The sequence below is a fragment of the Pseudomonas sp. MPB26 genome (assembly GCF_046605355.1).
Classification (GTDB): Bacteria; Pseudomonadota; Gammaproteobacteria; order Pseudomonadales; family Pseudomonadaceae; genus Aquipseudomonas; species Aquipseudomonas cedrina.
In genome coordinates this window covers 5355206-5411642 of record NZ_CP176793.1, presented here as the reverse complement: position 1 = coordinate 5411642, position 56437 = coordinate 5355206, and the positions used below count along the sequence as shown (strand labels likewise).

Sequence of the window (56437 nt, the reverse complement as noted above, 5' to 3'; positions counted from 1 at the left end):
GAGACGTATTCGACCATCTGATGGCGGGCCAGGTCGTCGAGGGTTTGCGGCACACCCATGCGCTCCAGGTAAGCGGGGCTGGCCAGGGTTATCTGGTCCATCATCGCCAGGGGGCGCGCCACCAGTGAATCGTCCAGCGCCAGGCCGCCGCGCAGCACGCAATCCACGCCTTCGCGGATCAGGTCGACCGACCGGTCGTTCAAGCCGATTTCCAATTCGATCTGCGGGTAGCGGGCGCTGAAGGTGGGCAAGGCCGGGATCACCAGGAAACGTCCGATACCCGAGGGCATATCAACGCTCAAGATGCCGCGCGGGTTCAGCCGGCTCGCCGAAAACACCGCTTCGGTTTCCTCGAGGTCCGACAGCAGTTGTACGCAGCGCTGGTAGTACGCGGCGCCATCCAATGTGGGGCTGACCTGCCGCGTGGTGCGTTGCAACAGCTGCACGCCCAGGTGCGCTTCCAACTGCTTGATCAGCACCGTCACCGAGGCGCGCGGCAGTTGCAGGCTGTCGGCCGCCTTGGCAAAGCCGCGCAGTTCGACGATCCGGGTGAACACGCGCATCGCGTTGAAACGGTCCACGTTGCAGCTCCTTGAGCAGATTGTTTAAATAATACGAATAGTGATAGTGCTTTTAGCCGGTTTATCTCGGCTTTGTCGAGCGTAACAATGCGAGCCTACCCACACAGGAGCTGTACCGATGCACACTCGTCAACTCGGCACCAACGGCCCGCTTGTCTCCGCCATCGGCCTCGGCTGCATGGGCATGAGCGATTTCTACGCGCCCGGCAGCGATACCCGGGAAGCCTTCGCGACCCTGCACCGTGCGCTGGAGCTGGGCATCAACTTTCTCGACACCGCCGACATGTATGGCCCCCATACCAACGAACAGCTGATCGGCAAGGCCATCGCCGGCAAACGTGAGCAGGTGTTCCTGGCCAGCAAGTTCGGCATCGTGCGTGACCCGGCCCAGCCCACGTCGCGCGGCGTGGACGGCCGCCCCGAATACGTGCGCCAAGCCATCGACGGCACGCTGCGGCGCCTGGGGGTGGACACGCTGGACCTTTACTACCAGCACCGCATCGACCCGGATGTGGCCATCGAAGAAACCATCGGCGCCATGGCCGAGCTGGTGCAACAGGGCAAGGTGCGTTACCTGGGCCTGAGCGAAGCCAGCGCCGCCACCCTGGAACGCGCGCACAAGGTGCACCCGATCAGCGCGTTGCAAAGTGAATATTCGCTGTGGAGCCGCGACCAGGAACACAACGGTTGCCTCGCCGCCTGCCAACGCCTGGGCATCGCATTCGTGCCCTACAGCCCGCTGGGCCGTGGCTTCCTGACCGGCGCGCTGCAAAGCCCGGAAGACTTCGGCGCCGATGACTACCGCCGCTTCAGCCCGCGTTTCCAGGGCGAGAACTTCGCCAGGAACCTGCAATTGGTCCGGCAGGTGCAAGCGATGGCGGCCGACAAGGGCGTCAGCGCCGGGCAACTCGCATTGGCCTGGGTGTTGGCGCAGGGCGATTTCATCATTCCGATCCCCGGCACCAAGCAGCGCAAGTACCTGGAAGAAAACGCGGCGGCCGTTTCGATCAGCCTCAGCCCGACGGAGCTGGCAGCCCTGGACGCGATTTTCCCGAGCGATGCGGCAGCCGGCCCACGCTACCCCAAGGAAGTGATGGCGATGCTGGATATCTAGCACCCTTCATGAACGCCCCATCTCTACCCAAGTGAGAAGGCCTTCAGGTCGATCAGCAATACGGGGCGCCATTAAAAGCGCCCCGTTTTTCTTGCACGTGCGTACCTAAAGCTGCGCCTTTCCAAGCCGATAGCCCTACGAAGCTCTAACAAAGCCGCGTCGACAATAAACGCTTCGTAAGGACGACCCCATGCCCCCACTGCGCTCCATCCAAGCCCGCTACACCCTGTTCCTGGTGCTGTTCGTCCTGGTGTTATTTGTGTTGACCGTGGTGGGTATCGGCCAGTTGGTCGCGCCCACGTTGCGCCATACCGAAGAACAGGTGGTGCTCAACCGCATCGCCGAGGTCGCCGTACAGATCCAGGGCGAGTTGAACAAGGTTCAGTCCCAGCAACGCACCATCACCCAGACCATCCCTTTGCTCGACAGCGATGCCATCGACAAGGTCCTGCCCGGGCTGGTCGATCAATATGGCGAGCTGAAGGTCTTCGGCGGCGGCATCTGGCCGTTGCCCAACCAGCGTACGCCTGGGCGCAACAAGCACAGCACGTTCTGGCACCGTGATGCGGCGGGCAAACTGGCGGTCAATACCTTCTGGAACAGCGACCCCGCGCCCAACTACTACGACCAGAGCTGGTACAAGGGCGGCCTGGCCTCGCCACGCGGCCAATGCGCCTGGGCCGCCGCCTACAAGGACGACGCCAGCCAGGAGCCACGCACCAACTGCGCCATGGCGATCCAGCGCGACGGCGCGCCCTACGGTGTCGCCACCATCGACGTGACCCTGGGCTTCTTCAATGACCTGGTCGCCAGCAAAGAGCAAGACATCGGCGGGCAAATGCTGATCGTCGAAGGCGACGGCAAGATCATCAGCAACAGCACGCGCATCAGCGGCCCGGTGGTGTTGAAAAACATCAGCGAACTCACCGGCACCTCGGCGTTCGCCGCTCAGGTCAGCAAGGCCCTGGCCAACCGCGACCAGGCGCTGCAACGCAGCGAGTTTGACAACCAAGGCGTGGCCAGCACCTTTTACATGCGCCCCATCGCCGGCACGCCGTGGTTCCTCGCCACCGCCCTGCCCACTTCGCTGATCACCGCCCAGCGCGATGACGTGCTGGGTACCCTGGCGTTGCTGCAAATCCCGATGGTGTTGCTGCTGGTTCTGCTCGCGGTGTATGCGATCCGCCAACTGGTGCAGCGCATGACGACCCTGAAAACCAATATCGACGCGTTGTCCGCCGGCGACGCCGACCTTACCCGCCGCATCACCATCCGCGCCGAAGACGAACTGGGCGCCATCGGCCACTCGGTGAACCGCTTTATCGTCTATCTGCAGAACATGATCGGCGAAGTCACCCAAGCCACCGGCGCCATGTCGTCGAGCCTTGAGCAACTGCAACGGACCTCGGCGCACACCAACCAGATCCTGGTGCGGCATGCCTCGGAGACCGACCAGACGGTCACCGCAATCACCGAAATGAGCTCCACGGCCGACACCGTTGCGCAGAACGCCGCCGAAACCGCTGCGTTCACCCAGCGCGCCAACGAGCACGCCGACCGCTCCCGCGTCGTCGTGGGTGAAGCGTCCAACAGCGTCAGCGCCTTGATCGGCGAAGTGTCCAGCGCCACCCACAGCGTGGAAAACATGCGCCAGGACGCCGCGCGCATCACTGAAACCCTCGGCGTGATCGGCGCGATTGCCGGCCAGACCAACCTGCTCGCCCTCAACGCCGCCATCGAAGCGGCGCGGGCCGGCGAGCAAGGCCGTGGTTTCGCGGTGGTCGCCGATGAAGTCCGCGCACTTGCCGCACGTACCCAGGCCAGCACCTCGCAGATCAATGAAATGCTCACGCGCCTGACCGCCGGTGTCAGTTCGTCGGTCGCGGCCATGGAAAACACCCAGGCCAGTTGCCAGTCGGCGGCGGACGCCACGGCGCGGGTGAACACCGGCCTGGATGAGATGGCCGGCTCCGTCAGCCATATCAATAACCTCAGCACCCAGATCGCCACGGCCGCCGAGCAGCAAAGCGCGGTGACCGAGGAAATCAACCGTAGCATGGTGCAGATCCGACAAATGGTCGAAGAGCTGGTGCAGAGCGGCCATGCCACTGAAACCAATACCCAGAGCCTGCTGGATGCGAACGGCCGGGTGATTGCCTTGATGGGCCGATTCAAGGTGCGGTGATAAACGGATGAAACACTCCCGTGCAATGTGCGGGAGTGGGACTATTCTGACAGTTCGACGTACCTAGTACCGCCACACAGGAGGTGTGCCATGCGCGCAGCCGAGCAGTCGGTCCGCTTGGAGCGGATCAGTCAGGAACGCTTTATCCAGGCCCCTATCGAAGCCGTCTACGACTACGTGACCCAACCGGATCGCTGGCACGAATGGCACCCCACGTCCCTGGGTGCCGACACCGGCACCACCGGTTCACTCCCGGCCGGCGCACGCTTCACCGAATTCATCGACCTGCTGGGTGTGCGGGTTCCCTTGAGCTACCGCGTACAAGTCGAACGACGCCCCGGCGAATTCAAGGCGGTGTTCACCTCGGTGGCCGTCGATGGTTCCATTCATTTTTTCCTGCTGCCCCATCAAGGCGGCACGCTGTTCAAGCGCGTGCTCACCTATGAAACCGAACTGCAGCTGGCGACGTTGCACGCGCGCATGATCGAGCTGTCGACCGTCGCCCTGGGCCAACTCAAGCACCGCTTGGAAAACCCGCCTCTCGTAGACTCTCGTATAATTTAGAAACATTACCAGCGCCTCCGTTCACCTGTGGGCGCTGGCTTGCCTGCGATGGCGCCGTCATGATCGGCGCCATCCCAACGGCTACCTCCCGCACGCGAGCCTTCCCATGAAAACACCATTGCGCCTGGCCCTGCTGTCAGCCCTGTTCGCCACCACCCTGGCCCAAGCCGCCGAATTGATCCCCATCGACGTGCACCGCGACGCCAACTGTGGCTGCTGCAAAAAATGGATCAGCCACCTGGAAAGCAACGGTTTCAAGGTCAACGACCATGTGGAAGCCGACATGAGCGCCGTCAAGAAGCGCCTCGGCGTGGCACCGCGACTGGGCTCATGCCATACCGCCGTGATCGATGGCAAGTTCGTTGAAGGCCACGTGCCCGCCGAACAAGTGCTGGCCTTGCGCAAACGCAACGATCTGCTGGGCATCGCGGCACCCGGCATGCCCATGGGCTCGCCCGGCATGGAAGTGCAAGGCCGCGGCGAGGCCTATCAGGTCATCGGCCTGACCCGTGAGGGTAAAGACGCAGTGGTGGCTGACTACCCGGCGCAATGATCGCGGCTTACCTGGGGTTATTTTTCGCGGCGTTTGGCGCCGCGACCTTGTTGCCGCTGCAATCGGAGGCCGTGCTGGTGGGCCTGCTCGTCAGCGGGCATTTCAACCTGTGGCTGCTGCTGGCCATTGCCACCCTGGGCAATGTGCTCGGCTCGGTGCTGAACTGGTGGCTGGGACGCTGGGTTGAGCACTTCAAGACGCGGCGCTGGTTTCCGGTCAGCGACCGGCAGCTGGACAAAGCGCGCCAACATTACGAGCGCTGGGGTCATTGGACGTTGCTGCTCAGTTGGCTGCCGATCATCGGCGACCCGCTGACCCTGGTCGCCGGGGTAATGCGAGAGCCCTTGTGGCGATTCCTGCTGCTGGTCACCCTGGCCAAAAGCATTCGATACGGCGTGCTCGCGGCCGTGACCTTGCAGTGGGGGTTAATCCCCACTTAATCTCCTCGCAACAGCATCCGATCACTTTTCCCGGAGCCCTGCTCATGCCTCTGATCCGCGCTTTTTGTATCGCCGGCCTGCTCACGGCCAGCGCCGCCCCGGTGCTTGCCGCAACCTATGGCCCTGAACTCCAAGGTTTCAAATACCCCTACCCGCTCCAGCATTTCCAATTCCAATCCCAGGGTAAAACGTTGCAGATGGGTTACATGGACGTTGCGCCCAAAGGCCAGGCCAACGCTCGCACGGTGGTGCTGATGCACGGCAAAAACTTCTGCGGCGCCACCTGGGAAGGCTCGATCAAGGCCTTGAGCGACGCCGGGTACCGTGTGATCGCGCCGGACCAGATCGGCTTCTGCAGTTCCAGCAAGCCCGACCACTATCAATACAGTTTCCAGCAACTGGCGACCAACACCCACCAGCTCCTGGAACAGCTTGGCATTCAAAAGGCCACCTTCATCGGCCACTCCACCGGCGGCATGCTCGCCACGCGCTACGCGCTGATGTACCCCGAGCAAACCGAGCAGCTTGCACTGGTGAACCCCATCGGCCTGGAAGACTGGAAGGCTCTGGGCGTGCCCTCGCTCAACGTCGACCAGTGGAATGCGCGTGAGCTAAAAGTCAACGCCGAGGGCATCCGCAAGTACCAGCTCAACACCTATTACGTCGGCCGCTGGAAACCGGAGTACGAACGCTGGGTCGACATGTACGCCGGCCTCGCCAACGGCCCAGGGCGCACGCTGGTCGCCTGGAACTCGGCATTGATTTACGACATGATCTTCACCCAGCCGGTCTACTACGAGTTCAAGAACCTGCAGATGCCCACGCTGCTGCTGATCGGCACGTCCGATAACACCGCCATCGGCAAGGACATTGCGCCGCCGGCGGTCAAGGCCAAGCTCGGCAACTACGCGGTGCTGGGCAAGCAAGTGGCCGAACTGATTCCCCATGCCACTCTGGTGGAATTCCCCGGCCTGGGACACGCACCGCAAATGGAAGAACCGGCCCAGTTCCACAAAGCGCTGTTGCAGGGTTTGAACGCCCTTTAACCCAACCTTTTCGAGGCACTGGCGATGTCGGTACAGATCGCGGTCATTGATGATTGGCAGAACGTCGCCAGCGGCGTGGTGGACTGGTCGGTTCTCGACACGGTGGGCCAGGTGCATTTCCTGCACGATTACCCGGCGGACACCGCCACCCTGATCGAGCGGTTGAAGGGGTTCGAGGTGATTTGCCTGATGCGCGAACGCACCCCCTTCGACAAAGCCCTGCTGCAGGGCTTGCCCGCGCTGAAGCTGCTGGTGACCGGCGGCATGCGCAACGCCGCCATCGACATCCCCGCCACCAAGGCCCTGGGCATCCAGGTGTGCGGCACCGACAGCTATAAACAGGCGGCGCCCGAACTGACCTGGGCGCTGATCATGGCCTCGACCCGCAACCTGGTGGCCGAAGCCAACGCGTTGCGTGCCGGCCACTGGCAGGTTGGCCTGGGCGGTGACCTGTATGGCAAGACCCTGGGCATTCTCGGCCTGGGCAGCATTGGCCAGAAAGTCGCGCAGTTCGCCCAGGTGTTCGGCATGCGGGTGATTGCCTGGAGTGAAAACCTCACGCCGGAACGGGCGGCCGAGTCGGGCGTGACGTGGGTCAGCAAGAAGGCACTGTTCGAACAGGCAGACATTCTCACCATTCATTTGGTGCTCAGCGACCGCAGCCGTGGGCTGGTGGACGCCCAGGCGCTGGGCTGGATGAAACCCGGCGCCCGCCTGGTCAACACCGCACGCGGGCCGATCGTGGACGAGGCGGCGCTGGTGCGCGCACTGCAAAGCGGCCGTCTGGCTGGCGCGGCGCTGGACGTGTTTGCCGAGGAGCCACTTCCGCTGGATCACCCGTTGCGCCACTTGCCGAATGTACTGGCCACGCCCCATGTGGGTTACGTGAGCGAACAGAATTATCGGCAGTTTTATGGGCAGATGATCGAAGCCATACAGGCATGGGCCATGGGCGCGCCCATCCGCCTACTCGGCTAACGCACCACGCTGGTGCAAAACCCTTCACACCTGTCTGCTCCGCTAACGCACTACCCCGGTGCAACGCCATTGCCATCTACCGATGCCGCGATTCCGTGTAGTGAGCGGGCTTGCCCCGCGCGGGGTGGCGAAGCCGCCCCCCATAATGGCACCGCCGAGCCGCAGGATAACTCCGGTCGCCCGGTTTGGGGCGGCTTCGCCACCCAGCGCGGGGCAAGCCCGCTCACTACAGAGGCTCCCGTACATAGGCGGGGCCAATACAGCCCACGACAGAATCGTGGGACCTTCGCAATGGGCATATCGTTAAAAGTTTTTTGTCCTACAAAAATCGCTCGAAAACCCTACAGGCTCTGGGATCTGTCCTAGACTCCTGACCGATGGGTCCCTTCCAAAACAAAAACCCCGCAAAAAAACTAAACTTTTCAACTCGGCCCTTGGTCAAGTTTTAAGGCAAGGCGAGCACTCCGCGATTCACGCTACATGCCCGTCCATCCAATCTTTTTCAGTTAACCGAGCAACTGGCATACGCCTTGCCAGATTGTCGTGCGCTTGTGCGCTTGGCCGCAGGAAGCGGTCATCGAGCTAATGGCAGCGGGCCATTAGCTAACCAACACGTTGGAGAGAACTATGATCAGTGCCGCAGCAAGTATTCAGGGAGAGCGTGTTAGTCAGCCAGTTGGCGGGTCGACCTCTTTAGTAGTCGACCTCAATACGGTGCGGCCGGTGTCCAGTCATAACCCCAATCGAAAGAAGGTGCTGTTTGTTACCTCCGAGTTTGCCGACCTGGTGAAAACCGGCGGCCTGGGCGATGTGTCGGCGGCCCTGCCCCGCGCCATGGCTCACTTGCACGATGTGCGCGTGTTGATCCCCGGCTACCCGCAGGTGATGGAAAGCGATAACCCGATTCACATCATCGGCGAGCTGGGTGGCCACGCCGCGTTGCCACCCTGCAAGATCGGGCGCATGGACCTCAAGGACGGCCTGGTCATCTATGTGCTGATCTGCCCTGAACTTTACGAGCGCGAAGGCACCCCTTACGGGGCCAACAACGGCCGCGACTGGCCGGACAACCATATTCGTTTCGCCCGCCTGGGCCTGGCCGCCGCCGACATGGCCGCCAACCTGGCGCAGATCCACTGGTGCCCGGACCTGGTGCACGCCCACGACTGGCCCGCTGGCCTGGCGCCGGCGTACATGCACTGGCGTGGCTCACGCACCCCGACGCTGTTCACCATCCACAACCTGGCGTACCAGGGCGTGGTCAGCCTGGGCTGCACCCCTGAGCTGGGCATCCCGCCCCATGCCTTGCAACAGGAAGGCATGGAGTTCTACGGCAAGATGTCGTTCCTCAAGGCGGGCATGGCCTATTCCAGCCACATCACCACCGTGAGCGCCACATACGCTCAGGAAATCACCACCCCGGAATTCGGCTGCGGCCTTGATGGCTTCCTGGCCAGCAAGACCCAGCAAGGCTTGCTCAGCGGCATCCCCAACGGCATCGAAGACAGCTGGGAAACCTCGACTGACCCGCACCTGACCCACAACTTCAATGTGGGCGACTGGGAAGGCAAGGCTGTCAATGCCGCGCAAGTGCGTGAGCTGTTCGGCTTGAGTGAGTCAACTGGCCCACTGTTCGCCGTGGTTTCCCGCCTGGTGTTCCAGAAAGGCCTGGACCTGACCGAAGCCGTTGCCAGCTTTATCGTCGAACAAGGTGGGCAGATCGCGATTATCGGTCGCGGCGAGCCCGAGGAAGAAAACGCCATGCGTGAACTGGCGCTGCGCTTCCCAGGCCAGATCGGCGTGCGCATCGGCTTCAACGAGACCGATGCCCGTCGCATGTTCGCCGGCAGCGACTTCCTGTTGATGCCGTCGCGCTACGAGCCTTGCGGCCTGAGCCAGATGTACGCCCAACGCTTCGGTTCGCTGCCGGTTGCACGCAACACCGGCGGCTTGGCCGATACCATCGAAAACGGCGTGACGGGCTTTCTGTTCAATGAGTCCACCGTCGACAGCTACAAGGAAGCCCTGAGCCGCGCGTTCAAGGTATTTGCCTTCCCTGACCTGCTCAACGCCATGCGTTGCCGGGCGATGACGCGCCCCTTCAACTGGAGCCAGGCGGTGGAACCCTACGCCGAACTGTACGAGCAACTGGTCGCCAAGGCCTTGGGGAAATCAGTCAAATAATCAACGAGAGGTTTTTATAGATGCCTTTACGGACTCTGGAAACCTGGCCCCACGGCGCAATCATGCTGGACGCGCAACACACGCGTTTCGCCTTGTGGGCGCCAGATGCGTTTTATGTCAGCGTTGAATTGGAAGGCGGCAAATCGGTCGCCATGCTACCCCAGGCAGAAGGCTGGTTTGAAACCGAAATAGCGTGCCCGGCGGGCACGCGCTACCGCTTCAATATCGACGGCGAAAAAGATGTCCCCGATCCGGCGTCCCGGGCCCAGGCCTCGGACGTGCATGGTTGGAGCGTAGTGGTCGACCCGCTCGCCTATCAGTGGCGCAACGCTCACTGGCAAGGTCGCCCCTGGCACGAAGCGGTCATCTATGAGCTGCACGTCGGCGCGATGGGTGGTTACGCCGGCGTCGAGAAGCACCTGCCACGCCTGGCCGAGCTGGGCATCACCGCGATCGAATTGATGCCTTTGGCGCAATTTCCCGGTGAGCGCAACTGGGGCTATGACGGGGTTCTGCCCTACGCGCCGCAAGCCTCCTACGGTACGCCCGAACAGCTCAAGCACCTGATCGACAGCGCCCATGAACAGGGCCTGGCGGTGATCCTTGACGTGGTCTACAACCACTTCGGCCCCGATGGCAATTACCTGGGCCAGTACGCCAAGGGCTTCTTCCAGGAAGACGTGCACACCCCATGGGGCGCCGGTATCGACTTCAATCGTCGCCAGGTTCGGGATTTCTTTCTGGATAACGCGCTGATGTGGTTGCTGGAATACCGCTTCGACGGCCTGCGCCTGGATGCGGTGCATGCCATCGACAACCCGGATTTTCTCAGGGAGCTGGCCCACCGAGTCCGCGAGCAAGTGGACGCCGGCCGACACGTGTGGCTGATGCTGGAAAACGAGCTTAACCAGGCCAGCCTGCTGCAGGACGATCGGGACTTCGACGCGCAATGGAACGACGACTTCCACAATGTCATGCATGTGTTGCTGACCGGCGAGACCGACGCGTATTACAGCGATTTTGCCGAGGAGCCTACGGCCAAGCTCGCACGTTGCCTGGGCGAAGGTTTCATCTACCAAGGTCATACCACGCGACATGGCCATGAGCGTGGCGAACCCAGTGGGCATCTGCCGCCGAGCGCCTTTGTGGCGTTCCTGCAGAACCATGACCAAATCGGCAATCGGGCTCTGGGCGAGCGCCTGCACCAGCTCTGCCCGCCCCAGGCCTTGCAGGCGGCAACCGCCCTGCTGCTGTTGTCGCCGATGATTCCGCTGATGTTCATGGGCGATGAGTCCAACGCCAGCGAGCCTTTCCTGTTTTTCACCGACCACCATGGCGAACTGGCCGAAGCGGTGCGTGAAGGCCGGCGCAATGAATTTGCGGATTTCGCCGCCTTCAAGGACCCGCAGCGACGCGAGCGCATCCCCGATCCGAATGCCTTGGCGACGTTCCTGCAGACCACGCCCAGTTTTACCGAGAACGAGCATACGCAGCTCTACCGCCACCTGCTGAGCCTGCGCCACCAGCACATCGTGCCGCACCTGCCCGGCAGCACCACGCTGGGCGCCGAGGTGCTGGCCGACGGCGCGGTCAGTGCGCGCTGGCGCCTGGGCAACGGCAGCCTGTTGCAGATTGATCTGAACCTCAGCGCTACGCCCCTGGATCGTCCCGCGACGGAACATGTCCTGTTCGAAACGCCTGTCAACGATGGCGCACACCTGCCGCCTTTCAGCGCCCGCGTTACTTTATTCCCTGTTGGAGAGCACCCTTGAGCGAAGCGAACCTGGAAATCCTCGCCAGCCGAGCGGGACTGGCCGTCGATTGGATCGACGCAAACGGCCGCCCGCAACGAGTGAAACCCGACGCCCTGCGCGCCGTTCTCAAAGGCCTGGGCCACCCGGCCGATACTGACGCCGAGATCGACGCCAGCCTGCACGAACTGGAGCAGGAACAGCAGAACAAAGTCCTGCCACCCTTGATGACCATCGACAGCGGTGAAAGCCTGGACCTGGCGCGTTACTTCGAACCCGACACCCTGTGCCGAGTCAGCCTTGAGAATGGCGAAACCCTGGAACTGCGGCTCGATGGCGACGCCGTCCTGCCCGGAATCATCGCCCTGGGCTATCACCAGGTGCACATCGCCGACCAGACCTTCACCCTTGCCGTCGCGCCTGCCCACTGCTACAGCGTGGCCGAAGCCACCGACACCCAACCCGCGCGTGCCTGGGGCCTCAGCGCCCAGCTCTATGCCCTGCGCCGCCTGGGCGATGGCGGCTTTGGCGACACCCTGGCGCTGGAACATCTGGCGCGTTCGGCCGCCGAGCGCGGCGCGGATGCCCTGGCGATCAGCCCGATGCACGCGATGTTCAGCGCCGACACCGGGCGCTTCAGCCCGTATTCGCCCTCGAGCCGGTTGTTCCTCAACAGCTTGTACGCCTCGCCGGGCTGCATCCTGGGCGAGCGCGAAGTGCGCAATGCCATCGAAGCCATCGGCCTGACCGATGAGCTGCACGAACTGGAGCAGCACAACCTGATCGACTGGCCCACCGCCGCCAAGGCCAAGCAGCGCCTGTTGCGCGCACTGTATGAAGACTTCCGCCACGGCCATCACCCGCAACATGCCGATTTCCTGAGCTTCCGCCAGGCCGGTGGCGAAGCCTTGGAAAACCACTGCCGTTTCGAAGCCGTGCAAGCGGCGCGTGCCGCCGCCGGTGAAAGCCTCGACTGGCGCCACTGGCCCGAGGAGTGGCGTAGCCCGCAGAGCCCGGCACTGGCCAGGTTCGCCGAAGAAAATTCCGATGAAATCGGTTACTACGCCTTCAGCCAATGGCTGATCGCCCGCTGCCTGGAGCGCGCGCAACAAGCCGCGCGCGGCAGCGGCATGGGCGTGGGCCTGATCGCCGACCTGGCCGTGGGCGCCGACGGCGGTGGCAGCCAGGCCTGGAGCCGCCAGGATGAGTTGCTCGCCGACCTGACCGTGGGCGCGCCACCCGATATCCTCAACCGTGCCGGCCAAGGCTGGGGCATTTCCGCCTTCTCCCCCGAAGGCCTCAAGCGCAACGGCTTTCGCGCCTTCATCGAAATGCTGCGCGCCAACTTCGCCCATGCCGGCGGCCTGCGCATCGACCATGTGATGGGCTTGCAGCGCCTGTGGGTGATGCCTATGGACGCCTCGCCCCAGGACGGCGCGTACCTGTATTTCCCGGTGGATGACCTGCTGCGCCTGCTCGCGCTGGAATCGCACCGCCACCAGGCCATTGTGCTCGGCGAAGACCTGGGCACCGTGCCGGATGGCCTGCGCGAAAAACTCATCGCCCGCTCGATCCTGGGCATGCGTGTGTTGCTGTTCGAGCAAGACCACGAAGGTCGGTTCAAGCCGATCCTCGACTGGCCCGACAACGCGTTGGCCACTACCAGCACCCACGACCTGCCGACGCTCAACGGTTGGTGGCACAGCCGTGATATCGACTGGAACGTCCAGCTCGGCCTGATCGACGCCCCCACCGTGGAGCAATGGAGTGAGCACCGCCTGCGCGAGCGCCAGGCGCTGCGCCAGGCCTTGAGCCAGGACCCGCAGAACTTCGTCGAAGAAATCCGCAATGAAACCGACCACATGATCGACGCCAGCGTGCGTTACCTCGGCCACACCCGTGCGCCGCTGGTACTGCTGCCGCTGGAAGATGCGCTGGGCATCGAGGAACAAGCCAACTTGCCCGGCACCACCGACACCCACCCCAATTGGCGCCGCCGCCTGCCGGGGGAGGCATCCAGCCTGCTCGACAATGCCGGCGCTGCCCGCCGCCTCGAGCTGCTGGCCGTCGCGCGTAACCAAGCCTATGAGCGTGACCGATGAAAGCACTGCCCCTGCGCGCTACCCAGCGCCTGCAATTCCATAAAGGCTTTACCCTCAATGACGCGGTGCCGCTGGTGCCGTATTTCGCCCAGCTCGGCATCAGCCACCTGTATGCCTCGCCGCTGCTCAGCGCCCGCGCCGGTTCCATGCACGGCTACGACGTGGTCGACCCGACCACCGTCAACCCGGAGCTGGGTGGCGAAGCGGCCTTGCGCCGCCTGGTGGCGGCACTGCGTGAGCACGGCATGGGGCTCATCCTCGATATCGTCTCCAACCACATGGCCGTGGGCGGTGCCGATAATCCTTGGTGGCTGGACCTGCTGGAGTGGGGCCGGTTGAGCCCCTACAGTGAGTTCTTCGATATCCAGTGGCATTCGCCCGACCCCTTGCTCAAGGGCCAGTTGCTGATGCCGTTCCTGGGCAACGACTACGGCGAAGCCTTGCAGAACGGCACCCTGACCTTGCACTTCGATGCCAGCCACGGTGCGTTCTACGTCGAGCATTACGAACACCGTTTCCCGATCTGCCCACGGGATTATGCAGCGATCCTGGGCACTGGCGACTCGCTCAAGCCCCTGGCCGACCAGTTCAGCGCCCTCGCCTACCAGGACGACGCCTACCATGAGGCGGCGTGGCTCAAACAGGCATTGGCCGATCGCGCCACCGAAGTGCTGCCCGCCATCGAACAGCGCCTGACCGAGTTCGACGGCCGCCAGCCGGAGGGCTTCGAACGCCTGCATCAACTGCTTGAACAACAGGCCTACCGCCTGGCGAGCTGGCGCACCGCAGCCGACGATATCAACTGGCGGCGCTTCTTCGATGTCAACGAACTGGGCGGCCTGCGAGTCGAGCGCGCCGCCGTGTTCGAAGCCACCCATGGCAAGATTTTCGAACTGATCAGCGAAGGCCTGGTGGATGGCCTGCGCATCGACCACATCGACGGTCTGGCTGACCCGCGCGGTTACTGCCGCAAGCTGCGCCGCCGTGTGGATTCGTTATCGCCGCAGCGGCATTTGCCGATCTTCGTCGAGAAAATCCTCGGCGAAGGCGAAACCCTGCGCAAAGACTGGAAAGTAGATGGCACCACCGGCTATGAGTTCATGAACCAGCTCTCGCTGTTGCAACACGACCCGAACGGCTTTGCGCCGTTGGCCGAGCTGTGGACCCGCCACAGCGAACGGCCTTCGGCGTTCATGGAAGAGGCACGGTTGGCGCGTCAGCAGATCCTCAATGGCTCCCTCGGCGGCGACTTCGAAAGCGTGGCCCAGGCCTTGCTGCAAGTGGCGCGCGACGATGTGATGACTCGCGACATGACCTTGGGCGCCATCCGCCGGGCTCTGCAGGAATTGATCGTGCACTTCCCGGTGTATCGCACTTATATCAGCGCCCGTGGCCGCAGCGCGGACGACGATAAGATCTTCCGCCAGGCCATGGAAGGCGCTCGTACGACCTTGAGCGAAGGCGACTGGCCGGTGCTCGATCACCTGGAAAAATGGCTCGGCGGCCAGCCCTGGCGCAATCGCCCGGTGGGCCGAGAGCGCAAGATCCTCAAGCATGCCTGCGTGCGGTTCCAGCAACTGACCTCACCCGCCGCCGCCAAGGCGGTGGAAGACACGGCGTTCTATCGCTCGGCGGTGTTGCTGTCGCGCAACGACGTGGGCTTCAATACCGAGCAGTTCAGCGCGCCGTTGGCCGAGTTTCATCAGGTCAACAGTGAGCGCCTGCAGGCGTTCCCGGACAACCTGCTGGCCACCGCCACCCATGACCACAAGCGCGGCGAAGACACCCGCGCACGCCTGGCCGTGCTCAGTGAATGCGCGCCGTGGTACGTCGAGCAGGTCGAACAGTGGCGCGCCCTCGCCGCCCCGTTGCGTACCGATGCCAACGCGCCGTCGGCCGGCGATGAACTGATCCTCTACCAGGCCTTGCTCGGTAGCTGGCCGCTGGACCAGGACGCTGACTTTGACGGGTATAAACAGCGCCTGTGGCAATGGCAACAAAAGGCGCTGCGCGAAGCCAAGTTGCAGAGCAGCTGGAGCGCGCCCAACGAGGCCTATGAACAAGGCGTCGAAGCCTTCCTGTCGCGGCTGTTGCTCAGTGACGAAGGCCAGGCGCTGCGCACCGCCATCGGCGACGCCGCGCAGGCCATTGCGCCAGCCGGCGCGCTCAATGGCCTGGCGCAATCCTTGCTTCGCATCACCGTGCCGGGCGTGCCGGACCTGTACCAGGGCGACGAGTTCTGGGACTTCAGCCTGGTGGACCCGGATAACCGCCGCCCGGTGGATTTCAGCGCACGGCAACAGGCGCTGAACACGCCACCGGACCTGGGCGAATTGTTGTTCAACTGGCGCGACGGGCGTATCAAGCAAGCGCTGATTGCCCAGGTCCTCGCCCTGCGCAAGGCCCATCCCGAGGTGTTCCGCAGCGGTGCCTACACACCGCTGGAAGTGGTCGGCAAGCACGCCGAACGGGTGGTCGCATTCTGTCGCGAACATGAGGGCAAACGCCTGTTGGTGGTGGTACCGCGCTGGTCGCATCAGCTGCTTGAAAACGGCGTGCACCCGCAGATCAATGCGCAGGTTTGGGGCGATACGCGGGTCAAATTACCGTTCGCCGTGCCAAACCAAAACTGGAAGGGACTTTTTCACACAGGCGCAGTCACACCAGACAAGGAGCTATCGATCAGCGCTGCCCTGGGGGATTTCCCGGTCAATGTCTTTATCAATTCTGATGATCAAGAAAGCTGAAAATTTTTGCGAGGAGCATTGTGATGAGTACTGAAGACAAACGCATACGCGAGCTGGCGCATCAGATCTGGGAATCTGAGGGCAAACCCCATGGTGAAGATGCTCGCCACTGGGAGATGGCGCGCAAACTGGCCGAAGCCGAAGCGCTGACGCCAAGCAAGCCAAAAGCTGCGGCCAAGCCGAAGACGGCGGCCAAGTCGCCTGCCGCCAAACCGCCTGCCGCAAAAGCCAAGCCTGCGCCTGCGAGCAAACCGACTCCGGCGCCGGCCGCTAAAAAGCCCGCGCCAAAAAAGCCCAAACCCTGACCCTCGTTATTTCATAGCCCTCCTCCCGACGCTGTCGGCAGGAGGGGATTCTGTTTTTGATACCGATCAGCTGACTTTCCGTCGGCAGGGCCGCGTTCGGCCCGAAGAATTTCCCCTTCCAGGAGCAACATTCATGAGCAAACCCCATAAGACCCCAGCGACGCCGGGCGGCGAACCGTCACGGGTGCGTGAAGGTTTACCGTTCCCCCTCGGTGCCACCTGGGACGGCCTGGGTGTCAACTTTGCCCTGTTCTCGGCCAACGCCACCAAGGTCGAGCTGTGCTTGTTCGACGACACCGGCGAAGTGGAGCTTGAGCGTATAGAGCTGCCGGAATATACCGACGAGATCTTCCACGGCTACCTGCCCGACGCCCACCCGGGGCTGATTTACGGCTATCGCGTGTACGGTCCGTATGACCCGGCCAACGGCCATCGCTTCAACCACAACAAATTGCTGATCGACCCCTACGCCAAGCAATTGGTGGGCGAACTCAAATGGTCCGAAGCGCTGTTCGGCTACACCATCGGCCACCCGGATGACGACCTGAGTTTCGATGAACGCGACAGCGCGCCCTTCGTGCCCAAATGCAAAGTCATCGACCCGGCGCACACCTGGGGCAACGACCAGCCGGTGCGAGTGCCGTGGGACCGTACGATCATTTACGAAACCCACTTGCGCGGCATCAGCATGCGTCACCCTTCGGTCGACGAGGCCGTGCGCGGCACCTGCGCCGGGTTGATGGAAGATGACGTGCTCAAGCACATCCGCCAGTTGGGGGTGTCTTCGGTTGAACTGCTGCCGGTGCACGCCTTCGTCAACGACCAGCATCTGCTGGAAAAAGGCATGACCAATTATTGGGGCTACAACAGCATCGCGTTTTTTGCCCCGGACCCGCGCTACCTCGCCAGCGGCAAGATCGCCGAGTTCAAGGAAATGGTCGCGCACCTGCATGAGCAGAAGCTCGAAGTGATCCTCGATGTGGTCTACAACCACACCGCCGAGGGCAACGAGCGCGGCCCCACACTGTCCATGCGCGGTATCGACAACGCCTCGTACTACCGCCTGATGCCAGACGAGAAGCGCTTCTACATCAACGATTCCGGCACCGGCAACACGTTGGACTTGAGCCACCCGTGCGTCCTGCAGATGGTCACTGACTCGCTGCGCTACTGGGCCACGGAAATGCATGTCGATGGCTTCCGCTTCGACCTGGCGACCATTCTCGGCCGCTACCGTGACGGCTTTGACGAGCGCCACAGCTTCCTCGTGGCTTGCCGCCAGGACCCGGTGTTGCGCCAGTTGAAAATGATCGCCGAGCCCTGGGACTGCGGCCCCGGCGGCTACCAGGTGGGCAATTTCCCACCGGGCTGGGTGGAATGGAACGACCGTTTCCGCGACACCGTGCGTGCGTTCTGGAAAGGCGACGACGCACAATTGGCCGATTTCGCCGCGCGTATGACGGCTTCCGGCGAAATGTTCAACCATCGCGGCCGTCGCCCCTACAGCTCGGTTAACTTCATCACCGCGCATGACGGGTTCACCTTGCACGACCTAGTGTCGTACAACGACAAGCACAACGAAGCCAACGACGAAAACAACCAGGACGGCAGCAACAACAACCTGTCCTGGAACCATGGCGTCGAAGGCCCAACCGACGATCCGGAAATCAACGCACTGCGCCTGCGTCAGATGCGCAACTTCTTCGCCACACTGCTGCTGTCCCAGGGCACGCCGATGCTGGTGGCCGGTGACGAATTCGCCCGCACCCAGCACGGCAATAACAACGCCTACTGCCAGGACAGTGAAATCGGCTGGATCAACTGGGACCTGGACGAAGACGGCAAGGCCCTGCTCAAGTTTGTGAAACGCTTGATCAAGCTGCGCCTGGCCTACCCGATCCTGCGTCGTGGCCGCTTCCTGGTGGGCGACTACAACGAAGATATCGGTGTGAAGGACGTGACTTGGCTGTCGCCGGACGGCTCGGAGATGACCACCGAACAATGGGAAGACAGCAACGGCCGCTGCCTGGGCATGTTGATGGATGGTCGCGCCCAGGAAACCGGGATTCGCCGTCCCGGCGCCGATGCCACGCTGCTGCTGGTGGTCAACGCCCACCATGACGTGGTCAATTTCCGCTTGCCGCCGGTGCCCGAGGGTGAGTTCTGGACCTGCATGCTCGACACCAACGAGCCCGCCGTGCGCGGCCAGGAACGCTTCGATTTCGAACATGAGTACGGCGTTACCGGCCGTTCGTTGTTGCTGTTCGAACTGCAGCGTGAAGACGAGGTATGACATGCAGGCGCATGGATGCCTCCAGGACTCCCCGGGCTATGCTGACACGCACGCCCTGGGCGCGGCCCTGAAGGCACTTCAAGAGGAAGGCCTGGACCAACTGCCGCTGCCAGGCAGCGGCCAGACGCTGGCGCGTTTCAGCCGCTTGGCGCAGGTGGCGGGTCACGACCTGCGCCTGTGCAAGCTGTTCGAAGGCCACGCCGATGCCTTGGCGATTATGGCCGAGCTCGACAGCCCGTTGCCGCCGCTGGGCAGCCTCTGGGGAATGTGGGCCGCCGAGCCGCCGTCGGCCAAGGTGCGCGTGCGGCGAGACGGGCAGCGCCTGAGCGTGCAAGGACGTAAAGCCTGGTGCTCCGGCGCGGCGGTGGTCAGCCATGGATTGGTGACTGCCTGGGACGAAGACGACCGCCAACAGTTGGTGGCGGTGCCCATGGCGCAACCCGGTGTCATCGTGACGGATGAAGGCTGGAACGCCGTGGGCATGGCGGCCACCGGCAGTGTGGACGTCGTGTTCGATGGGGCGTGGGGCCTGGCCGTGGGCGGACCGGGCGATTACCTCTCCCGGCCCGGTTTCTGGCAAGGCGGAATCGGTATCGCCGCCTGCTGGTATGGCGGGGCCGAACGCCTGGCGCAGGTTTTGCGTGAACACTGCAGCACGCATGCAGAGCCCCACGCCTTTGCCCACCTTGGCGCCGTCGACAGCGTATTGAACAGTGCGGCGTGCGTACTGCGCGCCAGTGCCGAGCGCATCGACCTTGCGCCACAAGCCGATGCCAGGGAGTTGGCCCAGCGGACCCGTGCCTGCGTCGAAGACACCGTTGAGCAAGTCATGCGCCATGTGGGGCGTGCGCTGGGGGCCGGGCCCTACTGCAAGGACCCGCACTTTGCCCAATTGATGGCGGACCTGCCGGTGTATGTGCGCCAGAGCCATGCCGAACGCGACTTGGCCGGCCTTGGCGAGCTCGTCGCCAGCGCCCCCACAGGACGGTGGCAGTTATGAAACCCAATCCGATCGTTGGCCAGGGCACGCCGCTGCATCGCTGGCAAGCCTCTGCGAAGATGGCCGAGCTGGCGCAGATCAGCGTCGAGCAGTTGGTACCTGAGGGGCACCGTGCGGTCATCGTTGCCCCGCACCCGGATGATGAAGTGCTCGGCTGCGGCGGTTTGCTGCAAGGCCTGGCGGCGCTGGGTCGGCCGATCCAGTTGATCTCGGTGACCGACGGCAGCGCCAGTCACCCCGGTTCACGGCGCTGGCCCGTGGAGCGCCTGAGCGTGGTACGCCCGCAGGAGTCGGCCCAGGCCCTGCATCGCCTGGGCGTGCCGTTGCACAGCCTGAAATGGCTGCGTGCGGGGTTCGGCGATAGCCAGGTGGCCGCTCGAGAAGATGAGCTGGCGGTGTTTATCCAGCGGTACCTCAAACCCACTGACGTGGTTTTCACCACTTGGCGCGAAGATGGCCATAGCGATCATGAGGCCGTCGGCCGTGCGAGCGCCAAGGCTGCAATGGCGGTGGGCGCCACCTTGTATGAGCTGCCGGTATGGACCTGGCACTGGGCAACGCCCGAAGACAGCCAGGTGCCCTGGCACCGTGCGCGCAAGATTGCGCTGAGCTGCGAAGCCGTCGCCCGTAAGCGCCATGCCATCCATGCTTTCGCGAGCCAATTGGAGGGCGACCCGCAGGTCGGCCTCGCACCGGTGCTCGCGCCCTACGTGGTGGAGCGCCTCCTGCAACCTTTTGAAGTGGTGTTTGTTTGAGTGTCGCCACGCCCTACTTCGACCAATTGTTCGCCGAAAACGATGATCCCTGGGCCTTTCGCCAGCATTGGTACGAGCGACGCAAACGCGCGTTGACCCTGGCGGTACTCACACGCCCGCGCTACGCCTCGGTGTTCGAGCCCGGCTGCGCCAATGGCGAGCTGAGCTTCGAGCTGGCGCCACGCTGCGATCGCCTGTTGTGTTGCGACACAGCCTCGGCCGCGGTGGCGCTGGCGCGAAGTCGCTTGCTGGGTTTCCCCCATGCCGAGGTGCTGCAAAGCCGTCTGCCGGCGCAATGGCCTACGGGCAAGTTCGAGCTGATCGTGTTAAGCGAGTTGTGCTACTACCTCGACGCCAGCGACCTGGGCGAGTTGATCGAGCGCACCCGTGGCTCGCTGACTGAAGACGGCCAGGTGCTGGCTTGCCATTGGCGCCCGCCCATCGAAGGTTGCCCGCTCACCGCCGAGCAGGTGCACGGCCTGCTCCAGCAGCAGTTACACATGCCGCGAGTCGTCTCCCACCACGAGCATGACTTTTTTCTTGACCTTTGGAGCCTCGACGGCACCTCGGTTGCCACCTTAGAAGGCTTGCGATGATCGGCATTCTGATTCCGGCGCATAACGAAGAAGGGTTACTGGGCGATTGCCTGAAAGCGGCGCTGATGGCGGCCAGTCACCCGGGATTACTGGGCGAAGAGGTCACTGTCCTGGTGGTACTCGACAGTTGCAGCGATGGCAGTGCCGCCATCGCTCGGGGTTACCCGGTGCAATGCCTGGAGGCCCAGGCGCGCAACGTCGGGCAGGTGCGGGACGTGGGCGCCCGGCACCTGATCAGCCAGGGCGCGCGGTGGATCTCCTGCACCGACGCCGACAGCCGGGTAGCCCCCGACTGGCTGGTGGCCCAGCTCGCGCTGGGGGTGGACGCGGTGTGCGGCACCGTCACGGTGGATACCTGGGGTGAAGCGTTCGACCCCGCCGCGCAGATTCGCTATCACCAAGGCTACGAGGCGCGTGACGGTCATCGGCACATTCATGGTGCCAACCTGGGCGTGAGCGCCGACGCCTACGTGCGCGCCGGTGGTTTCGAACCCCTGGCCTGCCATGAAGATGTCCAATTGGTTCGCGACCTCGAATTGTCCGGCGCCTCTATCGCCTGGAGCCACGCCCCGCAAGTGATCACCAGCGCGCGTCTGGACGCCCGCGCGCAAGGCGGGTTTGGCGATTATTTGAAGAGCCTGATACACGCCGTGTAAAAAAGGGCGTGGCTGAATGTCAAAGGCCGCATCCTTGTCTATGCTGAGGGGGCTTTGCCGGCATTCCAAGGTTGGAATGCCAGCGCCCACCGCAGCGGAGCCTGTGGTGAATACCAGCGAGCCATGCCGCCCACGCGGCACGGCCCAGCGTTAACCGACAAGGATGTGACACCCATGAAGCTTGCTTCCTTAAGCGACGGCCGTAGCGGCCCAGCGCAAATCTGGAACAGCGCTCCGCAACTGGCGCAGATCCCCCCCGTCACCCCTTCCTCACTGGTGCCCCCTGGCGCTCGCGTGGTCATCATCGCGCCCCACCCCGGCGACGAAGTCCTGGCCTGTGGCGGCCTGCTGCAATTGCTCAGCACCCTGGAACACCCGCTGAAGCTAATCTCCATCACCGATGGCAGTGCCAGCCATCCGGGCTCTGCTGTCTGGCCGGCGAGCCGCTTGAGCGTGGTGCGCCCCCAGGAGAGCGTCGAAGCCCTGCGCCGCCTCGGCATGCCCTTGCACAGCCTGAAGTGGATTCGCGGCGGGTTCTGCGATAACGCCCTCGCCGCGCGGGAAGCGCCACTGAGCCAATTCATCGCGCGCCACCTGCAGCCCGGCGATGTGGTGTTCAGCACCTGGCGCAATGACGGCAATGACGACCACGATAGCGTCGGTCGTGCCAGCGCCAGCGCCTGCAGCCTGGTGGGCGCGCAGTTGCATGAACTGCCGATCTGGGCCTGGCACTGGCCCGCCCGTGAAGCGGCGATCATCCCCTGGCACCGGGCGCGCAAGGTGCGCCTGAACACCTGGAGCGTAGCGCGCAAACTCCACGCCGCCCACGCCTATGCCAGCCAGTTGGCCGGTGACCCGCAGATCGGCCTGGCGCCGATGCTGGCCCAGGTGCTGCTGGAGCGCATGCGTGAGCCTTATGAGATTGTGCTGTCTTAAAACTGGCGCACCCAGACCGGCTATTTCTGCCAGTAGCGGCCTGCACTCGTAAGGTTAATGGGTGCCCAAGTCGACAGCGCGGCGCTCAGGTTTGAATGGCAAGGATGGGCCAGCTACCGATGGCAGCGCGGGCCCGCCTGCAAATAATGGCAATATGCCTACCCTCCTCGATGTGAAAAATTCGTTAACTAATTCTTCCTTAAGACTTTTTCCAAAAGACACAATCTGCCAGACTAATGCGAATACTTATCAACATCTTTATTATTCGCCACGGAGGGCATTGGGGAGTGTCAGTTCTATGTCTGTGCAACATCACAGCCGCAATGGTTTCCTACCCAGCCTGATGGCGTTGGCTGTCTGTCTTGCAACCTCACACGCGGCGTTTGCCGCCGATACCCAAGCGCCGGCCACCACCCTCGAACTGGGCGCCACGCAAATCTCCGGTGAACAGCAACTGGGAGAAACCACCGAAGGTACGCAGTCCTACACCACTGGGGCGATGAGCACCGCGACCAAGCTGCCGTTGACCCTGCGTGAAACCCCGCAAGCCGTTACCGTGATTACGCGCCAGCGCATGGATGACCAGGCGATGACCAGCATCAACGATGTCGTCAAGGCTACGCCGGGACTATTCCTTAACTACTCCAACGGCCCTGGCCGGCAGTCCTACACGTCGCGCGGCTTCGACATCGACAACCTCATGTATGACGGCATCCCGAGCGGCTATAACGGTGCGTCGGTGGGTGCGCAGCCGAACCTGGCGATGTTCGATCGCGTCGAAGTCGTGCGTGGCGCCACCGGCCTGGTGACCGGCGCGGGTAACCCTTCGGCGGCCATCAACCTGGTGCGCAAGCGCCCACTGGACGAGCAGAAAGTCACCCTGACCGGTGCCGCCGGCAGTTGGGACGATTATCGCGGCGAGCTGGACGCCTCCAGCCCGCTCAACGACAGCGGCACCTGGCGCGGGCGCGTCGTCACCTCTTATCGCGATGCCAACAGCTTCATCGACAAGGCCGAGGAATATCACGGCCTGTTCTATGCCGTCACCGAAGCCGACCTGAGCGAAGACACCACCCTGACCCTTGGTTTCTCGAACCAGAAGGACAAGACCAATTACTTCTGGGGTTCGTCAATGGTTGGCCAGGATGGCCATCACCTGGACCTGCCTCGCTCCTACAACCCTGGGACCGACTGGGAGAACAAGGATCAGGAGATCAACACAGTGTTCGCAGAATTGCGTCAACGCCTGGCCAATGACTGGAAGCTGCAGGTCAACGCCAACTACGCTGAACAGAACGCGTTGTTCTCCGGGTCCTACCAGTCCCGCTGGGTCGCCAACACACCGGCGCGCACGGTTTACCAGGCGGCCTACGATGAAAACCAGGCGGGGGTCGACGCGTTTGCCAGCGGCCCCTTCCAGGCGTTCGGGCGTACCCATGAGCTGGTGGTTGGCACCAGCCGGCGCATCTACGACATGACCACCCACAACTACAGCCCGTACAACCTCAACTGGCCACTCACCGCCGGCAAGCCAGACTTTACCCACACCACCAATGACCGCACCGTCACTACCCAGGACGGCTTCTACGCCACCACGCGCCTGAGTTTGGCCGACCCGTTGAAGCTGATCCTTGGCGCACGTCTGGACTGGTATGACTACGACGCCCATGGCAGCGACGCCGGCGACTATAAGGTCACCCGCAACCTGACCCGTTACGCGGGCCTGATCTACGACCTGGACGACCATCATTCGGTCTATGTCAGCTACAGTGACATCTTCACGCCGCAAAGCGAAAAGGATACCTCCGGTAGTCCGCTCAAGCCCATCATCGGCAAAAACTACGAGGTGGGTATCAAGGGCGAATACCTAGGGGGCGCGCTGAATGCGAGCGTGGCGCTGTTCCGCGTCGACCAGGAAAACCGTGCCGTGGGGGTGACCGTGCCCAACTGTCCGCAGGCCTCCTGCTCGCAAGCCTCGGGCGAGATCCGCAGCCAGGGCATCGACTTCGAACTGCAAGGCGCCTTGACCGAGAATTGGCAGGTGGGCGGTGGCTACACCTATGCGCGTACGCACACCATCAAGGATGAAGCCAACCCGCAGAACGTCAACAAGCAATTCGATACAGATACCCCGGAGCACCTGTTCAAGCTGACCACCAGCTACCACTTTCAGGGTCCGCTGGAAAAACTCCGCGTAGGCGGCAACGTCTCGTGGCAGAGCCGCATGTACAACGACCTCAATCTGGCCAACGGCGGCAGCTACCGTCTCAAGCAAGGCGCCTATGCCGTCACCGACCTGATGGCAGGCTACAAGGTCAACGACCACCTGGACCTGCAGCTCAACGCCAACAACATCTTCGACCGTCGGTACTATTCGACCATCGCCAACTCCGTGAGCTATGGCGGCGACGCTTATGGCAACCCGCGCAACATGATGCTCACCGCAAAATACAGCTTCTGACCCCAGTCCCCTCCACGGCTACCCTCCCGGGTAGCCGCTCCTAAAGTCCCGCCCTCTGATGCCGATATACGGTTGGCATCCATGATTCCAATAAAAAAACCAAAAACACCGATTCGCTCCACCCTGCCCTCGCTTTGTTTCGGCCAGCCCCCATGGAGTAAGTGTGAATGCCCACCCCCACGCGTTTTTTCGAGCACTACCGCAAAGCCGACCGCATCATGCTGGCGTTGATCTGGCTGATGTTCCTGTTTTCCCTGGGGCTGGGGTTCTGGCATGACACGCTGATGCAAGCCGTCGTCGTCGGCGGCGGCACCAGCGTGGTGCTGACCGCGCTGTACCGCGCCATCGGTGGAACCCGCGTGATGCGTTGCGTCCTCGGCGCAGGCCTGATGGTCATGGCGGCGCTGCATATCAACCAGGCCCAGGGTGTGATCGAAGCGCACTTCGGCATCTTCGCGCTGCTGGCGGTGCTGACCTTTTATCGCGACTGGCTGCCGATCCTGGTCGCGGCGGCCACTATCGCCGTGCACCACGTGGTGTTCCATGCACTGCAACATCAAGGCTTCCCAGTGTTTGTGATGGAACACCATGGCGGCTGGGCCATGGTCTTCGTCCACGCGTTCTACGTGGTCATGGAAACCGTCGCCCTGCTGTACCTGGCCGTGCACAGCCAGGCCGAGGCGGTCGAGAGCCAGGAAATGCTTGAGAAAATGCTCGCGGTCACCTCCCAGGTCACCGCGCAAACCGCCCAAGGCGAAGGCAAGGCGCATGTGTCGCTGGCCAAGCGTTTCGATCACTTCCTGCAGCAGATCACCCACCTGATCGATGGCGTCGCCCGCGACTCCCAGGGCCTTGGCGAACTCGGCCAGGAGCTGGCCAGCGCCAGCGGTACCCTGGAAAAAGGCGCACGCCATCAACTGGCGGAAATCACCCAGATGACCGGCTCGATGCAGCGCATGGAAGATGCCATGGGCCACATCGCGGTGCACGTCGAGCAAGCGGTGGATCGCGCCGGCCAAGCCAGCCGGCAGGTCCTGCGCGGCCAGGAAAGCGTCGGCCGGGCCCAGCAGGAAATCACTCAACTGGCGTCACGCCTCAATGGCACCCACGCAACCGTGCAAGGCCTGGCCGCGCAAGCCGAACAGATCGGCAGCGTGCTTGAAGTGATCAACAGCATCGCCAACCAGACCAACCTGCTCGCCCTCAACGCCGCCATCGAAGCGGCCCGCGCCGGCGAGCAAGGCCGTGGCTTTGCCGTGGTCGCCGACGAAGTCCGCAGCCTGGCGCAACGCACGGCGGTATCCACCCAGGAAATCAAGACCATCATTGAAGGTTTGCAGCAAGGCAGCCGTGAGGCCGTCGAAGCCATGCACGACAGCCGCCAGGGCGTGGAACGCTGCGTGGAAGATAGCCAGGTGGCGGTGGACATGCTGCGTGCAGTGGGCGATGACATCGCGCATATCGACGACCTGAACGGCCGGATCGTGACCACTACACGCGAGCAGACCTCGGCCAACCTGGAGATTGTCGGGCGGTTGCAGTCGGTGCAGAGCATCGCCCAAAGCACGGCCGATGACGTCGAAACCCTGGCCCGCAGCAGCGAACGCCTGCCGCCGATTGCGGTGCGGCTGGATGCGTTGGGCAAGCACTTTCATCAAGCGTGATGCGCCCTGCTGCTTATCCTGTCTTGAGCAGCAAGAGTGTCTTGGGATCCGGTTCACCGTCGAAAAACTGATCCAGTGCCGTTTGGTACACAGTGGACTCGTTCTGGACACTCATGAACAACGTCAGGCAAGAGCGAAACTTCAGGTCATCAGGCGCGCCGAAGAGCTGACTAGCGCTTGTTCCGCGGTGTTGCAGAACCGCGTTGACGCAGCTTTCGAGCCTTGGACCGAGCACCTCGTGCTCCAGATAAGCGCGTGCCTCGGCCACGCCAGAGATAGCAAAACGCTGGGCCATCTCGGAACGACCGAGCCCCTGCACTTGTGGAAAGACAAACCACATCCAGTGGCTCGTCTTGCGCCCCGCGTGCAGTTCGTCCATGACGCGACTGAACACCGGGCGCTGGGCCTCGACAAACCGCGCCAGATTGAACCTGTCTTGCATGGTCCGTTCTCTCCCAGGCTAAGCCACCTGCGTGGCAAACCTGCCCACTGCTTCGACGACCTTCTTTGCGCCGTCCTGAATTTCGACAATGACCTGGCCGGCCTGCGTGGCCAGTTCAAGGCCTTGCTCGGCCTGGGATTTGCTGTTGGCCATCTCGGCGACGGTCTCGTCCACCAGCTTCTGGTTCTGCAGGACCACCGATGCGATTTCTTCCGTCGCCGTGCTGGTGCGCCCGGCGAGTTGTCGAACCTCATCGGCCACCACCGCGAAGCCTCGACCCTGCTCCCCCGCGCGGGCCGCTTCAATCGCGGCATTCAAGGCCAACAGGTTGGTTTGCTGGGCAATACTGCTGATCGTCTGGATGATCGAGCTGATCAGCAGTGACTGCTTGCCGAGCGCTTCGACCCCGCCGGAGGCCGCCTGCATATCCACAGCGATTTTACGCATGGTGTGCATCGTATCGTTGACCACCACCGCGCCGCGTTGGGCAGTGACATCGGTCTGCTGGGATATTTCAAATGCCGTATGGGCTGCTCCGCTGACCTCGTGTTCGCGGGCCACCTGGTCACTGACCACCGTCGCGAATTTGACCACCTTGCACAGGTTGCCTTCGGTGTCGTAAACCGGGTTGTAAGTCGCTTCCAGCCATACGGTCTGGCCACGGCTGTCCACGCGCTCGAATCGGCCGGCGACAAATTCACCTCTGTTCAAGGTTGCCCAGAAATCCTTGTATTGCTGCGACGACGTTTCCTCTGGCTTGCAGAAGATCCGGTGGTGACTGCCTTTGGCTTGCTCCAGGCTGTAGCCCATCGCTCGCAGGAACTGGTCATTGGCCTTCAGGACATGCCCGGAAAGATCGAACTCGATCACCGCCGTCGAACGCAGCAGTGCATCGATGAAGGAGGAATTTTCCGATGCTTTCTCCACCCGGGAAGTGATATTCGTCGCATAGCATGTGACATGGCTCAACTTGCCGTTCGCATCCGTTATGGGCCGCCAATGGGCATGCAGCCACACCAATGAACCGTCGGCATGCAGGTACCTGTAGTCGTCCGTGATCGACTTGCCTGCGGCGACCGCAGCACGAAAGTTATGAAAGCACGGCAGCTTGGACACGTACTGCGGAACAATCTGGGACATGGCACGCCCCCGGAGCTGATCTTGCGTATAGCCCAAGGCTTTGGCAAAATTTTCGTTGCAGGCAATGATTTCGAACGCCGAGTCGATGCTCAACATGAGCATTTCGCGGTCCAGGCCATCGCGCAGTTGGCGCAGCTCCGACAGCTCGGCAGATTGCGACTGGAGCTGGTTCTTGATTTTGGTATTGAACATGGAATGCCGCCTCTTGGGTCATAACAAGTCTATCGGCATGCCATGCTGCATATTGAGGCCGTCCGATGGTCAAAAAGCTCCTTTAACGTTCAAAGCATAGTTGAGCAAAAATATTACGGTGGTCGAAACTGGGGTCGTCGAATTGCCCCGACCTATGAAGGCGCAATGGCCTTCGTCAGGACGTACGATCTCTACAATGTGGCGGCTTTAATCTATTTACTCGCCTCGTCGGAACGGCCTAAGCAAACCGAATTAATTCAAGGTGTTATACGCTTTCAAGAAAGTCCTCCCTTGCCCCTTCGCTTAAAACGCGCTACAAAACCCTCGCAATGTTGTACGACAACTTAAAATAATCGGCCATCCACGACGGTGGCGCCAACTGCTCGAGCCTGCCATGACGCCCCCTGCCCCCGCTCCCTTCTCCCGCCAAGTCGCCGTGTTGATCCTGCTGTGCATGGGCTGCGCCTTTGCAGGCAACCATATCGCCGCGCGCGTAGCGTTCGACGATGGCGCCGGTGTGCTATTGGCCATTCTGTTGCGCTCAGGCGGCACCTTGCTGGTGCTGGCCGTGCTGGTGCTGTGGCAGCGCCAAGGCCTGCGCCTGCCGCCACGTGCGTGGCGCTGGCAACTACTGTTGGGCGTACTCATCGCCACCCAAAGCCTGTGCCTTTATTCCGCCGTGGCGCGTGTTCCGGTCGCGCTGGCGCTGCTGGTGGGTAATGTGTTCCCGATCTTGCTGGCACTGCTCACTTGGGCATGCGGCGGCCCGCGTCCTAGCGCTCGCACCGCCTTGCTGATGGGCCTGATCCTGGTGGGTCTGGTGTTCGTCCTTGATGTACCAGGCCGCCTCTCAAGCAACACCGAACTCGGCCCGCAGTGGCTGCTCGGCGTAAGCCTGGCCTTCTGCGCCGCCTGTGCATTCGCCTGCGCGCTGTGGATCACCGACCACAAGTTGTCCCAGGTCCGCGGTTCGGTGCGCAGCCTGCTGACGATTTTCATCGTGTTCAGCAGCGTCAACCTGGCCGGCTTGGGTGGCGCCCTGCCGGGCGGCCTGAACCCGCCGACGACCGGCACCGGCTGGCTGGCACTGGCCACGTTGGTGGTGCTGTATGGGACCGGGTTTATCGTGCTGTTCATCTCGGTACCGCGCCTGGACATGCCGCGCAACGCACCGGTGATGAACATTGAGCCGCTGGCGACGTTGCTGATGGGCTGGATCGTGCTCGATCAAATGCTCAGCGCCGGGCAGTTGGCCGGAGGTGTGATTGTCGTCACGGGGATTGTGCTGCTGACGTATCGCAAGGCCCCTCGGCCTGCGCCTCGGTAACCGTCATCCCCGCGCCAGGCCTGGCCCGATTCCTGCCTGCTCCAATGCCAGCAAGTCGCTGCTGACTATGCGGACGACTCTTTTGGGGCCCGTCGCCCGAGCGCGGGCCCGGATAATTGGTCATCCCCCCGCCACACCGAGGCCTTCCCCATGACGAGCCCATCCACCGAACAGGTCAGTCCCCAAACCCTGCGAAAAGTCATTATCGCCGCCGGCATCGGTAACTTCGTCGAGTGGTTTGACTTCGCCGTCTACGGTTTCCTCGCCACCACCATCGCCCAGCAATTCTTTCCCAGCGGCGATGCCAGCGCGGCGCTGCTGAAAACTTTTGCGGTGTTTGCCGTGGCCTTTGCGTTCCGGCCCTTGGGCGGTATTTTCTTCGGCATGCTCGGCGACCGGATCGGCCGCAAACGCACGCTGGCCATGACGATTCTGCTGATGGCCGCTGCCACTACCTTGATCGGCCTGCTCCCCACTTACGCCGCAATTGGCGTCGCGGCGCCGATCCTGTTGTCGCTGATCCGTTGCGCCCAAGGCTTCTCGGCCGGGGGCGAATACGCCGGGGCCTGCGCCTACCTGATGGAGCACGCGCCCAGTGATAAACGCGCCTGGTACGGCAGCTTCGTGCCGGTGTCGACGTTTTCCGCCTTCGCCGCCGCAGCCGTGGTGGCGTACGCCCTTGAAGCGTCGTTGTCCGCCGAGGCGATGGGCAGTTGGGGCTGGCGCCTGCCGTTCCTGATCGCCGCACCGCTGGGCCTGGTGGGGCTTTATCTGCGCTGGAAGCTGGATGAAACGCCGGCCTTTGAGGCCGTGAAACAGGAACACGCGGTCGCCCACTCCCCGCTCAAAGACACCTTGCGCAACCATGGTGCAGCGATCTGTTGCCTGGGCGCTTTTGTGTCGTTGACGGCACTGTCGTTTTATATGTTCACCACCTACTTCGCGACGTACCTGCAAGTGGCGGGCGGGCTGAGCCGGGCGTTGGCCTTGCTGGTGTCGCTGATCGCATTGATCTTTGCCGCGGCGATTTGCCCGCTGGCGGGGCTGTACTCGGACCGTGTGGGGCGTCGGATCACGGTGATGACCGCGTGCACGCTGTTGATCGTCGTGGTGTACCCGTCATTCCTGATGGCCAGTTCCGGTTCGTTTGCGGCGTCCATTGTCGGCGTGATGTTGCTGGCGGTGGGAGCGGTGTTGTGCGGGGTGGTCACGGCGGCGTTGTTATCGGAAACGTTCCCGACCCGCACGCGCTACACCGCCTCGGCGATCACCTACAACATGGCCTACACACTCTTCGGAGGCACCGCGCCGCTGGTCGCGACCTGGCTGATCAGCACCACCGGCAGCAATCTGTCGCCGGCGTTTTACCTGATGGCGGTGGCGTTGCTGGCACTGGCAGGCGGGTTGGCGTTGCCGGAAACCTCGCGGATTTCCCTGCATGAGGTGGGCACAGAGGAAAAAAGCACAGCGGCGTTGGTCTCGCGGTAGGTTCATGAATGCGCGGGGCTGTTCGACACCGATCCCCTGTGGGAGCTGTCGAGCTTTAGCGAGGCTGCGAAAGCGGTGGGTCAGGCGAAGAAAATGCCAGCAATGCCGCCGCTTTCGCAGCCTCGCTGGGGCTCGACAGCTCCCACGAATCACTCAGAACCCGGGTATGATCCAGGCTAATCGACCGCACTGGACCCACGCTCATGGCCACAACCCAAACCCGCCCTTCCCCCGCGCCTTTGCTTCAGCCCGGCGAGACCGTGGTGTTATTCGACGGCGTGTGCAAGCTGTGCAACGGTTGGGCAAGGTTCCTCATTCGCCATGACCACCAACGGCGAATAAAGCTGGCAGCCGTGCAATCCTCCGAGGGGCAAGCCTTGCTGGCCTGGGCGGGGTTACCACTGGATCAGTTCGACACCCTGGCGGTCATCCGCGACCAGCACTATTGGGTGCGCTCGGACGCGGTGTTCGAAATCATCGCGCAACTGCCCGCCGCTTGGCGTCCCTTGCTGCTGTTGCGCGCCATTCCGCGCAGGCTTCGGGATTGGGTTTACGACCGCGTCGCACGCAACCGCTATCGGCTCTTCGGCCGATACGACACCTGCCTCTTGCCACACCCGGATCATGAGCAGCGCTTTTTGAAGGGACCGCTGTGAACGCCTTGGCGCGTATCAACTGGATCGCCCGAGGCGGCCTGGCGTTCGTGTTCGCTTACCACGGGCTGGTGCCGAAGCTGCTGTGGCTCAGCGCGGATGAGCGGTCGATGATGCAGGCGCATGGGATCGAGCAGGTGCAGTTGTTCGCGACGCTGGCGGGTGTTGGGGAGATTGCCCTGGCGTTATGGATCGTGCTTTCGCCACGCAGCGCCTGGCCGATCGCGGTGGCGGCGACGGCATTGACGGGGCTGCTGGTGGATGTGGCGGTGGTCAGCCCAGCGATGCTCAGGGCGGCGTTCAATCCTGTGTCGCTCAATGTGGCCGGGCTGGCGTTGTGTGCAGTGGCGTGGCATGCGCGTCAGAGAAACGCGCCTCCAGGCTCAGGTTCGCCGGGTCGTTGATGGCTGTCAGGTACTCGTCGACGGTGACTTCGCCGACGCACGGCCGCGCGCCGGGTTCCGGCAAGTAGTCTTGGGCGATTTTGATCGCCAGCGCGACAGCGGCGCAGCTGGGGATTTGCGGGCCTTTATCATTCAAGGCGGTCAGTTGCACCGCCAGCGACAAGGGAAGGCCATCGGCACCCAAGCCCTGAACATCGATGTACATCGCGCTCTTGCCATCACCCAATCGTTCGAACCAGGTGCCCAGCCGATGCAGCCGCGCAGCCCAAGCCAGATGATCACGCACTATCCCAACCCGCAGCGCGTGGGCCAACACGCAGTTGGCGACGCCGCCCAGCTTGAGTCCCGCGCCCGCTTTGAAACTCAAGGTGTGGGCGCCATACCGGCCGGCGAATATATCCATGTCGGGCACGTCCACATTGGCCAGCACCCGCGTGCCGAGCTGAGGCAACTTGCGCAGCTTCAGGTCTTGCCAGCCCATCACTTCATGCACCTGGCCATTGCGCAGTTGCTTGATCGGTTTACCCGCATAGGCGAGCACACCTTCAACCGTCGACAGGCCCGGCATCTTGGCCGAGGAAGAAATGCCGTGTTCGATTGAGTCGATGCGCGAGAAGCGATACCGGTACTGATCGAGGATCGCGGACGACAGCGTCGGCACTGAACTGCAGCCACTGCGTATCGCCACGCCCGTCTGCTTGGCCTGCATATCCAACGCGCCCACGCCATTGACGAAGATGCGGCAGTCGGACAGGTCGCAGTAGTTCACGCCCGCCTCGATGCAGTGCTGGGCAACAGCATAGGGCTGCCCCTGAAAAGGGCCACCGGTATGAATCACCAACCCAATGCCGTTCGACCGCAGAACGCCAGCGAACCCGGCTCCCATGGCATCGCCACACCAGCCTTCGTAAACGGTATCGAACTGCGCGTTCAGCTCATCGAGTTTGCGCTGCAGCTTATGCGGGTCGCGTCCCGAAATCACCAGTTCGATGCCCGTCGCTTGCGCCAAATGCCGACAAACGATGCTGCCGAAGTTGCCGTAGCCACCGATCACCATCACCCTGAGTGCCATTCCATGCTTCCCTGAACAATCGATTGTGCGCTGAGTCTGAGGCAGACCGGCGGCGCAAGGCAATGCACTAGGCTGCCGCCTTAGCTCCCGCATTCATCAAGAAATAAACTTACGTTACACTCGCCGCTCTACACATGGCAGCAGGTTTCACTTCACCGATCCCGGTGGCTATGAACTGGTGGTCTGGACCGTGCAGCGGTAGCGTTGCGAATGCGTGAGCACTCCTCGAGCAGATTGAACGGTGATCCATGAGCCTAACCCTTCAGACCGCAGCCAATGGTCACCTGACCCTGAACCTCAACGAGATGCCTGACGCGTTTTGGCACCCGCTGGCCGACAGGCTCATCAACCATCACGGATTCCAACGGATCGGATCTCCAGGCTTCGGCTTAGATGAACAGATTCACCCCGATTTCCAGTGCGCCGATTTCAGCCTCGCGGCTGGCTGGGACATTTGGTCTGGGCATTATTTGCTTTCAGACTCCACGGCGGGTGATCGCAGATTTGAGTGCAGTAGAAGTCATGGCTGCCAGAGCGGTTGAAAGTGCCACCCCTTCAAAAGTGTTTGATATCTGGATTGAGCCCGACGGTACCGCCTCGTATACCTGTGGCTTCTTTGCTGGCGAGATGGAAGATGAGCTAGTGGACGTGCGTCGCAATCAAGAGGGTGTTTTGAGCATGGGTGGCTAGGTGTCTGGCATCACAACACTCAGCGGCAAATTGATAGCCAGCATGACAAATGGAGGAAAAATGCGGATCTACATCACCGGCGCCTCATGCGCAGGCGTGACCACCCTGGGTCGAAACCTCGCAACGCAGCTTGATATACGCCAGGTCGATGTCGATCACTTCTACTGGATACCAACGGACCCACCGTTTACAACCAAACGTCCACCCCGTGATCGTGTGTCATTGATGCAGCAAGCACTCGGTAGCGGCGATTGGGTGCTGAGCGGTTCCTGCATGGGTTGGGGAGATGCGTTGATTGGCGATGCGGATCTGATTGTATTCGTTGTGACCCCTACCACTGTTCGCCTTGAACGGCTAGCTGCACGTGAAAACGCGCAGTTTGGAGACCGGATCGCACCGGGTGGTGACATGCATGAAATACATGTGGCCTTTCGGGAATGGGCTTCGCAGTATGACGACCCGAACTTTCCAGAACGCAACCGAGCGCGGCACGAGGCGTGGCTATCATGCCAGACGGTCCCGATCATACGCGTTGACGGGATGAGCAGTGCCGAGCAGATGGCGGCGGATGTGATTCGTGCAGCGTCGCAAACGGCGCAGTAGCTCGAAATCGGGACAACCCGCAAAGCTTCATGTGACCGCCGATTCCCAGAACAGCAATGCGAGCACCTCAACATGATGGGTCATGAGTGGTTGACAGGCGTCGGTCTGGTTCTCCTCGGAATAATAACGGGGTTCTTTGGGACCAACACGGGAGGGAGTGTTTTTTTAACCGTCCCGGTGATGATCTGGCTGGGAATTCCGGCCCAGTCGTCGATCGCTACCGCGCGCCTGGCTTCGGTAGGAACCATGGTTGCCGGACTGCGACACTTTCATACTCAAGGAAAGGTCGATTATGCGTTGGCCGTTCCGGCTGCGGCATTGGGGCTGGCCGGCGCTCTGGGAGGAGCGAGCCTGCTCCTTCAAATAGATCCAGCACTGCTGCACAAAGTCATTGGCGCGCTGACATTGCTGCTCGTCGCACTGTCCCTGATAAAAAAACCTTCTGGCAGCGAAACACCTCCCTCAGCGATCAGGCGTCTGTTTGGCTATATCCTCGTCATGCCGGTAGGAATGATCGGCGGGTTATTCGGTGGACAAGCCAAACTTTCGACGTATCTATTCATTATCTTCTTCAGAAAAACCATCAGCGAATCGGTGGGTACCCGCAAAGTCGGCGGGCTCATCCTCTCGGCGGGCTCACTTATAATCTTCGGCGTAAATGGCATCATTAACTGGCCGTACGGAGGTTGCCTGGTTATTGGCACGCTATTGGGTGCGGATGCCGGCGCGAAGTTCGCGCTAAAGAAGGGCGACCAATGGATGGAGTCAGTTTTCAATACAATCGTGATCGCGTTGGCATTGAGGATGTTGTTCTGGTGAGCAGAAAGCGTCGGAATCTGAAAACTGCTTCGATTCTGCGGTCCGCTCGCGTTGGTGTCGTCGAAGTCCCAACGCGCACGTTGTCCAACCGCCTCCACTGCCCTTATCCTCGCATCTCCCGCCCACGCGAACCCGGAGCCGCCATGGACCTCACCACCCTCGCCCTCTTCCTCCCCGCCTGCTTCGCCCTGAACATGGCGCCAGGCCCTAACAACCTGCTGTCCGTCAGCAACGCCACCCGCTACGGCTACCGCACCTCGTGCCTGGCCGGTATAGGCCGGCTGCTGGCCTTCGCCGGCATGATCGCCCTCGCCTCGGCCGGCCTGGCGGTAGTGTTGCAAACCTCGGAGTTGCTGTTCTACGGGATCAAGATCCTGGGCGCGGCGTATTTGTTTTACTTGGCGTACCAGCTGTGGCGGGCTAATCCCGAGGTGCAAGAGCAATCGGCTACGGCCACGGTGGGCGTGTGGGCGTTGGCGCGTCAGGAGTTTCTAGTGGCGGCGGGCAATCCAAAAGCGATCCTGATCTTCACCGCCTTTTTGCCGCAATTCGTGGTGCCCGGCGAGCCGATCACTGCGCAATTCGCGTTGTTGGGGGCGTTGTTCCTGCTGCTGGAGTGGGTCGCCATCAGCGCGTACGCCTACATGGGACTGCACATGCGTCGCTGGTTTGCCGAGCCGCGTGGCAAGCGGCTGTTCAATCGCTGCTGCGCGGGCTTGTTGTCGGCGGCGGCGACGGTGTTGTTGATGGCGCGCAGGGCTTGAGCGATGACCCGGGATGAACTCGCCGACTTCTATCAAAGGCCCGTCTAGAGGCCGCTGGAATGCAATGATCGGCAACGGCGGCTGCAAAGACGGTGTGTCAGGCGACGAATACGTTGGCATTGCCGCCGCCTTCGCAGCCTCGCTGGGGCTCGACAGCTCCCACAGTTGAGCTGCGGTGCTGCTGAAAAAGGCGCCAGTCGCTACACCGCAAATCCAACCGACAAAAGCCGATCCCCTGTGGGAGCTGTCGAGCTTTAGCGAGGCTGCGAAAGCGGAGTGTCAGTCGAAAAAAATGCCAGCAATACCGCCGCCTTCGCAGACTCGCCGGGGCTCGACAGCTCCCACAGTTGAGCTGCGGTGCTGCTGAAAAGGTCGCCAGTCGCTACGCCGCAAATCCAACCGACAAAAGCCGATACCCTGTGGGAGCTGTCGAGCTTTAGCGAGGCTGCGAAAGCGGAGTGTCAGTCGAAGAAAATGCCAGCAATACCGCCGCCTTCGCAGCCTCGCTGGGGCTCGACACACACATTTGAGCGACTTACATCTGACAGGGCTCGATCGACTATCAGGCCGCCACGGGCAAACCTGGCCGGCAATGCGCCAAAAAAAGACAGCCTGCGGACTGTCCGGTTGCGACCTGCCCGATCCCGGCCTATCGTCGATCCCATGCTTTGCCGTTTGCTGTCCATCCCATCCGTATTCAGGTGACGACATGCCCAGCCTTCCCCGCCCCGCCGTCCTCGAACTGATCGGCAACACACCGCTGGTTCGGGTCAGCCGGTTCGATACCGGCCCGTGCACGCTGTTTCTCAAACTTGAATCGCAAAACCCCGGTGGTTCCATCAAGGACCGCATCGGCCTGGCCATGATCGACGCCGCCGAACGTGACGGCCGCCTGCGCCCCGGCGGCACCATTATCGAAGCCACTGCCGGCAACACCGGCCTGGGCCTGGCGCTGGTCGGCCGGGCCAAGGGCTACCGCGTCGTCCTGGTGGTGCCCGACAAAATGTCCACGGAAAAGGTGTTGCACCTCAAGGCCATGGGCGCCGAGGTGCATATCACCCGTTCGGACGTGGGCAAGGGCCATCCCGAGTATTACCAGGATGTCGCCGCGCGCCTGGCCAAGGATATTCCCGATTCTTTCTTTGCCGACCAATTCAACAACCCGGCCAACCCGCTGGCCCATGAGACCAGCACCGCGCCGGAAATCTGGGCGCAAACCCAGCATGACCTGGACGCGATTGTGGTGGGTGTCGGCTCGGCCGGTACGCTCACGGGCCTGAGCCGTTTTTTCAAGCGCGTGCAGCCCGAGCTGGCCATGGTGTTCGCCGATCCCGTCGGCTCGGTGATGGCGGAGTACAGCCGCAGCGGCCGCTTGGAAACGCCCGGTTCGTGGGCCGTGGAAGGCATCGGCGAGGACTTCGTCCCGTCGATTGCCGACTTGTCGAGCGTGCGCCACGCCTATTCCATCAGCGATGAGGAAAGCTTCGATCACGCCCGCCAGTTGCTCAAGGCCGAGGGCATTCTGGGCGGTTCATCCACCGGTACCCTGCTGGCCGCGGCCCTGCGCTATTGCCGCGAACAGACCGAGCCCAAGCGCGTGGTCACCTTTGTCTGCGACACCGGAACGCGCTACCTGTCGAAGGTGTACAACGACCAATGGATGAACGACGCGGGCCTGCTGCAATACAAGCACTACGGCGACCTGCGTGACCTGATCGCGCGGCGCTTCGAAGACGGCCGCGTGATCAGCGTCAGCCCTGACGATACCTTGCTCACCGCGTTCCAGCGCATGCGCCTGGCGGACGTTTCACAACTGCCGGTGCTGGTGGACGGCCGCGAACTGGTCGGTGTGATCGATGAATCCGACATCCTGCTGGGCCTGCACCATGACGCCGCGCATTTCAACATGATCGTCGCCAGCGCCATGACCGACTCCCTGCGCACCCTGCCCCCCAGCGCCAGCCTGGGCGAGTTGCAGGCAGAGCTGGATCGCGGCCTGGTCGCCATTATTGCCGACGCCTCGGGCTTCCACGGCCTGATCACCCGCGTCGACCTGCTCAACCATCTACGGAGGTCCCTCGCATGAGCCAGCCTGAAAAAAGCGCATTTGCCACCCGTGTGATCCACGCCGGGCAATCTCCTGACCCGACCACGGGCGCGCTGATGCCGCCGATCTACGCCAACTCCACCTACCTGCAAGACAGCCCCGGTGTACACAAGGGTTTCGACTATGGCCGTTCCCACAACCCCACGCGCTTTGCCCTGGAGCGCTGCGTGGCGGACCTGGAAGGTGGCAGCCAGGCGTTCGCGTTTGCCTCCGGGCTGGCGGCGATTTCGACGGTGCTGGAATTACTCGACGCCGGCGCCCACGTGGTGTCCGGCAATGACTTGTACGGCGGCACGTTCCGCCTGTTCGACAAGGTACGCCAACGCAGCGCCGGGCACCGCTTCAGCTATGTCGACCTGAGTGATCCGTCGGCGTTTGAAGCCAGCTTGCAGGACGACACCCGCATGGTCTGGGTCGAGACCCCAAGCAACCCGCTGTTGAGCCTCACCGACCTCAACGCCATTGCGCGCATCTGCCGTGATCGCGGCATCCTCTGCGTGGCCGACAACACGTTCGCCAGCCCTTGGGTCCAGCGTCCACTGGAGCTGGGGTTTGATGTGGTGGTGCACTCGACCACGAAATACCTAAACGGCCACTCCGATGTGATCGGCGGCATCGCCATCGTCGGCGACAACCCCGCGCTGGCGGAGCGCCTGGGCTTCCTGCAGAACTCGGTCGGCGCCATCGCCGGCCCCTTCGACGCCTTCCTGACCCTGCGCGGCGTGAAAACCTTGGCGCTGCGCATGGAGCGCCATTGCAGCAACGCCCTGCAACTGGCCACCTGGCTGGAACAGCAACCGCAAGTGGCGCGGGTTTATTACCCAGGGTTGGCAACGCACCCGCAGCACGAGCTGGCATGCAGACAGATGCACGGGTTTGGCGGGATGATTTCCATCGACCTGAACAGCGACCTGGCCGGCGCGAGGCGCTTCCTGGAAAACGTCAAGGTATTCGCCCTGGCCGAAAGCCTCGGCGGCGTGGAAAGCCTGATCGAACACCCGGCGATCATGACCCACGCGAGCATCCCGGCGGCCACGCGGGCGCAGTTGGGGATTGGTGATGGGTTGGTGCGGCTGTCGGTGGGGGTTGAGGATCTGGAAGATCTGCGTGCCGACCTGGCCCAGGCCTTGGCCCATATATAAACAGCGCAGACAGCAGAGATCCAAATGTGGGAGCGGCGGTGCGACGATTCGACTTGCTCGCGAATGCGGTGGATCAGTCGATTAATCTGTCGACTAACACTCAGCATTCGCGAGCAAGCCCGCTCCCACAGGGGATTTGCGTCAGCTTGAAGCCAGGTTGGCACGCGCCCCGTGCAGCTTCTTGTAGCTCTCGATCAAGCGCTGATGCCGCTCCAGCCCTTCCAGCTTCATGCTGGTCGGCGTCAAGCCATAAAAACGCACACTGCCGTTGACCGAACCAATCACCGCGTCCATGCGCTCATTGCCAAACATGCGGCGGAAATTGGCTTCGTAGTCCGCCAGGTCCAATTCGTCGTCCAGTTCCATCTCCAGCACCGCATTCATCGCCTGGTAGAACAGGCCGCGGTCGGCGGTGTTGTCGTTGTACTGCAGGAACATTTCCACGCACTCCTTGGCCTCTTCGTATTGCTTCAAGGCCAGGAAGATCAGCAGCTTCAACTCCAGGATGGTGAGCTGGCCCCAGACGGTGTTGTCGTCGAACTCGATGCCGATCAAGGTGGTGATGTCGGTGTAGTCGTCCAGCTCGCTTTCGATCAGGCGCTCGACCAGCGCGTGCAACTCGGCGTCATCCAGGCTGTGCAGGTTGAGGATGTCCGCGCGGAAAAACAGCGCCTTGTTGGTGTTGTCCCAGATCAGGTCGTCCACCGGGTAAATTTCCGAGTAGTCCGGCACCAGGATCCGACACGCAGTCGCGCCCAGGTGTTCATACACCGCCATGTAGGACTCTTTACCCATGCCTTCAAGAATGCCGAACAGGGTGGCGGCCTCCTGGGCATTGGAGTCTTCGCCTTCGCCCGAAAAATCCCACTCGACGAACTCATAGTCCGACTGGGCACTGAAGAAGCGCCACGACACCACCCCGCTGGAGTCGATGAAGTGCTCGACGAAGTTGTTCGGCTCGGTCACCGCCTGGCCTTCGAAGGTTGGCTGCGGCAGGTCGTTCAAGCCTTCGAAACTGCGGCCTTGCAACAGTTCGGTAAGGCTGCGCTCCAGCGCCACTTCCAGGCTTGGGTGCGCACCGAAGGAGGCGAATACGCCGCCGGTGCGCGGGTTCATCAAGGTCACGCACATCACCGGGAACTCACCGCCCAGGGACGCGTCCTTTACCAGTACCGGGAAACCCTGGGCTTCCAGGCCCTGGATCCCGGCGAGAATCCCCGGATACTTGGCCAGTACCTCGGCCGGCACGTCCGGCAGGGCAAACTCACCTTCGATGATTTCGCGCTTCACCGCGCGCTCGAAGATCTCCGACAGGCACTGCACCTGGGCTTCGGCCAAGGTGTTGCCCGCGCTCATGCCGTTGCTGAGGTAGAGGTTTTCGATCAGGTTGGATGGGAAGTACACCACCTCGCCGTCCGATTTGCGCACGAACGGCAGCGAGACGATACCGCGCGCTTCGTTGCCGGAATTGGTGTCGAACAGGTGCGAGCCACGCAGCTCAAAGTCGCGGTTGTAGATCTTCAGGCAGTACGCATCGAGGATTTCGCTGGGCAGTTCGTCATCGGGGCCTGGCTGGAACCAACGCTCGTCCGGGTAGTGCACGAACGGCGCATTGGCCAGTTCCTCACCCCAGAACTGATCGTTGTAGAAAAAGTTGCAGTTGAGCCGCTCGATAAACTCGCCCAGCGCCGACGCCAAGGCGCCCTCCTTGGTCGCGCCCTTGCCGTTGGTGAAGCACATCGGTGAATGCGCGTCGCGGATATGCAGCGACCACACGTTGGGCACGATGTTGCGCCACGAGGCGATTTCGATCTTCATCCCCAGGCCGGCCAGGATCGCCGACATGTTGGCAATGGTCTGTTCCAGCGGCAGGTCTTTGCCGGCGATGTAGGTAGGTGTCGCCCCGGCAGCAGCCGGCATCAACAGCGCCTGGGCATCAGCGTCGAGGTTGTCGACCTCTTCGATCACGAACTCAGGCCCGGCCTGCACCACTTTCTTCACCGTGCAACGGTCGATGGAGCGCAGAATGCCCTGGCGGTCCTTGTCGCTGATATCCGCCGGCAATTCCACCTGGATCTTGAAGATCTGGTTGTAACGGTTTTCCGGGTCGACAATGTTGTTCTGCGACAGGCGGATATTGTCCGTGGGAATGTTGCGCGTGCTGCAGTAGAGCTTGACGAAGTACGCCGCACACAACGCCGACGACGCCAGGAAGTAATCGAAAGGCCCCGGTGCCGAGCCATCGCCTTTGTAGCGGATCGGCTGGTCGGCAATCACCGTGAAGTCATCGAACTTGGCTTCGAGCCGGAGGTTGTCGAGAAAGTTGACCTTGATTTCCATGGGGGCACACCAGAATAACGGGTAGACAAAATGGCCGCCATTATGAGGGGTTTGCGCGCAAAGTTCAGGCTTTTGCGCTATGCGCAGCGCCGCGCGAAAAATCGAACCCCCAAACTCCAGGGCACTCCAAGCCACGTGATGTCACTCAAGCTGATATCCCATCACCCCGTTTTGATTGGAGAACAGCCCCATGCGACCGCAAACTTCATTTATCTTCGACCTCGACGGCACCCTGACCGACAGCGTCTATCAAAACGTCGCCGCCTGGAAAGAAGCGCTGGACGCCGAACGCATCCCCTTGGCGATGTGGCGCGTTCACCGCAGGATCGGCATGAGCGGCGGGCTGATGTTGAAGTCGCTGTCCCGGGAAACCGGGCTGGACATCAGCGAGCCGCAAGCCCGACGTCTCGAAGACCTGCATGCCGAGGCCTACGCACGCTTGCAGGGCCAGATCATTGCGCTCCCCGGTGCGCTGCAGTTGCTCGAGACCCTCAGCGAGGCCGGCCTCAACTGGTGCATCGCAACCAGCGGCGGTGTCGATACCGCCAAGATCAACCTCAAGGCCCTGCAACTGGATATCGAGCAGGTCAACATCATTACCCGCGACGACGTGAAGTACGGCAAGCCCGACCCGGACCTGTTCCTCACCGCCGCCGAGCGCATGCAGGTGCCGATCGATGAGTGCCTGGTGATCGGCGATGCGGTCTGGGACATGCTCGCCGCGCGTCGTGCAAAAGCCACCGGCATCGGCCTGTTGTCCGGCGGCTATGACATCGGTGAGCTTGAGCGCGCCGGCGCCCTGCGCGTCTATGAAGACCCGCTGGATATGTTGCAACATCTGGATGAGATTGCTTCGCGTCCTTGAGCCCATGCTTCGCTCCCTGAATACCGTCCGACAATCAGTCATCAACTTATCCGATGTGGTGCCGATGACCTTCAGGTAATTCAGGGAGCCGTCGAATGCGCAACAACCAGCCCGTAACACAGCGCGAGATTTCCCTCGCGCCTCAGCAAAAACTCATTTCCGCCACGGATGTCCGAGGCAACATCACTTATTGCAACGATGCCTTTGTCGATATCAGCGGTTTTGAACGTGATGACCTGATCGGAGCGCCGCAGAACATCGTGCGCCATCCCGATGTGCCTCCGGCGGTGTTTGCGCACATGTGGAGTGCGCTCAAGCAAGGCCTGCCGTGGATGGGCATCGTCAAGAACCGTTCGAAAAACGGCGACCACTATTGGGTCAACGCCTACGTCACGCCGATCTACGAAGGCAGCAGCGTGGTGGGCTTCGAGTCAGTGCGGGTCAAGCCCAGCGCCGACGAAGTTCGCCGTGCCCAGGCGCTGTACCGCCGCATCAGCCAGGGCAAGCCGGGCGTGCCGCGCCAGGATGCCTGGCTGCCGGCCGTCGTGAGCTGCGTGCCGTATGTGGCAACCGGACTGGCCGGCAGCCTCGCCGGTCTGTTCCTCAGTGCGCCGGTGGCCATTGCCGTGGCCGTCGCGGTGGCGCTGCCGGTGGGTCTGCTCTGCTCGCACTGGCGTCAAGGCAGTACCTTGCGGTTGTTGCAAGGCGTGGAGCCGTCGACGTCGGATGCGTTGATCGCGCAAATGTACAGCGACGCCCGCGGGCCCCAGGGACGCTTGGAAACCGCATTTCTCAGCCAGACCTCGCGCCTGAAAACCTGCCTCACCCGTTTGCAGGACAGTGCCGAACAACTCAGCGCCCTGGCCGGGCAGTCCGACAAGCTGGCCACCGCCAGTTCCAAGGGCCTGGACCGCCAGCGCGTCGAAACCGAACAAGTCTCGGCCGCCGTCAACCAGATGGCCGCGACCACCCAGGAAGTCTCCAGCCACGTACAGCGCACCGCCGATGCCACCCAGCAAGCCAACGTGCTGACCAGCCGTGGCCGTGAAGTGGCGCGCGACACCCGCGAAGCCATCGAACGCCTGTCCGCCGTGGTGGGCGAGACCGGCGCCACCGTGGCGCAATTGGCCAAGGACAGCGACGAAATCGGCAGCGTGGTGGATGTGATCAAGGGCATTGCCGACCAGACCAACCTGCTGGCCCTCAACGCCGCGATTGAAGCCGCGCGGGCCGGCGAACAGGGCCGTGGCTTTGCGGTGGTGGCCGATGAAGTGCGCCAACTGGCCCAGCGCACCTCGCAATCCACCACGCAGATCCACGCGCTGATCACCCAGCTGCAAACGTCGTCCAACAACGCCGTGCACAGCATGCAAAACGGCCAGCGCCAAGCCCAGGAAGGCGTGGCCTGGGTACTGGAAGCCGACCAGGCGCTGGTGGGCATCAGCGAGGCCGTGTCGCACATCACCGACATGACCACCCAGATCGCCGCCGCCACCGAGGAACAGAGCGCCGTCGCCGAAGAGATCAGCCGCAACATCACCACCATCGCCGAACTGGCCGACCAGACCTCGATACAGGCGCATCAATCCACGGACCTGAGCAAGGAGCTGACCAACACTGCGGCCACCCAATATGCGTTGGTTGAGCGGTTCAATCGCTGAGCCGTTGCAAGTGCTGAAAGATCGACAGCTCCCACAAGGGAGCTGATTGGTCAGCAACCGTGGGAGCTGCAGTGTGGGCTGGATAGGGTGCTCGCCTAGCCCAAAGCACCAAACCGTCGCAAACGAACGCCTTCAGTTGCGATGCAGCAGCGTATTCGGCGCAACCCCAAATGCCTTGCGAAACGCATGGCTGAAATGGGAGAAGTCTGAAAAGCCAAAGTCGAGCGCGGCCTGCGAGACACTGCGGACCTGGCCGCGCTCTATCGCTTCACGGCTCGCATTCAGACGTTCTTTCCAGATTTCGGCAACGGGGGTCTTCTGGTAGCGCGCGAAGGCGCGAGTAACGGTTCGCGTGGACACGTTGTGGGCCTGGGCGATGAGTTCAATCGACAGGTCCGGCTCGGTCAAGTGCCGTTGGATGTACTGCATGATGCGTCCATAAAGGTCCAATTCCTGATGCGTCGTTTTCAAATCCTGAAGTTCCAGGCTGATAACAAGCAGGTCAAGCAAGGCCTCAGAATAACGCTTCGAAATGCTCGCATCCTGCAACGATGCCGGTGTGGACGCCGCTTGGCGTAACATTTCGCGCAACGGGATTACACCAGGGCGTCGGTCATCCAGGACCATCGCAGTGTAATCGGCGATGCGCGGCAGTCGCTCGGTCAGCAAGGCGCGTGGAATACGCACCAGGTGGTTTTCGGTACCACCGAAGCTGAATCGAAACGCCTGGTTTGCGTCATAAAGAAACAAATTTCCAGCCGCCAGGTTGGTTTTCCGCGCGCCCTGCTCGATCTGTCCGTGGCCATTACGGGCGAAACCCAGCCATAGATCTTCGGCCGGACCACTACGCAAATGCCGCTCCGAACGTTCCCAATAATGCAGTGGCGATGACAGCGAACAGATGTCCAGATTACCCACGGTATTGACCGCGAGCGCGCCGTCAAAACTGCTCTGTGACAAGGGCTTGCTATCGGCTGCCAGGCAATGGCGGCAGACCACTTCCTTCCAGTAATCAAAGCGGCGTGGTGCGGCAACGGCAAGGGTCGAATACTGAGTGCTTGGGTTCATGGCACAGGCCTCGGTGCAGCGATACGAAGAACTCGATAAGCGTTAACTGGTTTTTCAGCCAAGCAATTATCAGACCAGGCGCAATTCCCGATGATGCACGAATCGGTTGTAGTGAGCGGGCTTGCCCCGCGCTGGGCTGCGAAGCCGCCCCACTAAACACACTGCCGAGTTCCTGGTAGCACCCGGTCGCCAGGTTTAGGGCCACTTCGCAGCCCAGCGCGGGCGGTGCGACGATTCGACAAGCCCGCTCACTACACGAAGCTACCTGTGTCCATTTCGGGGCGCGGCGCACCAATGCAGATCCTGATCAACCGTCACCGCCAACGTTGTCCTGGCCAACCAAACGGTTGTCTTGCCAAACAAAGCGGCCCCCCGCCGTGCAGATTAATTTTTACCTCACAGCAGCTCAATCCCCCGCTGATGAGGCACGCCATGCACAGACAACCCTCGCAACCCTCGCCTGACGCCTTCTGGCTTCTGCAGACCCGCGACCTGGTGCCCGAAGAATCGGCTTACTGGCTGCTCGAATGGGGGGCCTTGAAGCTGCTGCACCGACGGCAGGTCGTCGATTATCTCGACGTCAGTGCCGCCCGTACGCCTGAACCAAAAAAATAACGAGGAGCTCAAGATGGAATCTGCAATCGATAAACATCTCAAATGCCCACGCACCCTGTCTCGCCGCGTGCCCGAGGAATACCAACCGCCGTTTCCGATGTGGGTAGCGCGCGCTGACGAGCAGTTGCAACAAGTGGTAATGGCTTATCTGGGTGTGCAATATCAAGGCGAGGCGCAACGCGAGGCTGCGTTGCAGGCCATGCGACATATCGTGAGCAGTTTCAGCCTTCCCGATGGCCCGCAGACCTACGATTTGACCCACCACACCGACAATAGCGGCTTTGATAATTTGATTGTGGTGGGTTACTGGAAAGACCCGGCCTCCCACTGCCGCTGGCTGCGCTCAGCCGAAGTGAATAGCTGGTGGGCCGCGCCGGAGCGTCTCGGTGAAGGCCTGGGTTACTTCCGTGAAATCACCGCGCCGCGTGCCGAGCAGTTCGAAACCCTGTACGCCTTCCAGGAAAACCTGCCGGGCGTCGGCGCGGTCATGGACGCAACCAGTGGCGAAATCGAAGAGCACGGTTACTGGGGCTCGATGCGCGACCGTTTCCCTATCTCCCAGACGGACTGGATGAAGCCGTCCGATGAGCTGCAAGTCGTTGCGGGTGACCCTGCCAAAGGCGGGCGGGTCGTGGTGCTGGGGCATGACAACATTGCGCTGATTCGTTCCGGCCAGGACTGGGCGGATGCCGAAGCGGACGAACGCTCGCTGTACCTCGATGAAATCCTGCCGACCTTGCAGGACGGCATGGACTTCCTGCGGGACAACGGCCAGCCCCTGGGCTGCTACAGCAACCGGTTCGTGCGCAATATCGACCTGGACGGCAATTTTCTCGACCTGAGCTACAACATCGGCCATTGGCGCTCGCTCGAAAAACTCGAACGCTGGGCCGAATCGCACCCCACCCATCTGCGTATTTTCGTGACGTTCTTTCGCGTGGCGGCGGGCCTGAAAAAACTGCGGCTGTACCACGAAGTGTCGGTATCGGACGCCAAAAGCCAAGTGTTCGAATACATCAACTGTCATCCGCAAACCGGAATGCTGCGCGACGCGCAACCGGCGAAAGCCTGAACGCCAGCGGCGTTACAGCCCACTTGGACTTTTGCTCCCTTGCCGCCTTAGCCGCGCGGCACGGCATCCCTTTGCAAGGAATTCACGATGAAAAACACGCTCAGTCTGCTGACACTCGCCACTGTATTGCCCGCGCTGCAAGCCCACGCGGTCGAGGTGGCCCCGGGTGATTATGAGCAATACCCCGTCGGCGCGACCATCGGTGCGATTTACTACCAGCACTCCACCACGAACTCGGCCTACAGCAATGGCCATAAGGTCAGCTCGGATTTCAACCTGAACTCCGACGTCGGCATCCTGCGTCTGCTGCATGTTTATGCGCTGAGCGATACGCTCACCATCGACCCGCAATTCCTGTTGCCCTTCGGCCACGTTTCCACCGGCGGCGATGCCTCGGCGCTGGGCAGCACGCGGGGCATCGGCGATCTGATCCTGACCGCGCCGCTCAAATGGCGGCTCAACGACGCCCGCGATACCTTCAGCATCGCGCCCTATGTCTATGTGCCCACCGGCACTTACGACAAGGACGACGCACTGAACATCGGTGAAAACCGCTGGAAATTCGAATTGCAGAGTGCCTACGTCAAGCATTTCACCGAGCACTGGGCGATGGACCTGGTGGGCGGCGCGACCTGGTATGGCGATAACACCGATTTCGGTACCAATGGCGACCGTCTCAAGCAGGATGTTTCCTACGCGGCTCAGGTGATGGGGCGTTATATGCCTGACGCCACCACCGCGTTCGGTATCGGCTTCGGACGGACCTGGGCCGGCGAAACCAACGTCGAGCATGTCAACCAGGATAACGAAATGGGCACCACCAACTTCCGCGTGACGGCCACCAAGTTCTTCACCGCCCAGGACCAGATCCAACTGCAGTTGGGCAAGGACCTTTCCGTGGAGAACGGCCCCAGGGAAAACTTCCGGATGAACCTGCGCTACGCCCGCGTGTTTTGATTTAACTCGATACCACCTGTAGTGAGCGGGCTTGCCCTAATGCCGATCAGTTAAGCGAACGCAATGCTTAAAGCAACGAAGATCAAATGTGGGAGCGGGCTTGCTCGCGAAGACGTCGGCCCTGCAAACATTGATGTTGACTGACCCACCGCTTTCGCGAGCAAGCCCGCTCCCACAGGGGATTGCGCTTAACTGACTGGCATTAGGGCTTGCCCCGCGCGGGGCAAGCCCGCTCACTACAAAGTTGTGTAGATACCGGCCAACGCCTATCAGTGAATCAGCTCAGGCAAGGCTCTTGCTGACCACTTCGAACACATCGCTCGACAGCTCGCCAGACGCGAGGATGCGCTCCAGTTCCGCTTTCATCAGCGCCTGGCGCGCGCTGTCGTATTTACGCCAGCGCGTCAGTGGCGCCAACTGGCGCGAAGCAATCTGCGGGTTGAAGCCATTGAGCTGGATCACCAGGTCCGCCAGGAAGCGATAACCCGAACCGTCGGCGGCGTGGAAGTTGATCAGGTTCTGCCCGGCAAATGCGCCAATCAACGCGCGCACCTTGTTCGGATTCTTGAGCGTGAACGCCGGGTGCTCCATCAACGCCTTGACCCGCTCCAGCCCACCCTGCAAGGTGCTGCCGGCCTGCACGCTGAACCATTGGTCCATGACCAGCGGATTGTCCTTGAAGTTCTCGGCAAACACGGCCAGCGCCTGGGCCTTCTCGGCTTCGAACGGCGAGTTCACCAGCACCGCCAGCGCGGTGAGGCGCTCGGTCATGTTGTCGCTGGTGTCGAATTGGTCCAGTGTCGCCGCCAGTACTTCAGGCTTACCGCTGAGCATCAGGTACGACAGCGCGATGTTCTGCAACGCGCGACGGGCAAAGTGCTCGGCCGCCGCGACATACGGCGTTTGCTTGGACAGCTCGCGATTGGCCTGGTAACGCAGCCACAGTTCTTCATGCAGGTTGTCGGCCAGTTGCTTGCGCGCATATTCGCGGGCGGCGTGGATGGCGTCTACATCCGCCACTTCGCTGATTTCCGTGAGATAAGCCTCGCCCGGCAACGACAGCATTTCCGCGACCATCGCCTGGTCCAGCGTCTCGTCGCTCAATACACTGCGCAATGCGGCGATCAGGCGCTGATCCATATGCAAGGCCTGGCCTTGTTGATACTGGCCAACCAGTTCCTGCAACACCTGCACCGACAACTGCTGGCCGGCATCCCAGCGGTTGAAGCCATCGCTGTCATGCTGCATCAGGAACATCAACTGGTCACGGCTGTACGGAAAGCTCAGTTTCACCGGCGCCGAGAAACCGCGCAGCAGCGAAGGCAAAGGTTGCTCAGCGATATCCACGAAGGTAAAGGTCTGCTCGGCCTCGGTTACCGAGATCACGCGCGACGTGGCGCCAGCAGCCGCTTCACCGGCCAGGCGCAGGGCGATACCCTCGCCCTTTGCGTCCAGCAGGCCCAGCTCGACCGGAATCACGAACGGCAGTTTTTCCACCTTGTCCGGGGTTTCCGGGCAGCTCTGGCGGAAGGTCAGGCTGTAGGTTTTCGCCGCGGCATCAAACGACTCGCTCACCGCCAGGCGCGGCGTACCGGCCTGGCTGTACCAGCGTTTGAACTGAGTCAGGTCGGCGCCGTTCGCGTCTTCCATGGCCTTGATGAAATCGTCGCAGGTCACGGCCTGGCCGTCATGGCGTTCGAAGTACAGGTCGCTGCCTTTGCGAAAGCCTTCGGCACCAAGCAAGGTATGGATCATGCCGACCACTTCCGAGCCTTTTTCGTAGACGGTCAGGGTGTAGAAATTGGAGATTTCGATAAAGCTGTCCGGGCGCACGGCGTGGGCCATCGGGCCGGCATCTTCGGCGAACTGGTGGGTACGCAGGTACGCCACGTCCTGGATGCGCTTGACCGTGGCCGAATTCATGTCGGCAGAGAAGCCCGAGTCACGGAACACCGTGAAACCTTCCTTGAGCGAAAGCTGGAACCAGTCGCGGCAGGTCACGCGGTTGCCCGACCAGTTGTGGAAATATTCATGGGCAACGATCGCCTCGACCCGCTGGTGCGCAGCGTCGGTGGCGGTTTCGGCGCGGGCCAGTACGGCGCTGGAGTTGAAGATATTCAGGCCCTTGTTTTCCATGGCGCCCATGTTGAAGTCGTTCACCGCGACGATCATGAAGATGTCGAGGTCGTACTCGCGCCCATAGGTTTCTTCGTCCCAGCGCATGGATTTTTTCAGGCTGGTCATGGCGTGCTGGCACTTGTCGATGTTTTCCGGCTCGACATAAATGCGCAGTGCCACGGTGCGGTCGGTCATGGTGGTGAAGGTGTCTTCGACGCACCACAGGTCACCGGCCACCAGGGCGAACAGGTACGCGGGTTTCTTGAACGGGTCTTCCCAGGTGGCCCAGTGGCGGCCATCTTCACCGGGGCCGCTGGCGATCGGGTTACCGTTGGATAACAGGATCGGATAGCGGTGTTGTTCGGCGATCACCGTGGTGGTGAAGGTGCTCATCACGTCCGGACGGTCGAGGTAGTACGTGATCTTGCGAAAGCCTTCGGCCTCGCACTGGGTGCAGAACATGCTGCCCGACTTGTACAAGCCTTCCAGGGCAGTGTTGGTTTCCGGGTGGATTTTTACCGTGGTATCCAGGGTAAACGTCGCACTCTGCGGATGCACCGTCAGGTGGCTGTCGGTCAGTTGATAATCAGCCGCAGTCAATGCCAGGTCGGCGAGGTTCACGCTCAACAGCTCCAGCTGCTGGCCATCCAGCACAAGCGGCGGCAAACCTGCGCCGCGCTCGGGATTGCGGCGCATCACCAGTTGCGCGTGGACCAGGCTGTGGTCCTCGAACAACTCGAAGGTCAGGTGCGTCTCGTCGATCAGGTAGTCCGGCGCCTGATAGTCCTTCAGGTAAATCATCTTCGGTTGTTCGGTGCGCATGGGTGGCATCCTTCTACTGATGCACGGCGAGCTGGTAGGCCGTGTACTTACGAATATTGATAACGCCGGTGTCGAAGATCAGGTATTGGCCCTTGACCCCGAGCAGCGTGCCTTCGGCAATCGGGTTCTTGTCCAGGTTGAAGCTGACGATCTTGGCCGGATACTGCTCGACCGGGTAGCGGATTTCGATCGGCTCGATGTCGGCAATGGTTTGGATGGCCTGTAGGCCGAAGCGTTCCTGCAGATTCAGCAGGCCCTCGGCGCACGAGGCGAACAGCGCGTCACGCACCTGCTTGAGGTCCACAGGCTGCGCATCGCCCTTGAGCAGCGCGCGCCAGTTGGTCTTGTCGGCGACCTGGCTGCGCAATACGTCTTCGACGAAACCCGATTGCTGGCGGGTCGCCACGCGCATGATCGGCAGCGCCTGGCTGGCGCCCTGGTCGAGCCAGCGCGTCGGCAACTGGGTGGCGCGGGTAATGCCGACCTTGATCCCCGACGAATTCGCCAGGTACACCACGTGGTCGGTCATGCAAAAGGTCTCGCCCCAGCCTGGATCGCGGCAGGTGCCGGCCTCGTAATGGCAACGCTCGGGGCTCATGATGCACAAGTCGCACTGGGCCAGCTTGGTCATGCACGGGTAGCAATAACCCTGGCTGAAGCTGGTCTTGGTCCTGCGGCCGCAATGGCTGCAATGAATGGCGCCGAGGTACTCCAGGCGCACGTGCGTGCCGATCAACGGGTTGACCGGCACCTCGGTGTCGCCCAGGCGAAACGCGTATTGAACGGTCGGCTCACCGAGTTGCGCCGACATCTTGCTGACTGCACCACGACCGATTTCAATCAATGGATCGCATCCGACTTGAACAGAATGTTCGGCACGGTGGTCGATTTCGACTGGCATTCCTGCGGGCCCATGTAGCCGGTACGCTGCTCTTCCGGCAGGTTCTGCAGTTCCCAGGCGATCATCGCCTGCAACGACAGCTCACGCTGCTCGGCGGTGAGCTTGCGGCCATCGGACCACTTGCCGATTTCCACGGCGAGCTTGAGGCTCTCATAGATGTCCGGCGTAATGTTTTCGATCATTTCAGCAAAAGAGGACATGAAGCTCTTCCTTATCAAATAGAAGACTTGCGACGGTTATAAAGACCGCCCAGCAAACCGGTCAGGCAACCGATAACCAGGCCGCCCACATGAGCCGCGTTGGCGATCTCGCCGAAACCGATCATCGAAACCAGCCCCGACATGCACAGCACCAACCAGATCAGCATCATCGCCAGCACACCGCGGGGCAAGCGATACGCCGGGTTGGGCGACAATAAGTGGAAAATCCAGCAATGCCCGAGCAGGCCATACAACACGCCGGACAAACCGCCGAACAGGCCGGGGCCGCCATAGGCGTATTGCGCGTAGTTGGAGACCAGGCTGAACAACAGGGTCAAGCCCAGCAAGTTGATACTGCCCTGGCGTGCCTCGATGCGCCGTCCCAGCTCCCAATACCACATGCCGTTCATGGCCAGGTGCAGGATACCGAAGTGGATCAGCATGGGCGTGACCAGGCGCCACCACTGCCCCGACGCCAGGCTATCGGCCAGGGGCGTGAACTGGATGTACTCACCGAGAATGCGAAACGGCAGGAAGGTCAGCCAGCTCATGGCTTGCAGGTTTTCGCCGAGCAAGGTCACCGCCCCCACAATCATGCTCGCCAGCAGCACCAGGGCCGTTATCGGGCTTTGGCGCACTTGCTGGAGGAAGCTCAGACGCACAACCGGTGCCTGCTCGGGAATATCCAGTTGCCGGTCCGGGTCACCGGCGGGAAAACGCTGGTACAACACGCGCACGTCGTCACTGATGGTTTCGGGCACCCATAGCACCTGCTCTCCCGCTTCTTCGCTGACACGATGAGGCACTTGCATGCGTTGCAGCAACTTGACGAAACCACCCAGGTCGACGCTCAGGGGCAAGCGCAATACAGGCACGGTACTCATGCGATCACCTCGGGCCGCTCTACGTCGACCCATACGAACTTATGCGGGTCCAGCCGCGTTTCCTGGTCCAGGCGATACGCTACCAGTTTGCCGTACAGCACCGCGCTGTAGTCCAGGCAGGCCAGGTTGGGGCGGATCGGGGCCGGTGTGCCGCTGCGCCAGTAATGGCCGACGAACAACAGGGGCTCGTCGACGCCATAGCGCAGCAGGGAATTCTTTTGTGCGGATGACAGCGGCGTACGCGCCACCGGCTCCGGCAATGCGTCGGGCTGGAACACGATGTCGCCGTAGGTTTTCGGGTCGTCTTCCCAGAACTTGGTGCGGAAGAACGAACGCGTCAGCCCGTCGCCACCGGTCAGCGTGAGGCCATCGGGCAGGCGCATGTCGGTGCCGCGCAGCAGGCGGTCGAACGCATTGCAGGCGAAACTGCCGGGCACGGCGGCGGCCTGCAGGAAGTGCTGGTCAATGCAGCCGTCCGGGAAGGTCGCGCGCAGCGGCTCGATCACGCCCTGATCCCAGCAGGCATGCACCACGCGGAAGCGCCCGGCGTCGACGAACAGTGGCATGTCGTAGAACCAGTCGAGGAAGTCGCGCCAGTCGGCGGGGTGCTGCTCGAACTGAGTCAGGGTTTCCTGGATCAGGCGCGCATGCCGTGGGGTGTGCTCGCGCACGAACTGCCGGCCACTGCCGGGCGGCGCCTGGGTGGTCCAGCCCAGCGCATTGAACTCATGGTTGCCCATGATGCACAGCGCCTGGCCGGCCTCGGTCATGTCGTGGACGATGTGCAGCGCCTCACGGATACGCGGGCCACGGTCGATAATATCGCCGAGGAACACCGCCATGCGTGACGGATGACGCCAGGTGCCGCCCTGCTTGTGATAACCCAGCAGGTCGAGCAGGTGCTCGAGGGTATGGGCGCATCCGTGCACGTCACCAATCAGGTCGTAGCTACGCGCGGGATCGAGCATCAGTCGCCTCCGCCCCCCAAGCGGCTGCCCCAGCCAAGCTTGGTGCGGCACACTTCGTAGTAGTTGTGATCCAGCGGATGGATCAGCCGCAGTTTCTGCGCCTTTTTGCTCACGGTGATGGTGTCACCGGGCGCGCAGGTGAAATGGTTCTGCCCGTCGCAGGAGACTTGCGGGTAAATCTGCATGTCTTTGGACACCACTATCTTCAGCTCACTATTGCCATCGACCACGATGGGCCTGCTGGACAACATATGGGGATACATCGGCACGATCACAATGGCATCCAGCTTGGGATGCATGATCGGGCCGCCCGCCGACAGCGCGTAGGCCGTGGAGCCGGTCGGCGTGGCGACGATCAGGCCGTCGGCCTTCTGGCTGCACACGAACTGGCCGTCTATATAGAGTTCGAATTCGATCATCCGCGTCGACTTGCCGGGGTGCAGCACCACGTCGTTGAGGGCATCGCCCTGGCCGATGGCTTCGCCGTGGCGGCGCACTTCGGCCTGCAGCAGGAAGCGGTTTTCCACCAGGTAATGGCCATCGAGCACCTTGGCCACTTCGACTTCCAGCTCATCGGGGCGGATATCGGTCAGGAACCCCAGGCTGCCCCGGTTGATCCCCAGCACCGGCACGTTGTGCCGCGCCAGGGCGCGGGCGGCGCCAAGCAGGCTGCCATCGCCACCGACCACGATGACCATGTCGCAGACTTCGCCGAGCATCTTGCGCGACGAAGTCTGCAGGCCATGGCCCGGCAGGATTTCAGCGATGGTGTCTTCGAGGATCACATGCAGGTGGCGTTCCAGCAGGAATTTTTTCAGCCGGCGGACGGTGTCCAACACCTGGGTACTGCCCAGGCGACCGATGATGCCGATATTGCGAAATTGCTCCATGGGGCTCCCGCGGGATTGGGGTGTGGCAAAAAAGAACGATTATGGGCGAAAGGCCGCGTCAGGCAAAATCCTTTGTCGCCATGAACCCTTGATGACAACGGTTCTCAGCCACCTTTGCTGAATTTAAAAGGCTATGCTCGGACCATGACTGTGTTCCCGGATCTGCACAACCTGCCCCGTCAACTTCGCCACCCTGAAGTGCGCGACCTGGCGTGGGTGATGCTCGCCCCACCGATGCTGGCGCAGACGCCCTGGCCGCAACGCCACCCGCTGGCCGGCAGCGACTGGGTACGGGCGCCGCAGTTGCTCGAACACTGGCTGCGCCAGCTCGACCAGGACAGCAGCGTCTTGCAGCAGTGGCTGAGCCTGGCCCGCACCCGTCGCCTGGGCCTGTATTACGAACGCCTGTGGCAGTTCGCCGTGCAGCACGCGCCGGGCGTGGAATTGTTGGCCGCCAACCTGCCGATACGCCGCGCCGGGCACACCCTCGGCGAGCTGGATATGGTGCTGCGCGACCGCGATGGCGTGCATCATCTGGAACTGGCGATCAAACTCTACCTGGCCCCCCAGGACGGCAACGGGCAGGACACGGCGCAGTGGCTCGGCCCGGGTTGCCATGACCGGCTGGACCGCAAGCTCGCGCACCTGACCCAGCATCAATTGCCGATATCAGCACGGCCGGAGAGCCGTGAGGCGTTGGCCGCGCTGGATATCCAGCAGTTCGATGCGCATTTGTGGCTGGGCGGGTATTTGCTGTACCCCTGGCCCGGCGAAGCCCAGCCGCCTGCCGGGGCTCATCCACAGCATTTGCGGGGCCGTTGGTTGCATCAACGTGATTGGCTGCGATTTGTCGGCACGCGCCCGCCCGGCCGCTGGCAGCCCTTGCCCCGGCATGCCTGGCTGGCACCGGCGCATTACCCGGCGGATGAAGTGTGGAGCGAGGAGCAGATGCAGGGTTGGCTGGCGGACCTGAACCCGATGGCGCCGGCGCAGTTGTTGGTGCGGCTGGTTCAGGTCGGTGAGGAATGGGAAGAGGCCGAGCGGTTGTTTCTGGTGGCAGACCTTTGGCCGAATGTGCCGGGGGCGGGCTGAGGTTTTGGGGTGTTGTCGATGGCCTCTTCGCGAGCAAGCCCGCTCCCACAGTTAACCGGGTACATCCTTTGGAATGCGATCGAATGTGGGAGCGGGCTTGCTCGCGAAGGCGTTGGCCCGAGCACTACAGATCATCAATATGCCGATAATCCAACTGCAACCCAACCGCCAGCTCCTGCGCCCTTCCCAACCTGATCGGCCCACGCTCGATATCCACCAGCAACCCCGGG

48 protein-coding genes and 5 pseudogenes (2 of these 53 cut by a window edge) are annotated in these 56437 nt (G+C 62.1%); 39 read left to right on the top strand and 14 right to left on the bottom strand.

Annotated elements, in window-relative coordinates; translation table 11 throughout:
* Positions 1-581, bottom strand: the 5' portion of a protein-coding gene (locus ACLH0H_RS24660) for a LysR family transcriptional regulator (protein WP_411380023.1). 349 nt of this gene lie to the left of the window's left edge; the window shows 581 of its 930 coding nt (coding positions 1-581); it begins with the start codon at positions 579-581; its stop codon lies off the left edge, out of view.
* 118 nt (positions 582-699) lie between these two features.
* Between ACLH0H_RS24660 and ACLH0H_RS24655 the strand changes: the two genes are divergently transcribed.
* From ACLH0H_RS24655 to ACLH0H_RS24555, 21 genes and pseudogenes are all read left to right on the top strand, one after another.
* A complete protein-coding gene (locus tag ACLH0H_RS24655) occupies positions 700-1695 on the top strand; it encodes an aldo/keto reductase (RefSeq protein WP_411380022.1) in 996 nt (331 codons plus the stop codon).
* A gap of 190 nt (positions 1696-1885) precedes the next feature.
* Positions 1886-3019: pseudogene (locus tag ACLH0H_RS24650) on the top strand (cache and HAMP domain-containing protein); the annotation flags it as partial.
* 15 nt (positions 3020-3034) lie between these two features.
* Positions 3035-3880: a methyl-accepting chemotaxis protein gene (locus tag ACLH0H_RS24645; RefSeq protein ID WP_370737448.1), complete on the top strand. Its 846-nt coding sequence runs from the start codon at positions 3035-3037 to the stop codon at positions 3878-3880.
* Positions 3881-3970: 90 nt separating this feature from the next.
* Entirely contained in the window at positions 3971-4444 is a 474-nt protein-coding gene (locus ACLH0H_RS24640; RefSeq protein WP_411380021.1) for an SRPBCC family protein, read from the top strand.
* A 106-nt stretch (positions 4445-4550) separates the two neighbouring features.
* A complete protein-coding gene (locus ACLH0H_RS24635) occupies positions 4551-4997 on the top strand; it encodes a DUF411 domain-containing protein (RefSeq protein ID WP_411380020.1) in 447 nt (148 codons plus the stop codon).
* On the top strand, positions 4994-5437 hold the full coding sequence (locus ACLH0H_RS24630; protein ID WP_186688701.1) for a YqaA family protein: 444 nt from the start codon (positions 4994-4996) through the stop codon (positions 5435-5437). The genes ACLH0H_RS24635 and ACLH0H_RS24630 overlap by 4 nt, the downstream gene beginning before the upstream one ends.
* Positions 5438-5481: 44 nt before the next feature.
* Positions 5482-6483 (top strand): alpha/beta fold hydrolase, encoded by a 1002-nt coding sequence (locus tag ACLH0H_RS24625; protein WP_411380019.1) that lies wholly within the window; start codon positions 5482-5484, stop codon positions 6481-6483.
* 24 nt (positions 6484-6507) lie between these two features.
* Positions 6508-7461 (top strand): D-2-hydroxyacid dehydrogenase family protein, encoded by a 954-nt coding sequence (locus tag ACLH0H_RS24620; RefSeq protein WP_411380018.1) that lies wholly within the window; start codon positions 6508-6510, stop codon positions 7459-7461.
* 627 nt (positions 7462-8088) lie between these two features.
* Positions 8089-9645 (top strand): glycogen synthase GlgA, encoded by a 1557-nt coding sequence (gene glgA, locus ACLH0H_RS24615; RefSeq protein WP_411380017.1) that lies wholly within the window; start codon positions 8089-8091, stop codon positions 9643-9645.
* 20 nt (positions 9646-9665) lie between these two features.
* Complete coding sequence (treZ, locus tag ACLH0H_RS24610) at positions 9666-11417, top strand: malto-oligosyltrehalose trehalohydrolase (protein ID WP_411380016.1); 1752 nt, start codon at positions 9666-9668, stop codon at positions 11415-11417.
* Positions 11414-13498: a 4-alpha-glucanotransferase gene (gene malQ / locus ACLH0H_RS24605; protein ID WP_411380015.1), complete on the top strand. Its 2085-nt coding sequence runs from the start codon at positions 11414-11416 to the stop codon at positions 13496-13498. The genes treZ and malQ overlap by 4 nt, the downstream gene beginning before the upstream one ends.
* On the top strand, positions 13495-16245 hold the full coding sequence (locus tag ACLH0H_RS24600) for a malto-oligosyltrehalose synthase (protein WP_411380014.1): 2751 nt from the start codon (positions 13495-13497) through the stop codon (positions 16243-16245). The genes malQ and ACLH0H_RS24600 overlap by 4 nt, the downstream gene beginning before the upstream one ends.
* A 23-nt stretch (positions 16246-16268) precedes the next feature.
* Positions 16269-16550, top strand: a complete 282-nt coding sequence (locus ACLH0H_RS24595; protein WP_411380013.1) for a DUF2934 domain-containing protein — start codon at positions 16269-16271, stop codon at positions 16548-16550.
* Between the two features lie 133 nt (positions 16551-16683).
* Positions 16684-18843 (top strand): glycogen debranching protein GlgX, encoded by a 2160-nt coding sequence (gene glgX / locus ACLH0H_RS24590; protein ID WP_186688712.1) that lies wholly within the window; start codon positions 16684-16686, stop codon positions 18841-18843.
* A gap of 1 nt (position 18844) precedes the next feature.
* Positions 18845-19843: an acyl-CoA dehydrogenase gene (locus tag ACLH0H_RS24585; protein WP_411380012.1), complete on the top strand. Its 999-nt coding sequence runs from the start codon at positions 18845-18847 to the stop codon at positions 19841-19843.
* A complete protein-coding gene (locus tag ACLH0H_RS24580; RefSeq protein ID WP_411380011.1) occupies positions 19840-20598 on the top strand; it encodes a PIG-L deacetylase family protein in 759 nt (252 codons plus the stop codon). Before ACLH0H_RS24585 ends, ACLH0H_RS24580 begins: the two co-directional genes overlap by 4 nt.
* The gene (locus ACLH0H_RS24575; protein ID WP_411380010.1) at positions 20595-21194 is read left to right on the top strand and encodes an SAM-dependent methyltransferase; all 600 of its coding nucleotides are present in this window, start codon (positions 20595-20597) and stop codon (positions 21192-21194) included. The genes ACLH0H_RS24580 and ACLH0H_RS24575 overlap by 4 nt, the downstream gene beginning before the upstream one ends.
* Complete coding sequence (locus tag ACLH0H_RS24570) at positions 21191-21850, top strand: glycosyltransferase (protein ID WP_411380009.1); 660 nt, start codon at positions 21191-21193, stop codon at positions 21848-21850. Before ACLH0H_RS24575 ends, ACLH0H_RS24570 begins: the two co-directional genes overlap by 4 nt.
* Before the next feature lie 174 nt (positions 21851-22024).
* Positions 22025-22786: a PIG-L deacetylase family protein gene (locus ACLH0H_RS24565; protein ID WP_411380008.1), complete on the top strand. Its 762-nt coding sequence runs from the start codon at positions 22025-22027 to the stop codon at positions 22784-22786.
* Positions 22787-23084: 298 nt separating this feature from the next.
* Positions 23085-25247: a TonB-dependent siderophore receptor gene (locus tag ACLH0H_RS24560; RefSeq protein ID WP_411380007.1), complete on the top strand. Its 2163-nt coding sequence runs from the start codon at positions 23085-23087 to the stop codon at positions 25245-25247.
* Positions 25248-25414: 167 nt separating this feature from the next.
* Entirely contained in the window at positions 25415-26911 is a 1497-nt protein-coding gene (locus tag ACLH0H_RS24555) for a methyl-accepting chemotaxis protein (protein WP_411380006.1), read from the top strand.
* 13 nt (positions 26912-26924) lie between these two features.
* On the opposite strand, the gene ACLH0H_RS24550 is transcribed toward ACLH0H_RS24555, so the two are convergent.
* The 3 genes and pseudogenes from ACLH0H_RS24550 to ACLH0H_RS24540 form a co-directional block, all read right to left on the bottom strand.
* On the bottom strand, positions 26925-27353 hold the full coding sequence (locus ACLH0H_RS24550; RefSeq protein WP_411380005.1) for a DUF1810 domain-containing protein: 429 nt from the start codon (positions 27351-27353) through the stop codon (positions 26925-26927).
* 18 nt (positions 27354-27371) lie between these two features.
* Positions 27372-27806: pseudogene (locus tag ACLH0H_RS24545) on the bottom strand (methyl-accepting chemotaxis protein); the annotation flags it as partial.
* A gap of 120 nt (positions 27807-27926) precedes the next feature.
* Positions 27927-28589, bottom strand: a pseudogene (locus tag ACLH0H_RS24540) (PAS domain-containing protein); the annotation flags it as partial.
* 490 nt (positions 28590-29079) lie between these two features.
* Here ACLH0H_RS24540 and ACLH0H_RS24535 point away from each other — a divergent pair.
* From ACLH0H_RS24535 to ACLH0H_RS24520, 4 genes are all read left to right on the top strand, one after another.
* Positions 29080-30012, top strand: coding sequence for an EamA family transporter (locus ACLH0H_RS24535; RefSeq protein WP_411380004.1), 933 nt, complete (start codon positions 29080-29082; stop codon positions 30010-30012).
* 150 nt (positions 30013-30162) lie between these two features.
* A complete protein-coding gene (locus tag ACLH0H_RS24530; protein ID WP_411380003.1) occupies positions 30163-31500 on the top strand; it encodes an MFS transporter in 1338 nt (445 codons plus the stop codon).
* Positions 31501-31703: 203 nt separating this feature from the next.
* On the top strand, positions 31704-32156 hold the full coding sequence (locus ACLH0H_RS24525) for a thiol-disulfide oxidoreductase DCC family protein (RefSeq protein ID WP_411380002.1): 453 nt from the start codon (positions 31704-31706) through the stop codon (positions 32154-32156).
* Complete coding sequence (locus tag ACLH0H_RS24520) at positions 32153-32557, top strand: DoxX-like family protein (RefSeq protein WP_411380001.1); 405 nt, start codon at positions 32153-32155, stop codon at positions 32555-32557. The genes ACLH0H_RS24525 and ACLH0H_RS24520 overlap by 4 nt, the downstream gene beginning before the upstream one ends.
* Here ACLH0H_RS24520 and ACLH0H_RS24515 read toward each other — a convergent pair.
* Positions 32469-33629 (bottom strand): saccharopine dehydrogenase NADP-binding domain-containing protein, encoded by a 1161-nt coding sequence (locus tag ACLH0H_RS24515; protein ID WP_411380000.1) that lies wholly within the window; start codon positions 33627-33629, stop codon positions 32469-32471. The two genes, ACLH0H_RS24520 and ACLH0H_RS24515, sit on opposite strands and share 89 nt — an antisense overlap.
* A gap of 393 nt (positions 33630-34022) precedes the next feature.
* Here ACLH0H_RS24515 and ACLH0H_RS24510 point away from each other — a divergent pair, with 393 nt between their 5' ends.
* From ACLH0H_RS24510 to ACLH0H_RS24480, 7 genes are all read left to right on the top strand, one after another.
* Positions 34023-34319, top strand: a complete 297-nt coding sequence (locus ACLH0H_RS24510) for a hypothetical protein (protein WP_411379999.1) — start codon at positions 34023-34025, stop codon at positions 34317-34319.
* 60 nt (positions 34320-34379) lie between these two features.
* Positions 34380-34922 (top strand): AAA family ATPase, encoded by a 543-nt coding sequence (locus tag ACLH0H_RS24505; protein ID WP_411379998.1) that lies wholly within the window; start codon positions 34380-34382, stop codon positions 34920-34922.
* A 72-nt stretch (positions 34923-34994) separates the two neighbouring features.
* Positions 34995-35741, top strand: a complete 747-nt coding sequence (locus ACLH0H_RS24500) for a sulfite exporter TauE/SafE family protein (RefSeq protein ID WP_411379997.1) — start codon at positions 34995-34997, stop codon at positions 35739-35741.
* A 143-nt stretch (positions 35742-35884) separates the two neighbouring features.
* Complete coding sequence (locus ACLH0H_RS24495; RefSeq protein ID WP_411379996.1) at positions 35885-36505, top strand: LysE family translocator; 621 nt, start codon at positions 35885-35887, stop codon at positions 36503-36505.
* A gap of 13 nt (positions 36506-36518) precedes the next feature.
* Positions 36519-36674: a hypothetical protein gene (locus tag ACLH0H_RS24490; RefSeq protein ID WP_411379995.1), complete on the top strand. Its 156-nt coding sequence runs from the start codon at positions 36519-36521 to the stop codon at positions 36672-36674.
* A 540-nt stretch (positions 36675-37214) separates the two neighbouring features.
* Entirely contained in the window at positions 37215-38591 is a 1377-nt protein-coding gene (locus tag ACLH0H_RS24485) for a pyridoxal-phosphate dependent enzyme (RefSeq protein WP_411379994.1), read from the top strand.
* On the top strand, positions 38588-39754 hold the full coding sequence (locus ACLH0H_RS24480) for a cystathionine gamma-synthase (RefSeq protein ID WP_411379993.1): 1167 nt from the start codon (positions 38588-38590) through the stop codon (positions 39752-39754). The genes ACLH0H_RS24485 and ACLH0H_RS24480 overlap by 4 nt, the downstream gene beginning before the upstream one ends.
* A gap of 141 nt (positions 39755-39895) precedes the next feature.
* Here the strand turns inward: ACLH0H_RS24480 and ACLH0H_RS24475 are convergent, their stop codons facing one another.
* The gene (locus tag ACLH0H_RS24475) at positions 39896-42094 is read right to left on the bottom strand and encodes an OsmC domain/YcaO domain-containing protein (protein WP_411379992.1); all 2199 of its coding nucleotides are present in this window, start codon (positions 42092-42094) and stop codon (positions 39896-39898) included.
* Between the two features lie 190 nt (positions 42095-42284).
* Between ACLH0H_RS24475 and ACLH0H_RS24470 the strand changes: the two genes are divergently transcribed.
* The 3 genes and pseudogenes from ACLH0H_RS24470 to ACLH0H_RS24460 form a co-directional block, all read left to right on the top strand.
* On the top strand, positions 42285-42959 hold the full coding sequence (locus ACLH0H_RS24470) for an HAD family hydrolase (protein WP_411379991.1): 675 nt from the start codon (positions 42285-42287) through the stop codon (positions 42957-42959).
* 95 nt (positions 42960-43054) lie between these two features.
* Positions 43055-43321, top strand: a pseudogene (locus tag ACLH0H_RS24465) (PAS domain-containing protein); the annotation flags it as partial.
* A 324-nt stretch (positions 43322-43645) separates the two neighbouring features.
* Positions 43646-44620 (top strand): annotated as a pseudogene (locus tag ACLH0H_RS24460) (methyl-accepting chemotaxis protein); the annotation flags it as partial.
* 132 nt (positions 44621-44752) lie between these two features.
* Here the strand turns inward: ACLH0H_RS24460 and ACLH0H_RS24455 are convergent.
* Positions 44753-45688: a helix-turn-helix domain-containing protein gene (locus ACLH0H_RS24455; protein ID WP_411379990.1), complete on the bottom strand. Its 936-nt coding sequence runs from the start codon at positions 45686-45688 to the stop codon at positions 44753-44755.
* 432 nt (positions 45689-46120) lie between these two features.
* Here ACLH0H_RS24455 and ACLH0H_RS24450 point away from each other — a divergent pair, with 432 nt between their 5' ends.
* From ACLH0H_RS24450 to ACLH0H_RS24440, 3 genes are all read left to right on the top strand, one after another.
* Positions 46121-46303, top strand: coding sequence for a hypothetical protein (locus ACLH0H_RS24450; protein WP_411379989.1), 183 nt, complete (start codon positions 46121-46123; stop codon positions 46301-46303).
* 13 nt (positions 46304-46316) lie between these two features.
* Positions 46317-47375, top strand: a complete 1059-nt coding sequence (locus ACLH0H_RS24445; protein WP_411379988.1) for a phenylacetaldoxime dehydratase family protein — start codon at positions 46317-46319, stop codon at positions 47373-47375.
* Between the two features lie 87 nt (positions 47376-47462).
* Positions 47463-48332, top strand: coding sequence for a transporter (locus ACLH0H_RS24440; protein ID WP_411379987.1), 870 nt, complete (start codon positions 47463-47465; stop codon positions 48330-48332).
* 282 nt (positions 48333-48614) lie between these two features.
* On the opposite strand, the gene pepN is transcribed toward ACLH0H_RS24440, so the two are convergent.
* Genes pepN through ACLH0H_RS24410 form a run of 6 tightly spaced genes read right to left on the bottom strand, consistent with a single transcriptional unit; the run spans position 48615 to position 55115 of the window.
* Entirely contained in the window at positions 48615-51272 is a 2658-nt protein-coding gene (gene pepN, locus ACLH0H_RS24435) for an aminopeptidase N (RefSeq protein ID WP_411379986.1), read from the bottom strand.
* 13 nt (positions 51273-51285) lie between these two features.
* Entirely contained in the window at positions 51286-52116 is an 831-nt protein-coding gene (locus ACLH0H_RS24430) for a DUF2797 domain-containing protein (protein WP_411379985.1), read from the bottom strand.
* Positions 52113-52373 carry a YeaC family protein gene (locus ACLH0H_RS24425; protein ID WP_012723870.1) on the bottom strand — a complete coding sequence of 87 codons (261 nt, stop codon included), beginning with the start codon at positions 52371-52373 and terminating at the stop codon, positions 52113-52115. Before ACLH0H_RS24425 ends, ACLH0H_RS24430 begins: the two co-directional genes overlap by 4 nt.
* Positions 52374-52387: 14 nt before the next feature.
* Positions 52388-53257 (bottom strand): rhomboid family intramembrane serine protease, encoded by an 870-nt coding sequence (locus tag ACLH0H_RS24420; protein ID WP_411379984.1) that lies wholly within the window; start codon positions 53255-53257, stop codon positions 52388-52390.
* Complete coding sequence (locus ACLH0H_RS24415) at positions 53254-54228, bottom strand: metallophosphoesterase (protein ID WP_411382461.1); 975 nt, start codon at positions 54226-54228, stop codon at positions 53254-53256. Before ACLH0H_RS24415 ends, ACLH0H_RS24420 begins: the two co-directional genes overlap by 4 nt.
* Positions 54225-55115, bottom strand: a complete 891-nt coding sequence (locus ACLH0H_RS24410) for an NAD(+) kinase (protein WP_003217892.1) — start codon at positions 55113-55115, stop codon at positions 54225-54227. The genes ACLH0H_RS24415 and ACLH0H_RS24410 overlap by 4 nt, the downstream gene beginning before the upstream one ends.
* A gap of 144 nt (positions 55116-55259) precedes the next feature.
* Between ACLH0H_RS24410 and ACLH0H_RS24405 the strand changes: the two genes are divergently transcribed.
* Positions 55260-56207, top strand: coding sequence for a DUF1853 family protein (locus ACLH0H_RS24405; protein WP_411379983.1), 948 nt, complete (start codon positions 55260-55262; stop codon positions 56205-56207).
* Positions 56208-56331: 124 nt separating this feature from the next.
* Here the strand turns inward: ACLH0H_RS24405 and ACLH0H_RS24400 are convergent, their stop codons facing one another.
* Positions 56332-56437: the end of a vWA domain-containing protein gene (locus tag ACLH0H_RS24400; RefSeq protein WP_411382460.1), read on the bottom strand. It continues 497 nt past the right edge of the window; 106 of the gene's 603 nt are visible here — the last part of the coding sequence; the start codon falls outside the window, past its right edge — the gene reads right to left on this strand; it ends in the stop codon at positions 56332-56334.

What these genes read in the sequence shown, in the direction of transcription:
- ACLH0H_RS24655 (WP_411380022.1), top strand. Translation starts at nt 700, where the DNA reads ATGCACACTCGTCAACTCGGCACCAACGGCCCGCTTGTCTCCGCCATC.
- ACLH0H_RS24645 (WP_370737448.1), top strand. Translation starts at nt 3,035, where the DNA reads ATGATCGGCGAAGTCACCCAAGCCACCGGCGCCATGTCGTCGAGCCTT.
- ACLH0H_RS24640 (WP_411380021.1), top strand. Translation starts at nt 3,971, where the DNA reads ATGCGCGCAGCCGAGCAGTCGGTCCGCTTGGAGCGGATCAGTCAGGAA.
- ACLH0H_RS24635 (WP_411380020.1), top strand. Translation starts at nt 4,551, where the DNA reads ATGAAAACACCATTGCGCCTGGCCCTGCTGTCAGCCCTGTTCGCCACC.
- ACLH0H_RS24630 (WP_186688701.1), top strand. Translation starts at nt 4,994, where the DNA reads ATGATCGCGGCTTACCTGGGGTTATTTTTCGCGGCGTTTGGCGCCGCG.
- ACLH0H_RS24625 (WP_411380019.1), top strand. Translation starts at nt 5,482, where the DNA reads ATGCCTCTGATCCGCGCTTTTTGTATCGCCGGCCTGCTCACGGCCAGC.
- ACLH0H_RS24620 (WP_411380018.1), top strand. Translation starts at nt 6,508, where the DNA reads ATGTCGGTACAGATCGCGGTCATTGATGATTGGCAGAACGTCGCCAGC.
- glgA (WP_411380017.1), top strand. Translation starts at nt 8,089, where the DNA reads ATGATCAGTGCCGCAGCAAGTATTCAGGGAGAGCGTGTTAGTCAGCCA.
- treZ (WP_411380016.1), top strand. Translation starts at nt 9,666, where the DNA reads ATGCCTTTACGGACTCTGGAAACCTGGCCCCACGGCGCAATCATGCTG.
- ACLH0H_RS24600 (WP_411380014.1), top strand. Translation starts at nt 13,495, where the DNA reads ATGAAAGCACTGCCCCTGCGCGCTACCCAGCGCCTGCAATTCCATAAA.
- ACLH0H_RS24595 (WP_411380013.1), top strand. Translation starts at nt 16,269, where the DNA reads ATGAGTACTGAAGACAAACGCATACGCGAGCTGGCGCATCAGATCTGG.
- glgX (WP_186688712.1), top strand. Translation starts at nt 16,684, where the DNA reads ATGAGCAAACCCCATAAGACCCCAGCGACGCCGGGCGGCGAACCGTCA.
- ACLH0H_RS24585 (WP_411380012.1), top strand. Translation starts at nt 18,845, where the DNA reads ATGCAGGCGCATGGATGCCTCCAGGACTCCCCGGGCTATGCTGACACG.
- ACLH0H_RS24580 (WP_411380011.1), top strand. Translation starts at nt 19,840, where the DNA reads ATGAAACCCAATCCGATCGTTGGCCAGGGCACGCCGCTGCATCGCTGG.
- ACLH0H_RS24570 (WP_411380009.1), top strand. Translation starts at nt 21,191, where the DNA reads ATGATCGGCATTCTGATTCCGGCGCATAACGAAGAAGGGTTACTGGGC.
- ACLH0H_RS24565 (WP_411380008.1), top strand. Translation starts at nt 22,025, where the DNA reads ATGAAGCTTGCTTCCTTAAGCGACGGCCGTAGCGGCCCAGCGCAAATC.
- ACLH0H_RS24560 (WP_411380007.1), top strand. Translation starts at nt 23,085, where the DNA reads ATGTCTGTGCAACATCACAGCCGCAATGGTTTCCTACCCAGCCTGATG.
- ACLH0H_RS24555 (WP_411380006.1), top strand. Translation starts at nt 25,415, where the DNA reads ATGCCCACCCCCACGCGTTTTTTCGAGCACTACCGCAAAGCCGACCGC.
- ACLH0H_RS24550 (WP_411380005.1), bottom strand. Translation starts at nt 27,353, where the DNA reads ATGCAAGACAGGTTCAATCTGGCGCGGTTTGTCGAGGCCCAGCGCCCG.
- ACLH0H_RS24535 (WP_411380004.1), top strand. Translation starts at nt 29,080, where the DNA reads ATGACGCCCCCTGCCCCCGCTCCCTTCTCCCGCCAAGTCGCCGTGTTG.
- ACLH0H_RS24530 (WP_411380003.1), top strand. Translation starts at nt 30,163, where the DNA reads ATGACGAGCCCATCCACCGAACAGGTCAGTCCCCAAACCCTGCGAAAA.
- ACLH0H_RS24525 (WP_411380002.1), top strand. Translation starts at nt 31,704, where the DNA reads ATGGCCACAACCCAAACCCGCCCTTCCCCCGCGCCTTTGCTTCAGCCC.
- ACLH0H_RS24515 (WP_411380000.1), bottom strand. Translation starts at nt 33,629, where the DNA reads ATGGCACTCAGGGTGATGGTGATCGGTGGCTACGGCAACTTCGGCAGC.
- ACLH0H_RS24510 (WP_411379999.1), top strand. Translation starts at nt 34,023, where the DNA reads ATGAACAGATTCACCCCGATTTCCAGTGCGCCGATTTCAGCCTCGCGG.
- ACLH0H_RS24505 (WP_411379998.1), top strand. Translation starts at nt 34,380, where the DNA reads ATGCGGATCTACATCACCGGCGCCTCATGCGCAGGCGTGACCACCCTG.
- ACLH0H_RS24500 (WP_411379997.1), top strand. Translation starts at nt 34,995, where the DNA reads ATGATGGGTCATGAGTGGTTGACAGGCGTCGGTCTGGTTCTCCTCGGA.
- ACLH0H_RS24495 (WP_411379996.1), top strand. Translation starts at nt 35,885, where the DNA reads ATGGACCTCACCACCCTCGCCCTCTTCCTCCCCGCCTGCTTCGCCCTG.
- ACLH0H_RS24490 (WP_411379995.1), top strand. Translation starts at nt 36,519, where the DNA reads ATGAACTCGCCGACTTCTATCAAAGGCCCGTCTAGAGGCCGCTGGAAT.
- ACLH0H_RS24485 (WP_411379994.1), top strand. Translation starts at nt 37,215, where the DNA reads ATGCCCAGCCTTCCCCGCCCCGCCGTCCTCGAACTGATCGGCAACACA.
- ACLH0H_RS24480 (WP_411379993.1), top strand. Translation starts at nt 38,588, where the DNA reads ATGAGCCAGCCTGAAAAAAGCGCATTTGCCACCCGTGTGATCCACGCC.
- ACLH0H_RS24475 (WP_411379992.1), bottom strand. Translation starts at nt 42,094, where the DNA reads ATGGAAATCAAGGTCAACTTTCTCGACAACCTCCGGCTCGAAGCCAAG.
- ACLH0H_RS24470 (WP_411379991.1), top strand. Translation starts at nt 42,285, where the DNA reads ATGCGACCGCAAACTTCATTTATCTTCGACCTCGACGGCACCCTGACC.
- ACLH0H_RS24455 (WP_411379990.1), bottom strand. Translation starts at nt 45,688, where the DNA reads ATGAACCCAAGCACTCAGTATTCGACCCTTGCCGTTGCCGCACCACGC.
- ACLH0H_RS24450 (WP_411379989.1), top strand. Translation starts at nt 46,121, where the DNA reads ATGCACAGACAACCCTCGCAACCCTCGCCTGACGCCTTCTGGCTTCTG.
- ACLH0H_RS24445 (WP_411379988.1), top strand. Translation starts at nt 46,317, where the DNA reads ATGGAATCTGCAATCGATAAACATCTCAAATGCCCACGCACCCTGTCT.
- ACLH0H_RS24440 (WP_411379987.1), top strand. Translation starts at nt 47,463, where the DNA reads ATGAAAAACACGCTCAGTCTGCTGACACTCGCCACTGTATTGCCCGCG.
- pepN (WP_411379986.1), bottom strand. Translation starts at nt 51,272, where the DNA reads ATGCGCACCGAACAACCGAAGATGATTTACCTGAAGGACTATCAGGCG.
- ACLH0H_RS24425 (WP_012723870.1), bottom strand. Translation starts at nt 52,373, where the DNA reads ATGTCCTCTTTTGCTGAAATGATCGAAAACATTACGCCGGACATCTAT.
- ACLH0H_RS24420 (WP_411379984.1), bottom strand. Translation starts at nt 53,257, where the DNA reads ATGAGTACCGTGCCTGTATTGCGCTTGCCCCTGAGCGTCGACCTGGGT.
- ACLH0H_RS24410 (WP_003217892.1), bottom strand. Translation starts at nt 55,115, where the DNA reads ATGGAGCAATTTCGCAATATCGGCATCATCGGTCGCCTGGGCAGTACC.
- ACLH0H_RS24405 (WP_411379983.1), top strand. Translation starts at nt 55,260, where the DNA reads ATGACTGTGTTCCCGGATCTGCACAACCTGCCCCGTCAACTTCGCCAC.